Origin of the sequence: Cryobacterium sp. M23, assembly GCF_002929655.1 — a bacterium.
Lineage (GTDB): Bacteria > Actinomycetota > Actinomycetes > Actinomycetales > Microbacteriaceae > Cryobacterium > Cryobacterium sandaracinum.
Genome location: NZ_PJJV01000077.1, coordinates 1 through 56,136 on the forward strand (window position 1 = coordinate 1; position 56,136 = coordinate 56,136).

General features: G+C 66.7%; 53 protein-coding genes and 6 pseudogenes (1 of these 59 only partly in view). 32 read left to right on the forward strand and 27 right to left on the reverse strand.

The genetic code is table 11. From position 1 onward, the window contains the following. Positions 1-154: 154 nt before the first annotated feature. The 5 genes from CXY82_RS12070 to CXY82_RS18385 form a co-directional block, all read right to left on the reverse strand. On the reverse strand, positions 155-619 hold the full coding sequence (locus CXY82_RS12070; RefSeq protein ID WP_104171139.1) for an isoprenylcysteine carboxylmethyltransferase family protein: 465 nt from the start codon (positions 617-619) through the stop codon (positions 155-157). A 9-nt stretch (positions 620-628) separates the two neighbouring features. Further along, positions 629-787 carry a hypothetical protein gene (locus tag CXY82_RS17365; RefSeq protein WP_158252038.1) on the reverse strand — a complete coding sequence of 53 codons (159 nt, stop codon included), beginning with the start codon at positions 785-787 and terminating at the stop codon, positions 629-631. Positions 788-829: 42 nt separating this feature from the next. Further along, positions 830-1,327, reverse strand: coding sequence for an HNH endonuclease (locus CXY82_RS12075; protein WP_146069122.1), 498 nt, complete (start codon positions 1,325-1,327; stop codon positions 830-832). After that, complete coding sequence (locus tag CXY82_RS18025; protein ID WP_104171141.1) at positions 1,324-2,307, reverse strand: DUF222 domain-containing protein; 984 nt, start codon at positions 2,305-2,307, stop codon at positions 1,324-1,326. Before CXY82_RS18025 ends, CXY82_RS12075 begins: the two co-directional genes overlap by 4 nt. A gap of 79 nt (positions 2,308-2,386) precedes the next feature. Further along, entirely contained in the window at positions 2,387-3,274 is an 888-nt protein-coding gene (locus tag CXY82_RS18385) for a transglycosylase SLT domain-containing protein (protein WP_304481771.1), read from the reverse strand. 381 nt (positions 3,275-3,655) lie between these two features. On the opposite strand from CXY82_RS18385, the gene CXY82_RS12090 reads away from it, so the two are divergent. From CXY82_RS12090 to CXY82_RS12100, 3 genes are read left to right on the forward strand one after another with little or no spacing between them, the layout of a single operon-like run. Continuing rightward, positions 3,656-4,474 (forward strand): alpha/beta fold hydrolase, encoded by an 819-nt coding sequence (locus CXY82_RS12090; protein WP_233194085.1) that lies wholly within the window; start codon positions 3,656-3,658, stop codon positions 4,472-4,474. Between the two features lie 9 nt (positions 4,475-4,483). Further along, complete coding sequence (locus CXY82_RS12095) at positions 4,484-5,923, forward strand: glycosyltransferase family 2 protein (protein ID WP_104171142.1); 1,440 nt, start codon at positions 4,484-4,486, stop codon at positions 5,921-5,923. A gap of 6 nt (positions 5,924-5,929) precedes the next feature. Beyond that, positions 5,930-6,157 carry a hypothetical protein gene (locus tag CXY82_RS12100; RefSeq protein ID WP_104171143.1) on the forward strand — a complete coding sequence of 76 codons (228 nt, stop codon included), beginning with the start codon at positions 5,930-5,932 and terminating at the stop codon, positions 6,155-6,157. A gap of 18 nt (positions 6,158-6,175) precedes the next feature. Here CXY82_RS12100 and ctlX read toward each other — a convergent pair whose 3' ends face one another. Continuing rightward, entirely contained in the window at positions 6,176-7,126 is a 951-nt protein-coding gene (gene ctlX, locus CXY82_RS12105; protein WP_198411465.1) for a citrulline utilization hydrolase CtlX, read from the reverse strand. Between the two features lie 5 nt (positions 7,127-7,131). Beyond that, the gene (locus tag CXY82_RS12110; RefSeq protein ID WP_174843629.1) at positions 7,132-8,169 is read right to left on the reverse strand and encodes an ornithine cyclodeaminase; all 1,038 of its coding nucleotides are present in this window, start codon (positions 8,167-8,169) and stop codon (positions 7,132-7,134) included. A 119-nt stretch (positions 8,170-8,288) separates the two neighbouring features. On the opposite strand from CXY82_RS12110, the gene CXY82_RS12115 reads away from it, so the two are divergent. Both CXY82_RS12115 and CXY82_RS12120 read left to right on the forward strand, forming a co-directional pair. Beyond that, complete coding sequence (locus CXY82_RS12115; RefSeq protein WP_104171144.1) at positions 8,289-8,756, forward strand: Lrp/AsnC family transcriptional regulator; 468 nt, start codon at positions 8,289-8,291, stop codon at positions 8,754-8,756. Between the two features lie 49 nt (positions 8,757-8,805). Next, entirely contained in the window at positions 8,806-8,991 is a 186-nt protein-coding gene (locus CXY82_RS12120; RefSeq protein WP_370443706.1) for a hypothetical protein, read from the forward strand. Positions 8,992-9,009: 18 nt separating this feature from the next. Here the strand turns inward: CXY82_RS12120 and CXY82_RS12125 are convergent, their stop codons facing one another. Then, complete coding sequence (locus tag CXY82_RS12125) at positions 9,010-10,251, reverse strand: alkaline phosphatase PhoX (protein ID WP_233199320.1); 1,242 nt, start codon at positions 10,249-10,251, stop codon at positions 9,010-9,012. A gap of 173 nt (positions 10,252-10,424) precedes the next feature. Here CXY82_RS12125 and CXY82_RS12130 point away from each other — a divergent pair, with 173 nt between their 5' ends. The 3 genes from CXY82_RS12130 to CXY82_RS18035 are packed head-to-tail and all read left to right on the forward strand — an operon-like array spanning position 10,425 to position 13,872. Continuing rightward, a complete protein-coding gene (locus CXY82_RS12130) occupies positions 10,425-10,961 on the forward strand; it encodes a hypothetical protein (protein WP_104171145.1) in 537 nt (178 codons plus the stop codon). Further along, a complete protein-coding gene (locus CXY82_RS12135; protein WP_233199321.1) occupies positions 10,961-12,946 on the forward strand; it encodes an ATP-binding cassette domain-containing protein in 1,986 nt (661 codons plus the stop codon). The genes CXY82_RS12130 and CXY82_RS12135 overlap by 1 nt, the downstream gene beginning before the upstream one ends. After that, on the forward strand, positions 12,943-13,872 hold the full coding sequence (locus CXY82_RS18035; protein ID WP_233199322.1) for an ECF transporter S component: 930 nt from the start codon (positions 12,943-12,945) through the stop codon (positions 13,870-13,872). The genes CXY82_RS12135 and CXY82_RS18035 overlap by 4 nt, the downstream gene beginning before the upstream one ends. Here CXY82_RS18035 and CXY82_RS12140 read toward each other — a convergent pair. Both CXY82_RS12140 and CXY82_RS17640 read right to left on the reverse strand, forming a co-directional pair. Continuing rightward, positions 13,760-16,369 (reverse strand): annotated as a pseudogene (locus tag CXY82_RS12140) (dihydropteroate synthase); the annotation flags it as partial. The gene CXY82_RS18035 and the pseudogene CXY82_RS12140 sit on opposite strands and share 113 nt — an antisense overlap. Before the next feature lie 81 nt (positions 16,370-16,450). Next, entirely contained in the window at positions 16,451-16,657 is a 207-nt protein-coding gene (locus tag CXY82_RS17640) for a hypothetical protein (RefSeq protein WP_199180952.1), read from the reverse strand. 91 nt (positions 16,658-16,748) lie between these two features. On the opposite strand from CXY82_RS17640, the gene CXY82_RS12145 reads away from it, so the two are divergent. The 3 genes and pseudogenes from CXY82_RS12145 (at position 16,749) to CXY82_RS18040 (ending at position 18,753) form a co-directional block, all read left to right on the forward strand. Next, positions 16,749-17,450 (forward strand): histidine phosphatase family protein, encoded by a 702-nt coding sequence (locus CXY82_RS12145; RefSeq protein WP_233199323.1) that lies wholly within the window; start codon positions 16,749-16,751, stop codon positions 17,448-17,450. Between the two features lie 515 nt (positions 17,451-17,965). Then, positions 17,966-18,238, forward strand: a pseudogene (locus CXY82_RS18635) (cellulose binding domain-containing protein); the annotation flags it as partial. A 38-nt stretch (positions 18,239-18,276) separates the two neighbouring features. Further along, complete coding sequence (locus tag CXY82_RS18040) at positions 18,277-18,753, forward strand: hypothetical protein (protein ID WP_233199324.1); 477 nt, start codon at positions 18,277-18,279, stop codon at positions 18,751-18,753. A gap of 185 nt (positions 18,754-18,938) precedes the next feature. Here CXY82_RS18040 and CXY82_RS12160 read toward each other — a convergent pair whose 3' ends face one another. Next, a complete protein-coding gene (locus tag CXY82_RS12160) occupies positions 18,939-19,781 on the reverse strand; it encodes an NAD(P)-dependent oxidoreductase (protein WP_104171148.1) in 843 nt (280 codons plus the stop codon). A gap of 232 nt (positions 19,782-20,013) precedes the next feature. Here CXY82_RS12160 and CXY82_RS12165 point away from each other — a divergent pair, with 232 nt between their 5' ends. Both CXY82_RS12165 and CXY82_RS17370 read left to right on the forward strand, forming a co-directional pair. Then, positions 20,014-20,967: an FAD-dependent oxidoreductase gene (locus tag CXY82_RS12165; RefSeq protein ID WP_104171149.1), complete on the forward strand. Its 954-nt coding sequence runs from the start codon at positions 20,014-20,016 to the stop codon at positions 20,965-20,967. A gap of 34 nt (positions 20,968-21,001) precedes the next feature. Then, a complete protein-coding gene (locus CXY82_RS17370) occupies positions 21,002-21,250 on the forward strand; it encodes a hypothetical protein (RefSeq protein ID WP_104171150.1) in 249 nt (82 codons plus the stop codon). On the opposite strand, the gene heR is transcribed toward CXY82_RS17370, so the two are convergent. Continuing rightward, a complete protein-coding gene (gene heR / locus CXY82_RS12175) occupies positions 21,247-22,032 on the reverse strand; it encodes a heliorhodopsin HeR (protein ID WP_104171151.1) in 786 nt (261 codons plus the stop codon). The two genes, CXY82_RS17370 and heR, sit on opposite strands and share 4 nt — an antisense overlap. Positions 22,033-22,090: 58 nt before the next feature. Here heR and CXY82_RS12180 point away from each other — a divergent pair, with 58 nt between their 5' ends. Continuing rightward, complete coding sequence (locus tag CXY82_RS12180) at positions 22,091-22,588, forward strand: DNA alkylation repair protein (protein WP_104171152.1); 498 nt, start codon at positions 22,091-22,093, stop codon at positions 22,586-22,588. Positions 22,589-22,594: 6 nt separating this feature from the next. Here CXY82_RS12180 and CXY82_RS12185 read toward each other — a convergent pair whose 3' ends face one another. Next, complete coding sequence (locus CXY82_RS12185; RefSeq protein ID WP_104171153.1) at positions 22,595-24,283, reverse strand: long-chain-fatty-acid--CoA ligase; 1,689 nt, start codon at positions 24,281-24,283, stop codon at positions 22,595-22,597. Positions 24,284-24,338: 55 nt separating this feature from the next. On the opposite strand from CXY82_RS12185, the gene CXY82_RS12190 reads away from it, so the two are divergent. Next, positions 24,339-26,150, forward strand: coding sequence for a DEAD/DEAH box helicase (locus CXY82_RS12190; RefSeq protein ID WP_104171154.1), 1,812 nt, complete (start codon positions 24,339-24,341; stop codon positions 26,148-26,150). A 122-nt stretch (positions 26,151-26,272) separates the two neighbouring features. Further along, complete coding sequence (locus tag CXY82_RS12195) at positions 26,273-26,674, forward strand: VOC family protein (RefSeq protein ID WP_104171155.1); 402 nt, start codon at positions 26,273-26,275, stop codon at positions 26,672-26,674. A 218-nt stretch (positions 26,675-26,892) separates the two neighbouring features. Here the strand turns inward: CXY82_RS12195 and CXY82_RS12200 are convergent, their stop codons facing one another. Beyond that, entirely contained in the window at positions 26,893-27,393 is a 501-nt protein-coding gene (locus tag CXY82_RS12200) for a hypothetical protein (protein WP_146069125.1), read from the reverse strand. A gap of 102 nt (positions 27,394-27,495) precedes the next feature. Here CXY82_RS12200 and CXY82_RS12205 point away from each other — a divergent pair, with 102 nt between their 5' ends. After that, positions 27,496-27,735 (forward strand): metal-sensitive transcriptional regulator, encoded by a 240-nt coding sequence (locus CXY82_RS12205; protein WP_104171157.1) that lies wholly within the window; start codon positions 27,496-27,498, stop codon positions 27,733-27,735. On the opposite strand, the gene CXY82_RS12210 is transcribed toward CXY82_RS12205, so the two are convergent. From CXY82_RS12210 to CXY82_RS12225, 4 genes are read right to left on the reverse strand one after another with little or no spacing between them, the layout of a single operon-like run. Next, complete coding sequence (locus tag CXY82_RS12210; protein WP_104171158.1) at positions 27,732-28,505, reverse strand: sulfite exporter TauE/SafE family protein; 774 nt, start codon at positions 28,503-28,505, stop codon at positions 27,732-27,734. The two genes, CXY82_RS12205 and CXY82_RS12210, sit on opposite strands and share 4 nt — an antisense overlap. Beyond that, positions 28,502-28,813, reverse strand: coding sequence for a rhodanese-like domain-containing protein (locus CXY82_RS12215; protein WP_233194097.1), 312 nt, complete (start codon positions 28,811-28,813; stop codon positions 28,502-28,504). The genes CXY82_RS12210 and CXY82_RS12215 overlap by 4 nt, the downstream gene beginning before the upstream one ends. Beyond that, positions 28,810-29,874, reverse strand: a complete 1,065-nt coding sequence (locus CXY82_RS12220) for a HoxN/HupN/NixA family nickel/cobalt transporter (RefSeq protein WP_199180953.1) — start codon at positions 29,872-29,874, stop codon at positions 28,810-28,812. Before CXY82_RS12220 ends, CXY82_RS12215 begins: the two co-directional genes overlap by 4 nt. A gap of 4 nt (positions 29,875-29,878) precedes the next feature. Then, positions 29,879-31,240, reverse strand: coding sequence for a rhodanese-like domain-containing protein (locus CXY82_RS12225; RefSeq protein ID WP_104171160.1), 1,362 nt, complete (start codon positions 31,238-31,240; stop codon positions 29,879-29,881). A gap of 179 nt (positions 31,241-31,419) precedes the next feature. On the opposite strand from CXY82_RS12225, the gene trxA reads away from it, so the two are divergent. Continuing rightward, on the forward strand, positions 31,420-31,800 hold the full coding sequence (trxA, locus tag CXY82_RS12230; protein ID WP_104171161.1) for a thioredoxin: 381 nt from the start codon (positions 31,420-31,422) through the stop codon (positions 31,798-31,800). Between the two features lie 112 nt (positions 31,801-31,912). Beyond that, a pseudogene (locus CXY82_RS12235) lies at positions 31,913-32,297 on the forward strand (DUF2202 domain-containing protein). Positions 32,298-32,411: 114 nt separating this feature from the next. Here the strand turns inward: CXY82_RS12235 and CXY82_RS12240 are convergent. Continuing rightward, entirely contained in the window at positions 32,412-32,789 is a 378-nt protein-coding gene (locus tag CXY82_RS12240) for a rhodanese-like domain-containing protein (RefSeq protein WP_104171163.1), read from the reverse strand. Between the two features lie 320 nt (positions 32,790-33,109). Beyond that, entirely contained in the window at positions 33,110-33,808 is a 699-nt protein-coding gene (locus tag CXY82_RS12245; RefSeq protein ID WP_104171164.1) for a haloacid dehalogenase type II, read from the reverse strand. A 367-nt stretch (positions 33,809-34,175) separates the two neighbouring features. Here CXY82_RS12245 and CXY82_RS12250 point away from each other — a divergent pair, with 367 nt between their 5' ends. Continuing rightward, positions 34,176-35,789: an isocitrate lyase gene (locus tag CXY82_RS12250; protein ID WP_104171165.1), complete on the forward strand. Its 1,614-nt coding sequence runs from the start codon at positions 34,176-34,178 to the stop codon at positions 35,787-35,789. A gap of 227 nt (positions 35,790-36,016) precedes the next feature. On the opposite strand, the gene CXY82_RS17095 is transcribed toward CXY82_RS12250, so the two are convergent. Then, positions 36,017-36,445, reverse strand: coding sequence for a hypothetical protein (locus tag CXY82_RS17095; RefSeq protein ID WP_134542554.1), 429 nt, complete (start codon positions 36,443-36,445; stop codon positions 36,017-36,019). A 277-nt stretch (positions 36,446-36,722) separates the two neighbouring features. Between CXY82_RS17095 and CXY82_RS12255 the strand changes: the two genes are divergently transcribed. Beyond that, on the forward strand, positions 36,723-37,229 hold the full coding sequence (locus CXY82_RS12255; protein ID WP_134542555.1) for a hypothetical protein: 507 nt from the start codon (positions 36,723-36,725) through the stop codon (positions 37,227-37,229). A 32-nt stretch (positions 37,230-37,261) separates the two neighbouring features. Here CXY82_RS12255 and CXY82_RS12260 read toward each other — a convergent pair whose 3' ends face one another. Both CXY82_RS12260 and CXY82_RS12265 read right to left on the reverse strand, forming a co-directional pair. Further along, entirely contained in the window at positions 37,262-37,759 is a 498-nt protein-coding gene (locus CXY82_RS12260) for an SRPBCC domain-containing protein (RefSeq protein WP_104171167.1), read from the reverse strand. Between the two features lie 201 nt (positions 37,760-37,960). Next, positions 37,961-38,986 carry an aldo/keto reductase gene (locus CXY82_RS12265; RefSeq protein ID WP_104171168.1) on the reverse strand — a complete coding sequence of 342 codons (1,026 nt, stop codon included), beginning with the start codon at positions 38,984-38,986 and terminating at the stop codon, positions 37,961-37,963. 106 nt (positions 38,987-39,092) lie between these two features. On the opposite strand from CXY82_RS12265, the pseudogene CXY82_RS18640 reads away from it, so the two are divergent. The 6 genes and pseudogenes from CXY82_RS18640 to CXY82_RS18045 all read left to right on the forward strand — a co-directional run. Continuing rightward, positions 39,093-39,241, forward strand: a pseudogene (locus tag CXY82_RS18640) (IS1380 family transposase); the annotation flags it as partial. Positions 39,242-40,045: 804 nt separating this feature from the next. Continuing rightward, entirely contained in the window at positions 40,046-41,350 is a 1,305-nt protein-coding gene (locus CXY82_RS12275; protein WP_104171170.1) for a sugar ABC transporter substrate-binding protein, read from the forward strand. Beyond that, complete coding sequence (locus tag CXY82_RS12280) at positions 41,347-42,306, forward strand: carbohydrate ABC transporter permease (protein WP_233199325.1); 960 nt, start codon at positions 41,347-41,349, stop codon at positions 42,304-42,306. The genes CXY82_RS12275 and CXY82_RS12280 overlap by 4 nt, the downstream gene beginning before the upstream one ends. A 10-nt stretch (positions 42,307-42,316) precedes the next feature. Beyond that, positions 42,317-43,213 (forward strand): carbohydrate ABC transporter permease, encoded by an 897-nt coding sequence (locus CXY82_RS12285; protein WP_233194100.1) that lies wholly within the window; start codon positions 42,317-42,319, stop codon positions 43,211-43,213. A 95-nt stretch (positions 43,214-43,308) separates the two neighbouring features. Continuing rightward, positions 43,309-43,560, forward strand: coding sequence for a hypothetical protein (locus CXY82_RS12290; protein WP_104171171.1), 252 nt, complete (start codon positions 43,309-43,311; stop codon positions 43,558-43,560). Then, entirely contained in the window at positions 43,557-43,649 is a 93-nt protein-coding gene (locus tag CXY82_RS18045) for an SsrA-binding protein (protein ID WP_146067666.1), read from the forward strand. Before CXY82_RS12290 ends, CXY82_RS18045 begins: the two co-directional genes overlap by 4 nt. Positions 43,650-43,749: 100 nt before the next feature. Here the strand turns inward: CXY82_RS18045 and CXY82_RS12295 are convergent, their stop codons facing one another. Continuing rightward, positions 43,750-45,117, reverse strand: a complete 1,368-nt coding sequence (locus CXY82_RS12295; protein ID WP_104171172.1) for an NAD-dependent succinate-semialdehyde dehydrogenase — start codon at positions 45,115-45,117, stop codon at positions 43,750-43,752. A gap of 259 nt (positions 45,118-45,376) precedes the next feature. Between CXY82_RS12295 and CXY82_RS18050 the strand changes: the two are divergent. The 3 genes and pseudogenes from CXY82_RS18050 to CXY82_RS12310 form a co-directional block, all read left to right on the forward strand. Beyond that, positions 45,377-46,216, forward strand: a pseudogene (locus CXY82_RS18050) (IS1380 family transposase); the annotation flags it as partial. A 20-nt stretch (positions 46,217-46,236) separates the two neighbouring features. Then, positions 46,237-46,646, forward strand: a pseudogene (locus CXY82_RS18645) (hypothetical protein). A 194-nt stretch (positions 46,647-46,840) separates the two neighbouring features. After that, entirely contained in the window at positions 46,841-47,626 is a 786-nt protein-coding gene (locus CXY82_RS12310; RefSeq protein WP_104171242.1) for a sulfite exporter TauE/SafE family protein, read from the forward strand. Between the two features lie 190 nt (positions 47,627-47,816). On the opposite strand, the gene CXY82_RS12315 is transcribed toward CXY82_RS12310, so the two are convergent. Together CXY82_RS12315 and CXY82_RS12320 are read right to left on the reverse strand one after the other, a co-directional pair. Further along, the gene (locus CXY82_RS12315) at positions 47,817-49,190 is read right to left on the reverse strand and encodes an NAD-dependent succinate-semialdehyde dehydrogenase (protein WP_104171173.1); all 1,374 of its coding nucleotides are present in this window, start codon (positions 49,188-49,190) and stop codon (positions 47,817-47,819) included. A 273-nt stretch (positions 49,191-49,463) separates the two neighbouring features. Then, positions 49,464-52,517: an aminotransferase gene (locus tag CXY82_RS12320; RefSeq protein WP_104171174.1), complete on the reverse strand. Its 3,054-nt coding sequence runs from the start codon at positions 52,515-52,517 to the stop codon at positions 49,464-49,466. A gap of 211 nt (positions 52,518-52,728) precedes the next feature. Between CXY82_RS12320 and CXY82_RS12325 the strand changes: the two genes are divergently transcribed. After that, entirely contained in the window at positions 52,729-53,577 is an 849-nt protein-coding gene (locus CXY82_RS12325; protein ID WP_370287849.1) for a Cof-type HAD-IIB family hydrolase, read from the forward strand. 275 nt (positions 53,578-53,852) lie between these two features. Beyond that, positions 53,853-55,736 (forward strand): FAD-binding monooxygenase, encoded by a 1,884-nt coding sequence (locus tag CXY82_RS12330; protein ID WP_104171176.1) that lies wholly within the window; start codon positions 53,853-53,855, stop codon positions 55,734-55,736. Positions 55,737-55,836: 100 nt separating this feature from the next. Here CXY82_RS12330 and arfB read toward each other — a convergent pair whose 3' ends face one another. Then, positions 55,837-56,136: the 3' portion of an alternative ribosome rescue aminoacyl-tRNA hydrolase ArfB gene (arfB, locus tag CXY82_RS12335; protein ID WP_104171177.1), read on the reverse strand. The gene runs 123 nt beyond the window's last position; 300 of the gene's 423 nt are visible here — the last part of the coding sequence; its start codon lies beyond the right edge, outside the window; it ends in the stop codon at positions 55,837-55,839.

Consider the following 56,136-nt stretch of genomic DNA (forward strand, 5'->3'; position numbering starts at 1 on the left):
GGCCATGCTCAGCCTCGGCGGCCACAAACCAGTGCTCCCCGGCCGGGATTAACCCACGGAAGCAGCAGGAGAGCCGAGATTCTGGCCGAAATGTCCCAAAACCCGGCCGAAAAGCACTTGTGCTCCAAAATCTCCGTCGAATTGGTTCACCACGTCACGGCTTCAGCCGACCCATCCCGGGGAGGAAGCGGCCGGCGCGGGCGCCGTAAGCGGCGTAGTCCGGGTGCTCGGCCACGAGCATCCGCTCTTCCCAGCGTGCCTTGCCCGCCAGCAGCAGAACGAGGGCGAGCCAGGCTACGAGATGCCAGACCGATGCGCCGAGCAGCACGAGCCCAAGGCCGCAGATCATCAGACCGGTGTAGATGGGGCTGCGCACAAGACCGTAGACACCAGTGGTGACCAGTGGCGCGTGTTCCCGCGGAATCGGGCTCGCGGTGAGGGCCGGTCCGAGGCCGAGCATGCCGAGCACGGCGAAGACCGCGCCGGCGACAGCAAGCACGATCGCGCCAACGACAACGGCGAGGTTCACCGGCCACAGTGTGCCGTGGGGCAGGAGGGCCAGCGCCAGGAGCAGCAGGAATTGGGCCGACACCAGGGCAATTGCGAGCGCACGCTTCATGGCTTGAGGCTACGCCCTGACCTGCCTCGGGTTGCACGTGTTCGCGACCCCGGAGGAGATCGCGGATGTCACGAAGACTGCGGCCGTTACGATCCCGGCCAGCTTCTTGTCCTCGTCGTAGCCGGCCAGTGCCCGGCCGCCCTTGTCGGTCTGGGCTCCCGCGAGCACGAGAGGGAGCTTCAGCAGACATTGTGACCCTGAACGCCGGCCCTAGAAGGGCGGTGGGTCGTCGACGGCGCCCGGAGGCTCGAAGGGTATTGCCGGATCGGACCTGTAGTGGAGACCGCTGGGCGCAGTCCAGTGGAGCTCGCCGCCCGGCGACTGGGTCACCGTCCAGTTGGTTTGGGTCTTCAACCGGTGGTCGGGCGCACAGAGGCTGGCGAGGTTGTCGTACCGAGTGATGCCGTCTTCTTGCCATTCGTGGCTGTGGTCCATCTCGGCGCGGGCCGCCGGTCGGTTGCAGCCGGCGAATCGACAGGTTTCGTCTCGAATCACAAGGAGCCGCCGGAGGTCCTTCGGCACCCGGTACTGATGTCGGCCGACCGACAGCATCACGCCGGTCTCGGGATGGACCAGGATGCGAGTAAAGCTCGGCGCTCCGGCCGCCAGTTCCCGGGCCGTCTCGGGGTCGATCGGCCCGCACCCCTCAAGGTGACCCGGCTCGTCGCTGCGGCCGAGGAGGGTGAACACCGGCACCGTCACGTTCACGGTGGCGCGGATGCCCCGGCCGAGCCCCGCGGGGGTCCGTCGACCACCAGTGCCGCAAAGGCATCCGCTCGGAGCTGGGCCAGAGTGCGGTGCTCGTCGGGGCCCTGCAGACTGGCCGCCATGTCGTTGACTCGGTGGAAAATCGCCTGGGCAACCGGCAGCTGCTGGTAGCTGTGCAGCCACCCCATGCCGTCTGCGGCCGGCTCGAACACGAGGGTGCGGTCGGCCTGGCTCTTGGTGCGGCGCACGGTGATCGACTCCGGATGCGACTTCTCCCGCAGGCGGCGAGCCGTGCGGTCGAACTGGGGCACGGTGAGCCGTTTCGCCTGGGGCAGCATCTCGGCCTCGAAGGCGGCGCGGGCCGCCGTCGGAAGAGAATTGGCGTGCTCGATCAGGATCCGCACGTGCGCGTAACTGATCTGGCCGGCCGCGAGGGCATTGCGGCTGGCGGTGAACGTGCCGGTGAGCGCCTCGCTCTGCGCCATCAGATTGGAGGCCGAAGCTTGGGAGATGTGCAACGCACAGGCGAGTTCGGAGATCGCGGTGCGGTAGGCGATCTCAAGGGCGTTCCACCGGGAACCGGCCACGCCGGCCGACACCGAACCGCTGTCGGCCGCGCTGTCGGCTGCACAGTCGGCCGCGCTGTCGGCAGGCGGCGTGAGCCCCTGCTCGACGGCCTCGGCCCGAGCCGTCCGGCGGGCGCGATCACGTTCGGCGGCGAGCTCATTGGACAGGCACCAGGCCCGCACCTCGTCGACCGCCTCGGCCCGCGCCGCCGACGCCGCGGCGAGTAGTCGGTCGGCGGCCGCGGCCGCGGAGACCAGCTCGGCCAGGACGCTCATTCTGCGATCGAGGGAAGCCGCGTCACCGGACGTTTCGGCCGTCACGACGCCGAGCGCGCCACCGTCGTCAAGCTCTTCGATGTCGAAGTCCTCGATGTCGAAGTCCTCGATGTCGCTGAGATCGGCCAGGTTTTCCATACCCCGATTTTAGCACTGATGGAATCTCAGTTCTAGTAATACTCCGAAAATGTACGTTACTTTTCGAAGATGTTGACCATCAGTACCAGCCCGAGGCCACCGACTTGTACCACGCTCCACAGGGGTCGCCGTAGCGCTCCGCGATGTAGTTCAGACCCCAGGAGATCTGGGTGGCCGGGTTGGTCGCCCAGTCGGCGCCGGTCGAGGCCATCTTGCTGCCGGGCAGGGCCTGCGGGATGCCGGTGGCACCGCTCGAGGCGTTGTAGGCGTTGACGTTCCAGCCGGACTCTTTGTTCCAGAGGCTGACCAGGCATCCGAGTTGGTCGGCGCCCCAGCCGTACTTGGACGCCATCATGTCCCGGGCGATCGCCTGGGCTCCGCTGGGGTTCGTGGGGGCGGCGGGGCGGGGCGGTGCCGGGGCGGGAGCGACCGGCTTGGGTGCTGCCGGCTTCGGAGCCGCCGCCTGGGCCGCAGCCTGCGCCTGGGCATCCGCGGCAGCCTGAGCATCCGCGGCAGCCTGAGCAGCTGCGGCAGCCTGACCAGCAGCCGCTGCCGCAGCCGCGGCCTGCTCCGCGGCGATGCGATCGGCCACAGCGGTCGAGGCCTTCACGACCTCGGCTTCGGCAATGACCTGCTCCACAAGATCGAAAACTCGCTCGGGGGCCAGAAGCGTGTACTCGCTGAGCGAGGCGACGGCGCTCGAGAGGGCCGAGACATCCGTCTTGCCCTGGGCCGCCGCGATCACGCCGGTGGCACCGGCAAGGGTGGTGCGGGCGCTCGCGGAGGCGTGGGCCGGGACGACTCCGTCGAGACTGCCTGCCTGCTCGGGATGAGGGCCGGTGGCGGCTGCCAGAGCTGCGGTGGCAATGATGCGTTTCTTTTGCTCGTCCGCGGCAGCCTGCGACGCAGACTGGGCGGAGAATCCACTGCCCACGATGGCGCCGACGGCGATGACGGCGCCGGCCACGAGTAGGCGGCTTCGTCCACGCCGGCGACGCGTTTCCTGATGGCGGGTGAGTCCGACGTCGCTGCCGATCGCGGCTGCCGCACGGACCGGAATGGCGTCTGATTCAGTGTTTGAACTGGGGAAAAGGTCGGACAAAGGGGAAGACGAGTCTGAGTTTGGCATAACTTTCACTGGGCGAATCGCGCGCGCGGCTGCGCTTACGGTTCTTTTTCGACGTTCCACGGTCGGGGACCCGGCCGGGCGAACCTTCAAGACTGCCCGGAATTTCTGGACATATCCTCATTTTTAGCTGGCAAAGCACTGGCAAAGCAGGGTGGCGGGATTGCCCAAAAGTCGACCTGGTGGGCCGAAATCCGGATGGTCGTGATGCAATGGTCCGTGATGTCACAACGCACCGCCCCACCGCACCGCTTCGTCTATTCGGCCGATGGAGTCAACCTGGCCACCTACGAATTCGGAGATTCGAGCGCCCCCACCGTGCTCGCCGTGCACGGCTTCGCCTCCAGCGCCGTCGCCAATTGGCACGTCACCGGCTGGACGCGCGATCTCATCCGCGCCGGCTTCCACCTGATCGCGATCGACCAGCGCGGGCACGGCCTGAGCGACAAGCCCCGCTCCCCCGCCGACTACACGATGGAGGCGTTGGTCGACGACGTGTTGCAAGTACTCGACGCCTACCTGCTCGACGAGGTCGCCTACGCGGGATACTCCCTCGGCGCCCGCGTGGGCTGGCAGGCCGCCCGCGAACTGGAGGGACGCATCTCGCGGGCCGTGCTCGGCGGCATACCCGACGGCGACCCCCTCAGACGCTTCAAGGTCACGGATGCCCGCGCTCATATCGAGCACGGCACCGAGGTCGCCGACCGCCTTACCGGCGCCTACCTGACCATGGCCCGCGCGCTGCCCGGCAACGACCTCAAAGCCCTCGTGGCCCTCGTCGAGGGAATGCGCGGCGGCCCCCAACCCGGCGCCGACAACGCGCCGACTCAGCCCGTGCTCTTCGCCACCGGGACCAAAGACAGCATCCTCGAGGCCTCCAAGGTACTCGCCGCGGCCACGCCGAGCGGAGGATTTTTCGAGATCCCCGGGCGCAATCACTTCAACGCCCCGACGTCACGCGCGTTCCGGGAGGCGGCGATCGAGTTCTTCCGGAGCGGGAGCAGCAGCAGCGGGAGGGTCGAGGTCCCCCTACTCTGCTAATCTGCGCCCATGGGGGCAAAGACTTTCGATCGCGGCGTCGGCGTCGTCATCGGGCTTGTGGCTGGAGGTGCAGCGACCCTCCTCTGGTTTGTCGTCGCCTCCGGAACGCCGACGGCGGGCGAAATGCCCTCCCAAGGGCTGCTGCTCGGGATGTGGCGGGTGTTTTATGACTTGGCGGCACCGACGCCGCGGATCATCCTCGGCGCCGTTGCTCTGGCTTTCCTCTTCGCCGCAGGAATTGCAATGCTCGAACGAGGAACGTCGAGCAAGGCCCGTCGGTCTTTGAACCAGCGCACCACTCCCCTCTCGGCGGGAATCGTGATGGCAAGAACGCGCGGAGTCTTCGCCGGCGCCGTGACCGTAACCGTTCTGGTGCCCGCGCACAACGAAGAGGCATCGATCTTCGCGACACTGTCATCGCTGCTCGCCCAGTCGCACCGCCCGGAACGCGTCGTGGTCGTGGCGGATAACTGCACCGACGGGACCGTCGACATTGCCCGATCGCTGGGGGTGGAAATCTTCGAATCTCGCCGGAACACATTCAAGAAAGCCGGGGCGCTCAATCAAATCCTGAAGGTGCTCCTACCGGGCCAGGGCGACAACGACCTCATCATGGTCCTGGATGCCGACACACGTCTCGACGACGGCTTCCTGGAAGCCGCCGTTGGTCGCTTCACCAGCGATCGTGCGCTGATGGCGGTCGGTGGGTTGTTCTACGGAGAGGAAGGTTCCGGGCTTCTCGGTCAGTTCCAGCGCAACGAGTACATTCGGTACTCCCGTGACATTCGCCGTCGCCGGGGCCACGTCTTCGTGCTCACGGGCACCGCTTCGCTATTCCGGCCCGTCGCCTTGCGTACGGTGGCTGAAAGTCGCGGCGACACGATTCCCGGTGCCAGCGGGGATGTCTATGACACGGCTGCGCTCACGGAAGACAACGAGCTCACCATTGCCCTGAAGTCTCTGGGCGCGCTCATCATCTCTCCCTCGGAGTGCACGGTGGTCACCGAGGTAATGCCAACCGTTCGCACTCTGTGGGTGCAACGCCTGCGCTGGCAACGGGGCGCGTTGGAGAACATCGGGGCATACGGCGTCTCACCCTCCACCTTCCGGTACTGGGCTCAGCAGTTGGGCCTGGGCTACAGCGTCATCGCGCTCAGCGCGTTCCTGCTGCTCGTGCTTGTGACGCTTCTGGCGATCGATTCGTGGGTCTGGTTTCCGTTCTGGCTGGGCCTCGGTCTCGTATTCATCGCCGAACGTGTCGTGTCGGTCTGGGGGGGCGGTCTACGGGCACGCCTGCTGGCGCTCACGCTTTTCCCCGAGCTGATCTTCGATGTGTTCCTAGACCTCGTCTACGTCAAGGGGATCATCGACATCACCTTGGGCCGGCAGGCACAGTGGGGCCATGTCATCCACTCCGCACCCAACGACGAACCGCGAAGGGTGGCCTGATCCATCATGGTCGATGCTCTCCACGCCCTGATTCCGGTCGGAATCCTCCTTCCGTCAACGGTGCTTCAATCGGACGAATTCGCCATCCTTGCGGCGTTCGTCGCCATCAATACGGTCATGTTCGCCGCACTCGCGGTCGCGAAGATCCTCCCGAAGGTACACCCCACGGATTGGTTTCGCGGACGCAACCGCCGGGCTACAACCAGGAGCATCCATCCGGACGAATGCCTCTAGCGTCGAACGCCTGAGCCCTCAGGCGGCCGCGGCCGCCTGGCTGGTGAACGCAGCACGACGGTCGAGGTGGATCCCGGCGAGCATGCACCGCACTGAGCCGCCGGCGAGTTCGATCGTGGGCACGTCAAGCGGCAGGATCGTGCAGCTCTGCTCGATGATCCGGCGCTGCTCGGCAGTCAGACTGCCGAGGGCGCGGCGGGAGAGCGCCAGCATTCGTCCGTTCCGGCCGTGCAGTTCGATCGCGTTGCCGGCGTAGTTGCGGATCTGATCGCGGTCGAGGGCGAGCACCTGCCGATCCTGCGCCGCCAGGCGCTCCACGACGTGGCTGCGCCGGGCCGGCGACTCGATCAGGTCGAGACCGACCAGGGCGAAGTCCGTGGCGATGCACATCATGACGTTGGTGTGGTAGATCGGCGTGCCGTTCTCGTCAGACGCGTCGAAGACGATGGGCTCGTAGCCGAAGTTGGTGCAGAACCGTTCGAGCGCGATCGGGTCGGCCCGCCGCGACCGGGCCACATAGGCGATGCGCGCCGCATGGTCGAGAACCATGGCGCCGGTTCCCTCGAGGAAGACGTCGTCGAGTTCGAGACCGGAGTAGTCGACGACATCCTGCACGCGGTAGCGCTGCTTGAGCATCTCGACGATGTCACCCCGGCGCTCGGTGCGCCGGTTCGGCGCGTGCATCGGATAGAGCGCCACGTGACCCCCGGCGTGGGTCGAGATCCAGTTGTTGGGGAACACGCTGTCGGGGCGGCCCGGCCCGTCGTCATCGAACAGGTGCACCGCGATGCCCTGCGCCTCCAGGGTGCCTGCTACCTGGGTCACCTCGGCGTAGGCGGCCTCGGCCACCAGGGCGGCGTCGTGCCCGGCGTCCCGTGACTGGAAAGCGTTGTCATGGGCCGTCTCGGGGTTCGGCGAGAAGAAATGTGGCCGGATGAGCACCACGGCCGACGGGGCCTGCACGGACACCGGGGTCAGACGAGAACGGGCGCGCCCGCGGTGACCAGACCGAAGAGGTCTTTCGGGTCATCGGGGTCGGCGACGAGGTCGATGTCGGTGTAGAACGAGGTCTGGTCGACGGCATCCTGCAGGAAGCGGAGCGCCGAGAAGTCCTCGATGGCGAAGCCCACGGAGTCGAAGACCGTGATCTGCTCTGCCGAGGTGCGGCCGGCGGCCTCGCCGAGGAGCACCTGCCAGATCTCGGTGACCGGGAATTCGGGGTGCATCTGCTGGATTTCGCCCTCGATACGGGTCTGCGCGGTGAATTCCACGAAGACGTCGGCCCGGTGCAGGATGCCCGCGTCGAGCTCCGTCTTGCCCGGGCAGTCGCCGCCGATGGCGTTGATGTGCACGCCGGGGCCGACCATGGCGTCGGTGAGTACGGTGGCATTCGCCTTGTCCGCGGTGCAGGTCGTGATGATGTCGGCGCCGGTCACGGCATCCGTCGCCCCGGTGGCGACCATGATCTCGAAACCGAGCGGAGCCAGGTTGCGCACGAATTTGGCGATGGCATCGGGATCGGTGTCCCAGACGCGGAGCCGGTTGATGCCGAGGAGCCCGCGGAAGGCGAGCGCCTGGAACTCCGACTGGGTGCCCGTGCCGATCATGGCCATGGTGTGGGCGTCGGGGCGGGCCAGCGCGCGGGCGACCATGGCCGAGGTCGCGGCGGTGCGGAAGGCCGTGAGCACGGTCATCTCGGACCAGAAGGTGGGGTAGCCGCTCTGCACGTCGGCGAGGACGCCGAACGCGGTGACGGTCTGCAGGCCCCGCGACGGGTTCGACGGATGACCGTTGACGTACTTGAAGCCGTAGGTGACGCCGTCGCTCGTGGGCATGAGTTCGATCACGCCGAGCGGTGAGTGGCTGGCCACGCGCGGCGCCTTGTCGAAGGTAGGCCAGCGGCGGAAGTCGCGTTCGAGGTACTCGACCATGTCGGTGAGGATGCGTTCCACACCCGTCGCGGCGGCCCAGCGGTTGATGTTTCCTACGTCTACAAAGCGCACCACGTGCATCTCCCCTCGTTCAGGTTTACAACCATATGCATGGGCGATGTGCAGCCGCCATTCGATTATTGCCGCATTCTGTCCAGATGACTATGCATTGTGCGCTCTGCATACATACACTATGTGCAATGTATCCCCTCGATGACCTCGACCGCCGCCTGCTCTCCGCCCTCCGCGTGAATGGCCGCGAGCCCGTGGCCAGCCTCGCCCGCGACCTCGGTGTCACCCGGTCCACGGTCAACAGCAGGCTCAAGAGGCTGACCGATTCGGGAACCGTCGTGGGTTTCGGCGTGCGGATCAGGGAGGACCGCGACCCGAACTCGATTCGGGCCATCACCCTGATCGAAGTGGAGGGGCGCGCGATCACGAAGGTGATCCACGCCCTTCGCGGCTTTCCGGAGGTGAAGGCCCTGCACTCGACCAACGGCGGTTGGGACCTCGTCGCCGAGCTGCGCACCGACACCCTGGCCGACTTCGACCGGCTGCTCGGGCAGGTGCGCTCGATCGAGGGCGTGCTCAACAGCGAGACCAGCCTGTTGCTCAGCTCGGTGTCGAGCGAGGAACTGCCGGGCGCCCGCGGGTTGTCGCAGAACTGAGGCTGCCCGCACCTCCGCGCCTCACCCGCGCTACATTCATGCCGGCTTCTTGACGACGCGGCACTTCGAGACCTCCCTGATGGTGCGTGGGCGCACGTTCGTCGACCGGATGCGGGAGGTGGAGGCAGGCTACCGGAAGGTGAGCCGGGAGCTGACGCTGTCGGACTGGAACAATGAGCCCCACAGCAAGACCGTGCTCGACGGCCTCGCGCGGCTGACCTCGGCGCTGCAGTAGCCTGCCTCCGGGGTGAGGCTAGTCGCGCGTGATCTTCCAGATGCCGTCGGCGAGGTTCTTGTCGGGGTGCTGCACCGTAGCGAACAGCTCCTTCGGGTTCTTGCCGAAGTAGATCCCGGTGGTCTCGGCGCCTTCATCCGTCAGCGAAGCGAAGAGCTCGACGCTGTCGGACGCTCCGTCGTGGTCTCGGTCCTTTTCGGCCCGGAAGATGTCGCTGAAGCTGTTGTCTTCCGTGATCCAGAGGGCGCCGTCGGGGCCCTCGGCAAGGTTGTCCGGGTTGTTGAACCCGCTGACCCCGGCGGCCTTGTCCTCGACCGGCACGTTCACGCCGGCCTCGACGAAGCTGCTGACGGTGAGCTTCGACAGGTCGATCGCGACCACACGCTCCTCGGAAGTGTTGGCCACGTAAAGGGTCTGGCCGATGATCTCGACGTCTTCCGGGCGACCGAATTCGGTGGCGCTCACCGCGTTGGCCGCGGCATCCGCGTCGACGCGCACCTGCGCCTGGTCGAGGGCCACCCATTCGAAGGCGCCGACCTTCTCGGTGAAGGTGGTCTGGTTCCACTTTTGCGCGGCATCCGTCAGCCCGGTGATCTTGAGGGCGTGCAGCTGGCCCTGGGAGAGGTCGCCGCGAACGGTCGGCACGAACTTGAAGATTGAGCCGCCGTTGAGTTCGTCGATGACGATGACGGAGCCGTCGGCCGTGACGTCGATGCCCTCGTGACGTTGCGCTCCGAGCTCGGTGCGCTCCTCGATACGCTCGACCGTGGTCGGGTCGTTCTTCGCGAAGAACAGTTCGAAGACCTTGCCGCCGGTGGTCTCTTCCGTGACGAGGAGGCTGCCCCAGGGGGTCCAGCGGATGCCGTCGAGACGGTTCCAGTCCGCGCGCTGCGCGATGACGCTGACCACACCGGTCTTCAGGTCGGTCACAGAGACGGCGCCGTTCGAGCCGACCTCGTAGGTGTTGTAGAGGAAGCGGCCGGCCTGGGCACCGGTCTCGTTCTGGGTGTTCATGTCATGCAGGTCGTCGACGCCGGGGTAGACGTCGAGCACGGTTTCGTCGTGCACGAGGGTCTGGGTGAAGCCCTCCGGTAGCAGGTACGGCTGGGTCCAGTCGGTGCTGCCCATGCCGTAGGCGGAACCGGCGAGAGGCACGAAATCGAACGGGCCGGTCGCGGCGAGCGCGGCAGGGGCGATGCCGACGACTGCGGTGGCAGTGGCGGTGGCGGTGAGGGCAAAGACAGCGATCTTTTTGCGCAAGGCGCGACTCCTTCATAGGGGGTAGGTACAACGCCACCCAATCTATGAGCCTCATGCTGACGCCCGGAGGTCTCCCGGTCTCCAGCCGGTGTCGGCCCGGTGAACACTCGGTGCCCCCGTCTCAGCGCGTGACAGGAACCAGACTTCACCCGCCGCTGGGTATTCTGGAGCACATGAAGCTGACAGCACTGGCCACCCTGACCCTGGTGGGGGCGCTGGCCTTGAGCGGATGCACCACCGGCGCGCCCGAGACCGACACCACCCCCGCCACCGCCACCGCCACCGCCGCTCCGGCCGACGGGGGCTGTGCCGGCGTGAGCGTCGTCGTCGACTTCGGCGCGCTCGACGCCCCCGAGATCACGGACTGCGTCGACACCGCCACCGCCGAGACGATCACGGCCAGCACGGTCCTGGCGACCGCCGGTGTGGAAACCGAGGGCACCGTGGAGTGGGGCGACCAGGTGGTCTGCCGCGTGGGCGGCCGCCCGGCCGCCGACGAAACCATCAAGGTGGCCGGCGAAACCCCGTTCACCGAAACCTGCGCGACCATGCCCGCCGCTGCCGCTTACTGGGCGCTCTGGGTCAAGCCCACCGCCGACGCGGAGTGGGAGTACGCCCAGGAGGGCCTCGGCAGCCTCGAGCTGGAACCGGGCCAGTCCGTCGGCCTCATCTTCACGACCGGCACCGAGACGCCCACCCCCGGAAGCTAATGCTGCGCTTCCGGTTTTCCCCCCTGCGCTCGGCGGCGCTGCTCGCCGGAGCGTTCGTGGGCATCCGGGTGCTCTACCGGGTGGCCTTCAGCGGGGCATCCGGCGGCGGCCTGTTGCTGCTCGACCTCCCGCGCCTGCCGCTCGATGGGCCGTTCAACCACATCGCGTTGTTCGGGCCCGTCACGACCGGAGGCCTCGGCAATGCCGCCCTGAGCGCGCTGCCCTTCGCTCTGGTGATCCTCGGGTTCGGTGTACTCAACGCGCTCGTCGATGTGCGCCGCTTCTTCGCCCGCGGCGCTAACCGGGGCCCGCTGCGCGCCCTGTCGCGGTCGCTCGTGATCGCCTGGGCGACGTTCCCGGCACTGATCGACGCGGTGCGCCGGGTGCGCACGGCCAGTGCGTTGCGCGGCGAACGGTCGGCACCGGCCCTGCTGGTGCCGGTCTTCGAGCAGACCGTGGAACGGGCGCTCGGCCTGGCTGCGTCCATGGAGTCCCGCGGGTTCGCCGCCACGCGGGCGGCAGCCGGCGAGTGTGAGAAGCCGGTCGTGATGACGGATGCCGCACTCGGCTTCGAGGGTGAGCGCTGGCACCTCGAGGGACTCACCCTCGACCTCGCTCCCGGCACGCTGACCGTGATCGCCGGTTCGACCGGATCGGGAAAGACCAGCCTGCTGCACAGCATGAGCGGTCTCTTCCAGCACTTCGCCGAAGGCACCCAGCACGGCTCGATCGAGGTGGGCGGCGCCGACCGCGCCGCCACTCCCCCGCGCGAAACGGCCGGCTTCGTCGGACTTGTCACCCAGAACGTGCGGCTCTCCTTCGTGGCCGAAACCGTGCCGGACGAGATCGGCTTCGCCCTCGCGGTGCGCGGCATCGCACCGGTCCTCGTGGAGCAGCGGGTGCGCGAGGTGGCCGAGCGGCTGGGGATCGAGCATCTGCTCGGCCGCGGCACCTCGGAGCTCTCGGCGGGCGAGGCCAGTCTCGTCGCCATCGGCGCCGCCCTGGTCAACCAGCCGATCCTGCTGCTCGTGGACGAACCTCTGGCCGATCTCGACACCCCGGCCCGGGAGCGCGTGGTGCAGGTGCTCGACCGCCTGGCCCACGAGGCCCAGGTCTGCGTCGTGGTCGCCGAGCACAACACCCGGGAGTGGTCGAAGTCGGCGGATACCTGGCTCGAGCTCCGCGGTGCGCACGTGCATGCGCTCGGCCCGGGCGAGCGGCCGAGTGCGCTGGTCGCGGCGGAGCAGGCGGCACAGCAGGGTCAGAGCACCCTGACCACCCCCGCCACCGGGCCTGCGGGGCCGCTCGCGAGTATCCGTCACCTCACGGTTCTGCACGGGAGCGAGCGGGCGGTCGACGATGTGTCGCTGGACCTCTACGCGGGCGACCTGGTGGCGCTCGAGGGTCGGAACGGCGCGGGCAAGAGCAGCCTGCTGCGCGCGATCGCCCTTTCGGCGACGCGAGGCAGCGTGCTCGTGGCCGGACGGGACGTGGCGCAGCTGCGCCCCCGATACCGCCGCACGGCCGTGGCCCTGGTGCCGGAGAATTTCGACGATCTGCTCTTCGCCGTCACGGTGGCCAAGGAGTGCCGCCGGGCCGACCGCCGGCTGAAGCCCCCGGCCGGGAAGGGAACCGGGATCGGAACCGCGCTCCGGTTCGCGAACCTGCTCGGGCTTGGCACCGTGGCGGAGGCGGCGCACCTGATGCGGCGGCATCCGCGGGACCTCTCGGCCGGCGAACGCCTCTGCCTCGTTATGGCCATCCAGCTGGCCGCCGAGCCGCGGGTGCTGCTGGTGGACGAACCGACGCGCGGCCTCGATCCACAGGCCCGGGCGCTCGTCGCCGCCGCGCTAGTGCGCGCCTCGAGTGACACGTCGGCGGTCCTGTTCGCCACCCACGACCGCGACTTTGCCCGGTCCCTGGCGACGAAGACGGTCATCATGGCCGCCGGCCTGTTCACCGAACCGGAACCGGTGCGGTCATGAGGCGCACCGGCTGGACGGGCTGGACCGCCTGGGTGCTCGGCGGCGGCAGTATCCTCGCCGCCGCCGGCTTCGCCTGGCCGTTCTTCGCCTCGGCGCTGCCGGAGAACGCCCAGTCGGCCGCGCCGGTCGTGGCCTTCGCGCTCGTGCCGGCCCTGATCGTGGCCCTCGCGCTCACCCTCGACGGGGAGATGTACACGGCCAAGACCGTGGCCCTGCTGGGGGTGCTCTCCGCGGTCGGCGCCGCCGTGCGCATCGCGGGCACCGGCGTCGGCGGCGTCGAGGCCGTGTTCATCCTGCTGATCCTGGCCGGTCGCGCCTACGGAGCCCGCTTCGGGTTCCTGCTCGGCCTGCTCACCATCGCGGTGTCCTCGGCCCTGTGGGGTGGGTTCGGCCCGTGGACCCCGTTCCAGATGTTCGCCTGCGGCTGGGTGGGAGCCGGGGCGGCGCTGCTGCCGCGCATCCGTTCCGCACATATCGGCGCAGCCCGCCTCGAGATCGCGATGCTCGTGGCCTACGGCATCGTGGCGTCCTACCTCTTCGGACTGGTGATGAACCTCTGGTTCTGGCCGTTCGCAGTGGGCTCGGGCACCGACATCTCCTATGCGGCCGATGCCACGCTCGGCGAGAACCTCGCCTCCTTCGCCCTGTACACGCTCGTGACGTCGACCCTCACCTGGGACACCGTGCGCGCCATCACCACCACGGTCGGGATCGTGCTGATAGGCCCGGCCGCACTGGCCGCTCTCCGCCGAGCGAAGCTGGGCCGGCCAGGCAGGGCCGCCCGACCACCCCGGGCCGAACCGGCTACACCGGCTACACCGAGAAGTACTTCGCTTCCGAGTGGTGGAACACGAACGCATCCGTCGACTGCTCCGGGTGCAGCTGCAGCTCCTCCGACAGCACCACACCCATCCGCTCGGGCCTGAGCAGTTCGACAACCGTGCGGCGGTCCTCCATCTCGGGACAGGCCGGGTAGCCCAGCGAGAACCGGGCGCCGCGGTACTCGAGCTTGAACATGCCGGCCAGTTCGACCGGGTCTTCGGCACCCAGGCCGAGCTCCTCCCGCACCCGGGAGTGCCAGTATTCGGCCAGCGCCTCGGTGAGCTGCATGGTCAGCCCGTTGAGCTCCATGTAGTCGCGGTATCTGTTCTCGGCGAAGAGCTTCGCCGTGACCGTGTCGACGTTCGCTCCGGCCGTGACCAGTTGGAGGGCGACGACATCCGTCTGGCCGGATTCGCGTGGGCGAACGAAGTCCGCCAGGCACAGGTGCCGGTCGCGCCGCTGCCGGGGGAAAACGAATCGCAGGCGTTCGGAACCCACGGTGCCGCCGGAGCCGCCGTCGGGGGCGAGCAGGCCGGCGACCCCCAGCTCGCCCGACGGGTCGTCGCCGTGGTGCAGCACGACGAGGTCGTTGCCCTCGCTGGAGGCCGGGAAGTAGCCGTAGGCGACGGAGGCGTCGAGCATGCCCTCGGCGAGGATGCGGTCGAGCCAGTAGCGCAGCCGGGGTCGGCCCTCGGTTTCCACCAGATGCTGGTAGCTCTTGCCGTCGTCGCCGCGGCTGGGCTTCAGACCCCACTGCCCCATGAACGTGGCCCGCTCGTCGAGGAACGCGGAGTACTCGGCCAGCGCGATCCCCTTGACGATGCGGGTGCCCCAGAACGGCGGAACGGGCACGGGGTTGTCGGCGACCACATCGGAGCGGGCCGGCATGGCGTCCGGCTCCGTGACGGTGAGCAGGCTGCGCTTGTGGATGCGCTTTTTGAGCGGCGGCAAACCCACGGATGCCGGGTCGGCGCCCCGCGCGACGGCGACCAGCGGCTCCATCAACGCCAAGCCCTCGAAGGCATCCCGCGCGTAGCGCACCGTGCCGTCGAACAATTCGGCAAGATCCTCCTCGACGTAGGCCCGGGTGAGGGCGGCACCGCCGAGGATCACCGGCCACCTGCCGGCCAGCCCCCGGGAATTGAGCTCGAGCAGGTTCTCCTTCATCACCACGGTCGACTTGACGAGCAGCCCGCTCATGCCGATCACGTCTGCATTGTGCTCCTCGGCAGCTTGGATGATCTCGGTGATCGTCTTCTTGATGCCGATGTTGATCACGTCGTAGCCGTTGTTGGTAAGGATGATGTCGACCAGGTTCTTGCCGATGTCGTGCACGTCGCCGCGCACCGTGGCCAGCACCATCGTGCCTTTGCCGGCCGCCGCGGTCTTCTCCATGTGCGGCTCGAGCAGCGCCACCGCGGTCTTCATCACCTCGGCCGACGCCAGCACGAACGGCAGCTGCATCTCGCCGCTGCCGAAGCGGGCGCCCACCACCTGCATCCCGGCCAGCAGGTGCACGTTGACGATGTCGAGGGCGCTCAGCCCACCGGCCCGGGCGAGGTCGAGGTCGCCGCCGAGCCCCTTGGCCTCACCGTCGATGATGCGGCGCTCGAGGCGTTCGCCCACCGGCAGGGCCGCGAGCTCGGCGGCGCGCTCGTCCTTCAGCGTGGCCGAGTCGACCCCGGCGAACAGGTCGAGCAGGGCGACCAGCGGGTCGTAGGTGAGGTTGCCCTCGATGTCGTACTCGCGGCGGTCCCAGACGAGGTCGAGCGCCACCTTGCGGCGGTCGTCCGGCACGGAGGCCAGCGGCACGATCTTGGCCGAGTTGACGATCGCGGAGTCGAGTCCGGCCTCGGTGGCCTCGTGCAGGAACACCGAGTTGAGCACCGAGCGGGCCGCCGGGTTCAGCCCGAAGGACACGTTCGAGACACCGAGGGTGGTGTGGATGCCGGGGTATCTGGCTTTGACCTGACGGATCGCCTCGATGGTTTCGATCCCGTCCCGGCGGGTCTCCTCCTGGCCGGTGGCGATCGGAAAGGTGAGGGCGTCGACGATGATGTCCTCGACCCGCATGCCCCACTCGGTGACGAGGGTCTCGACCAGCCGGGTGGCGATGCGCACCTTGTGCTCCGCGGTGCGGGCCTGGCCCTCCTCGTCGATGGTCAGGGCGATCACGGCCGCGCCGTGCTCCTTGACCAGCGGCATGATGCGGCCGAAGCGGGAGGCCGGGCCCTCGCCGTCCTCGAAGTTGACGGAGTTGACGATCGGGCGGCCGCCGATGAGTTCCATGCCTGCCTGCAGCACCGCGGGCTCGGTGGAGTCGACCACGAGCGGCAGGGCGGCGGCGAGCCGGGAGACCACCCGGCGGATGTCGGCAACGCCGTCCCGCCCGACGTAGTCGATGCAGACGTCCAGCAGGTGGGCGCCGTCGCGCACCTGGGCGCGGGCGATGTCGACGCAGTCGTCCCAGCGTTCCTCGAGCATGGCATCGCGGAAGGCCCGGGACCCGTTGGCGTTGGTGCGTTCCCCGATCGCCAGGAACGCGCTGTCCTGATCGAAGCTGACGTGCTGGTAGAGGCTGGCGACGCCGGGGTCCTCCTCGATGCTGCGGGCGAGGACGGGAGGTGTTGCTCTCCACCGCGTCGATGCCGGTCTCGAGGTAGGCATCGTGGATGGCTTCGATCATGTCGGGCCGGCTGACATTGAGGATCTCGTTGCACCCTCGAGCTGCTGGTAGTCCTCGAGGGTGGGATTGTGCTCCTGCAGCATGGTGCCCATGGCGCCGTCGGCGATGACGACCCGGACGGCCAACGCATCCAGCAGAGCCTGGGCCCGCATCGGTCGCACGGCGTCGGTGTGCAGGGCGTCGTGTGCACGGGGTTCGCTCATCGGCCCAGCTTAACCGGGCCGCGCCGGCGTCTGCCTTCGGTGGGGCATCGCCACGGTGACCGTGGGCGAAGGACGGCAAGGTCAGCGAGGCATGGAAGGACTCCTCGTCGGCCCAGCGGGTGACGACCAGCCGGTCGCCGATGCCCATGCTGGGGGGATAATGCGACTCTTTCTGATCCGCCACGGCCAGACGCCCGCGAATGTGCTCGGCCAGCTCGACACCGCTCACCCCGGTCCCGGCCTGACCGAGCTCGGTTCCCGGCAGGCCTCAGTGATTCCGGATGCCCTGCGCCTCGAGTCCATCGACGCCATCTTCGCGTCGACGCTCGTACGCACCCGGCTCACGGCCGAGCCGCTGGCGACCGCGTTGCAGCTCGACGTTCAGGTGGCCACCGGGCTGCACGAGATCGAAGCGGGCGCGCTCGAGGGACTCAGCGACCGGGCATCCATTCGCACCTATTTTGAAACCGTGCTGACCTGGGTCACCGGGGACCTGACAGCCAGGATGCCCGAAGGCCTGGACGGGAACAGCTTCTTCTCCCGGTTCGACGCCGATATCGCTTCTGCCGCCGCCGGTGCCGACACGGCGGCGGTGTTCAGCCACGGCGTGGCGATCCGCGTGTGGACCGCGGCCCGCGCCAGCAATGTGTCGCCCCTGTTCGCGGGCACGACTGACCTCGAGAACAGGGGGGTGGTCGAGTTGTCCGGCTCTCCCGAAGACGGTTGGACCCTCGTGTCGTGGGCCGGCCTCAGCGTGGGCTCACCGGGCGGACCGCAGCTGCTGGCGCTCTAGGTGCGCTGAGTCCTCCGCGATTGGTTGTGTCGCGCGGTTGTGTCGCGCAGTTGTGTCGCGCGGTTGTGTCGCGCAGTTGTATCGCGCAGTTGTATCGCGCAGTTGTGTCGCGCCCGGAGGGCCGAACCAATTCGACGGAGATTTTAAGGAAAAGGCCGGTTTTCGGGCTGTTTTGGGGCGATATGGGCAGAATCTCCGTCGAATTCGTTCGGGACAAGACGCTGCTGAAACGGCCCTACTCCGGGCCCGCGAAAATGCTGACATGCCCCTTAACCAGGGGGTCGCAGCTGCCGCTAGTGCATTCCGAAGCTCAGCCGAAGCTCAGCTACCGCTGACATCTGACGGCCTGGCCGCTCAACGGCATTCACGAAAAACCATGAGGACACCGAGTGAAAGATCCATCCTCCCGGCGGCTGCGACCGCTGGCGATCGCGATCAGCTCTTCCGTTCTGCTCATACTCGGCCTGGGAGCCGCCGGCGCGCTGCCCGCGCCGGCGGCAACGCCCGGCGTCGAGGTGACCTGGAAGAACACGAATGTCTGGACGACCGGATTCCAGTCAGAGGTGGGTCTGCGCAACACGTCGACGACCACACTCAAGCCATGGCAGATCTCGTTTACCTACGGCAACAAGGTGAACACCCTGTGGAACGGGATTCTGCAGTCGGTTACCGGCGGTTTCACCGTGAAGGCGCCGAGCTGGGCTCCCCAGCTCGCCTCCGGAGCGGCAACCTCGTTCGGTCTGACCTCGTACAAGGTGGGTGCCTCGCCGCTGTTCCCCACTGCGTGCACGGTGATCGGCCTTCCGGCCGGGGCCGCGTCGATTCCGTGTTCTGTCAATGGCGCCGGGTCGACGACGCCCACTCCAACTCCGACGCCCACTCCCACTCCCACTCCCACTCCCACCGCGCCAGCACCTGCAGCCCGACCTGGGCCGGTTACACCGCCTACACCGTGGGTGGAACCCAGGACTTCGTCGGGTCCATCTCGAAGTTCCAGAGCGGCGGCGGGAAGTTCGTCGTCTCGTTCGGCGGGGCCGTCAACAACGAACTCGCCTGGGTCTGCACCGACCCCGCAGCCCTGCTCGTCGCCTACACGAAGGTTGTCGACCGCTACAGCGTGGACCGGATCGACTTCGACATCGAGGGCTCCGACGTCTCCGACCCGTCCGCCAACGCGCGTCGCGGCATCACGCCGATGATCGGGCTGAACGACACGGGAGAGGTCTTCTCGCTCACCGACACGACCAAGGTCGGCAAGTTCGCCAAGGCGAACGCGCTGAACTACCTCGCTGGTGGGAAATGACCCGGGACCAGCCGTGCACCGGCGGGATCGCCGCGTACATGTGCTCCTGGGTGAGCAACCCGCAGTGGTCGTTCTCCCGGGCGTTCGTGGCGGCCACCAACTAGCCGCAAGCCACTCAGCACCGAAAAGACGGATGCCCCTGCCCGGCCGGGTGGGGGCATCCGTTGTTTCATCGGCTGAAACGACTACACATGGTCGCGCCAGCTGTGCTGCGGTGCGTAGCCGAGCATCCGTCGAGCCTTGTCGATGGAGAGCAAGGTGTCGTTCTCGCCGACCTCCCGGAGTTCGACGCCGGGGAAGACCTCGGCGGCCAGCTCGGCGTTGGGCCGGCTCATCACCGTGTCGGCGGCGGCGATGATGAACGCCTCGAAGCCCGGCTTCGCGTTCTGCAATGCCCGCAGCACGGCCTGGGCGCCATCACGGCCGTCGATGTAGCCCCACAGGTTCCACTTGCGCAGGGTGGCGTCGGCGTCGAAGGCGGGGAAGGCCGCGTAGTCCTCCGGGTCCTTCACGTTGGAGAAGCGCAGAGCCGTGATGCTGAGTTCGGGATCCCAGCGGGTGAGCTGGATCGCCAGCTGCTCCTCGAGGTGCTTCACCAGCGAGTAGGTGCTCTCGGGCCGGGCCGGGTACTCCTCGTCCACGGGAATGTAGGGCGGGTCGATGTCGAACGGGAGACCGAGCACAGTCTCGCTGGACGCGTAGACCAGCTTCTTGACGCCCGCCCGCCGGGCCGCCTGGAACACGTTGTAGGTGGAGAGGATGTTGTTGTGGAACGTGGCCACGTCGGGAACCAGGCCGGGAGCCGGGATCGCGCCCAGGTGCACGATAGCGTCGAACCCGCTATGCCGGTCATCGACACCGAGGACCGCGTCGACGACCTGGCCGTAGTCTGTGAGGTCCACGACCACCAGATCGTGGCTGCGGGCACCGTCGCGGTCGAGGTTCAGTACCTCGTGGCCCTCGGCGACGAGGTACGTCACGACGGTCCGGCCGAGCTTTCCGCTTCCACCAGTGACAACGATCTTCATGCGGGACTCCTTTGTGTGAGCGGTGCTGCGGATGCGGCGCTGAGGCATCCGTGCCGGGTCTCGGCAGCTAGGACGACACGAACAAGCGTACGACTGCACGGTGGGCGCGCTGTGCGTGCACTGCGCGTGCACTGCGCGTGCACTGCGCGTGCAACGCGCGTGCAACGCGCGTGCAACGCGCGTGCAACGCGCGTGCAACGCGCGTGCAACGCGCGTGCACTAGCCTCCAGACATGGAAACGTGGGACGTCATCGTGGTCGGTGCGGGCGTCTGCGGTCTGACCATCGCCCGGAACCTGCAGGAGCGCGGTCGTGCGGTCCTCCTCCTCGACAAGGGATCGCGGCCGGGCGGGCGGCTCGCGAGCCGCCCGCTCGGCGGCCGGCTGTTGAACCCGTCCGTCGACACGGTTCACAGTCACGACGCCGAGGTCACCAGCGAGATCACCCGCCGAACGGGAGCCCGGTTCGTGCCCGACACCGAGGGCTACGCGAAGTGGATGTTCGACGAGCCCGCGGGCGATATTGCCAAGCGGTGGGCGGGCGGCACGACGCTCCGGCGCTTCTTCGTCACCCACCTCGCCGTGCAGGATTCCGGTCTCATCCACGTCGTGCCGCGCGGCTCGGGGGAACCGTTCGGGGGCCGGGCGGTGGTTCTCACAGCGCCGGTTCCACAGAACCTGCAGATGCTGCGCGGCAGCGGGATCGCTGTCGCGCCCGGCCTGCTCGAGGCTGCCTACGACAGGCGGGCTGTTCTGCTGTGCATCGTCGACGGCGCCGACGACGTCGTCAATGACGTCGTGGGCCGGTCCGCTCCCGACGGAGTCATCGAGACGATTAGAGTCAGGCACCGGGATGATGCCGGACAGGTGTGGCTCGAGGTCATTGCGAGCCCGCTCTGGAGCGAGGCGACCTGGGACGCGGACGCCACATTTTCGCAGGCGGAGCTGCTGGCCGAGCTGATCCGGCTGCTGCCCGGCGTGCGCGTTCTGGACTCAGCGCTGAAGCGCTGGCGGTATGCGAATGCTGTGGTGCCTGCAGATTCGGGGTCGGATGCCACGTTCTTCCGCAGCGCGGACCAGCCCGGCATCTTCGTGGCGGGAGACGGTTTCGGGCGGCTGCACGGGCATCCGTCGGGCATCTCTCGGGCCGTGCGCTCCGGACTGGACGTGGCCCGCGCGCTCGCCTAGCCCGCCTGAGCCCAGCGTTCGAGCTCGACTTCCGGTGGTCGAGCTCGTCGAGACCCGGCGCGCCGTCGCTAACTTCGGAGATTTTCGCGACACGCCGCTCAGGCTGGCGCCAAGACCGGCGTTTTCCAAAAATCTCCGTAATAACGTGACGACGGATGCGGGTGGCAGACCCGGTGACGGATGCCCGAAGCAGGCCTGGTCGCTCCCCGCCGAGGCACTGGCCGGGTTCGAGCAGGCCCTGCTGGAGTCGGCCCCGCACCTGACGGTGTCGAACCTCGTCTAGAGCAGCACGCCCCACACCACGTGCGCGGCCAGCAGCGTGGTGCCGAGCGTGACGAGGGTGATCTGCACGATCTCCACTCGGTGCGGATGCGCCCATGCGCCGTGGGCTCGTCGGCCGAGCCAGGCGTTGGTCCAGACCAAGGCCGCCACCGCGAGCAGCGAGAGGGTGACGGTGCGCACGAAGAGTTCGGGCACGTCACGGAGAGCCCCGGCGCCGACCTGGTAGAAGGCGATGATGCCCCACGGCACGATGCCGACCATGGCTCCGAAGACGAAGGGCCGGAGCGAGCCGCCGGCCGGTTCACGCTCCTGCAGTGCGAGGAACAGCGTGGCACCCGCCGTGATGGCGTAGAGCGCCACCAGCGTGCCGACCTCCGTGACGCCGTTGAACTGGGCGATGAGGAACACCGTGATCGCGGAGACCTGCGAGTACTCGACCCAGCGCAGTGGATTGCGCGCGGCGGCCAGGCCGCGCCGGTAGCTGCCGGCGAACGTCGGGGTCACGGCGGCGAGGCGTAGGAGCGCGGAGAAGGCGAGCAGGATGACGACGGCCACCCCGAGGTTCACGGCGGCCAGGTCGATGACCTGCGCTTCGGCCTGGGAACCCACCGGCCCGCCGGGGAAGCCGGCCGTGACCGGCAGCAGCACCGGGGCGCTCTGGGCCAGGACGACCACGGAGACCAGAACGGCCTGTGCGATCAGGAGGAGTGCGGCGGCGAGGTTGACGCTGCGCAGGCGGGTGGATCGGGCATCCGTCACGGTGTTCTCCGATGCCGTCGTCATGCACTCAGCGTAACGGCCAGGGTGCGCCGGCAGCCTCCGGAAACGCGAGAATGAAGGGGTGAGTGACGCCGGCAGCTTCGTAGACGCGACGCTGCAAGCCGAGGGGGATCCGTACCGGGCGGCGGCGGAGAAGGAGCGGCTGGGCAGCGACCTGCGGTTCTACGGTGCCTCGGTCGGCGCGGTGCGCGGCACGATCCGGGACGCCGGCCGCCGGTATCCCGGCCTGACGCAGGACGACATCACAGCACTGAGTTCCGAGCTGTGGGCGGTGCCGGTGTTCGAGCGCCGTCTCGCGGCCGTCGTGCTGCTGCAATCGAATGTGCGGGTGCTGGACAACTCCGACCTGAGCCGGATCGAGAAATTTGTGCGAAGTGCCCGCCTGCGCGAGTTGGTCGACCCGCTCGCCGTCGACGTGGTGGGTCCACTGGTGGAGCGGTTGGATGCGCCGGGCCGGGCCCGGGCAGACGGGGTGCTCGATCGCTGGGCCGGCGACGGCGATCCGTGGTTGCGCCGGGCCTCCCTGCTCACGAGGCGTCGGCTCGAGCAGCACCTCTGATCAGTCTCAGAGCCCCGGCAGAACCTGCTCGCGCACCTGCTTGCGCAGGATCTTGCCGAGCATCGAGCGGGGCATGTCCTCGATCGTGACGATCCGGCGCGGGATCTTGTAGGCGGCGAGGTGCTCGCGGCAGTGCTCCCGCAGTGCATCCTCATCGAGCGGCACTTCGGGCTTCAGCTCGACTGCCGCGACGACCATTTCCCCGCCGCGTTCGAGAGCCTTGCCGACGACGGCCGCGTCGACGACATCCGTGTGCAGTCGCAGCACCGCCTCGACCTCCGAGGGCGAGACGTTGAAGCCGCCGGTGATGACGAGTTCCTTGGCGCGGTCCACGATCGTGGTGAAGCCGTCTGCGTCGACGGTCACGATGTCCCCCGTGCGCATCCAGCCGCCGGGGAGGAGGGCCTTCGCGGTCTCCTCGGGGTTGTTCCAGTAGCCCTGGAAAACCTGGGGGCCCTTCAGGAGCAGCTCGCCGGGCCGACCCTGCACTACCTCCATGGTGGGGTCGTCCAGGTCGACCACCTTCATCAGCGTGGAGGGAAAGGGCACGCCGACCGTGCCGGGCCGGCGGGTGGGGTGGAACGGGTTGCCGAGGGCCACCGGCGACGTCTCCGTCATGCCATAGCCCTCCACCAGCAGCCCGCCCGACACCGATTCCCACATTTCCACGACATGGTCGGGCAGGTTCATCGCACCCGAGATGCAGTACTGGCAGGAGCGCAGCGAGATTCCGCGCTCCTTCGCCACCACGGCCGTGCGCTCGTAGATCGGCGGCACCGCGCAATACACCGTGGCGGGCGACTTCTTCATGGCGTCGAGAATCAAGTTGGGGTCGAACTTGGGGAACAAGACGAGCAGACCTTGCTTACGGATGCCGTAGGTCAGGTAGAGGGTCATGCCGAACGCGTGGAACATCGGCAGGATCGCGTAGAAGACCTCCTTGCGGTACTCGGCCCCGTGCATCCATGCCTCGCCCTGCAGGGCGTTGGAGTACAGGTTGAAGTGGGTGAGCATGGCGCCCTTGGGCTGGCCCGTGGTGCCCGAGGTGTACTGGAGGGCCGCGAGGTCGTCGACCGACGGGCGCGGATGCCCGGGATCGATCGGGACATGGCTGAGCAGTTCCTTCCACGGGATCGTGCCCGGCGCGGCAACCGTGAGGGCCTCGCGGGATTCGCGTAATTTCTTCACCGGCAGGTGCAGGGCGAGGCGCTTGAGGGTCGGGAACGCCAGGAGCAGGTTCACGGACACGATGTGGTCGATCTCGATGTCGCGCGGGAAGGCGCGAACGGAGGCCACGGATTTGTCCCAGGCGATCACGATGCGCGCCTGGTGGTCCTCGAACTGGTGGCGGAGCTCCCGCGAGGTGTACAGCGGGTTGTGCTCGACCACCACGGCGCCCAGGCGCAGCACCGCGTAGAAGGCGACGACGTGCTGGGGGCAGTTCGGCAGGATCAGGGCCACCCGGTCTCCCGCTCGCACCCCGAGGTGCCGCAGACCCTCCGCAACCCGGTCGACCTGGTCGCCGAGCTCGGTGTACGTCGTGCGGCGCCCGAAGAACTCGAGTGCGGGGTGGTCACCGGCCTCGGCCACGGACCGCTCGAGCATCGCGACGAGCGACTCCGTGGGGAGCTCGATCTCGGCCGGGACGCCCGGCTGATAGTTCTTTACCCAGGGTTGCTGCTGCGTTGTCGACATGGTCTTATCCTCCCGCACGAACGGGGCGCACTCTCCGATGGATTACCGTTGTAATATGCACACCCCTGACACGACCCCCACGCAGAGCGAGGCAGATACTGCCCGCGACGCGAAAACCTTCGCCGACCTCGGGCTCAATGATGCGATGCTCAAGGCGCTCAAGGACGTCGGGTACGAAACTCCCTCCGCCATCCAGGCCGCCACCATCCCCCCGCTTCTCGCCGGGCGCGACGTCGTCGGCCTCGCCCAGACCGGAACCGGCAAGACCGCCGCGTTCGCGCTGCCGATTCTTTCGCGCCTCGACCTGGCGCAGAAGACCCCGCAGGCACTCGTGCTCTCCCCGACCCGTGAGCTTGCCTTACAGGTCTGTGAGGCATTCGAGAAGTACGCCGGTCATATGCGCGGCGTGCACGTGCTCCCCGTCTACGGCGGCCAGGGCTATGGCGTGCAGCTCTCCGCGCTGCGCCGTGGGGTGCACATCGTCGTCGGTACGCCCGGCCGCATCATGGACCACCTCGAAAAGGGCACGCTCGACCTGTCGCAGCTGAAGTACCTGGTGCTCGACGAGGCCGATGAGATGCTCAAGATGGGCTTCGCCGAAGACGTCGAGACGATCCTCGCCGACACCCCGAACGACAAGCAGGTCGCCCTGTTCTCGGCGACCATGCCGCCGCAGATCAGGCGGATTTCGAAGAAGTACCTGAACGACCCCGAAGAGATCACGATCAAGAACAAGACCACGACCTCCGCGAACACGACCCAGCGCTACCTGATGGTGTCGTACCCGCAGAAGGTCGACGCGCTCACCCGCATCCTCGAAGTGGAGAACTTCGAAGGCATGATCGTCTTCACCCGCACCAAGAACGAGACCGAACTGCTCGCCGAGAAGCTGCGCGCGCGCGGCTACTCCGCCGCTGCCATCAACGGCGATGTGGCCCAAGTGCAGCGCGAGCGCACCGTCAACCAGCTCAAGTCCGGCAAGCTGGACATCCTGGTCGCAACGGATGTCGCCGCGCGCGGCCTCGACGTCGACCGCATCAGCCACGTCGTCAACTACGACATCCCGATCGACACCGAGTCGTACGTGCACCGCATCGGCCGCACCGGCCGCGCCGGCCGCAGCGGCGCAGCGATCAGCTTTGTCACGCCGCGCGAGCGACACCTGCTCAACGCCATCGAGCGGGCGACCCGCCAGCCGTTGACGCAGATGCAGCTGCCCAGCTTCGAAGACGTCAATGTCACCCGCCTGGCACGCTTCGACGACGCCATCACCGAGGCCCTCGGCCAGTCCGAACGGATCGGCGCCTTCCGCGACATCATCGGTCACTACGTCGCACATCACGACGTGCCCGAAGCGGATGTCGCGGCGGCCCTGGCGGTCGTCGCCCAGGGAGAGACTCCCCTGCTGCTCACCCAGGCGGATGCCCGCGCGCAGCGGCCCGAGCGTGCCGACCGCGGCGACCGGGCAGAGCGCGCCCGCGCCGACGCCGGTCGCGGCGACCGCCGTGACGAACGCGCAGAGCGCGGCGAACGCGTGGAGCGGGTGGAACGCCGCCCCCGCGACAACAACCGCGCGATGGCCTCGTACCGCATCGAGGTCGGCAAGCGCCACAAGGTGGAACCGCGCCAGATCGTCGGCGCTCTCGCCAACGAGGGTGGCCTGAGCCGCGAAGACTTCGGTCACATCCAGATCAACCCGGAATACTCGCTCGTCGAGCTGCCGGCCGACATGCCGGGCGACGTGCTGGGCCGACTGGAGAACACCCGCATCAGCGGCAAGCTCATCGAAATCCGTGCCGACGGCGGCGGACCGGTCCGTCGCGAGGGCCGCACCGAGCGCCCGCCGCGCCAGCCGCGCAGCTACTAGGCACCTGCCTCGGCAGGGCACGGGGTATCCGCGATCCGCTACCCTGCCGGGGGCTATCCAACTCTGGTGCAGAGTGCAATCGTCGTCGGCGAACCACATGGTTCCTGACGAAGGAGACTGACATGTTCACCAGTTCCGAGGCCTTCAGTTCGTTCTCCGTTGACGACATCGACAAGGCGAAGCGCTTCTACGGCGAGACCCTCGGTCTCTCCGTCACGGAGGGCATGATGGGCAACCTCGAGGTTCGGCTCGGCAACGGCGCGCAGCTGTTCATTTACGTCAAGCCCGATCATGTGCCGGCGTCCTTCACCGTGCTCAACTTCATGACCGACGACGTCGAGAAGACGGTCGACGAGCTCAATGCCCGCGGCGTGACCACGAAGATCTACGGCGATGCGGATCTGGCCGACATGCCGCCCAACGACGAGAAGGGCATCATGCGCGACGAGGAGGACCGGGCCCAAATCGCCTGGTTCACGGACCCGGCCGCCAACGTGCTGGCCGTGGTTGCGAAATCCATGTAGCGGTGTACCCGGTGATCTGGAACGGGGAGACCAGCCAAAACATCATCGGCCGTTGGAGACCTTCGTCGGGAGCAGACCGGAACTCGGCAGTCTCAGCGCGCAGGAACGTGACCTCCTGAGCACCACGGTCTTCCGGGCAGTGGAGCGTCGGTACGACTGTTGGGGGTTTGACTTCCTGTGGTTGCCGGTCGGCTCGACCCTCTGGCGCCCTGACGGCGTCAGCGGCTCCGCGTCGCCGGGAACAGCGGCTTGCAGGTCGTGCAGACCTCGCCGTCCTCACCGTTTTCACTCCGATCGTCGACGGCACGGTGCTCGCTGCCCAGACGCTCGAGCAGCGCCCATGCCAGCAGCGCGATCGCGGCGACGGCGACGACCGGGCGAACGGCGGCGGCGATAAGTGGCACAGCCTCCCGCAGTTCGGTGGTGAGATAGACCGCGATCAGGCCGAGCACGGGCCAGCGCACGTCACACCGGGTGGCTTCCCCGCCGATCGGGGCATCGAAAAAGCTGGCGACGACCAGGCCGATCAGCCCGGCCCCGACGACCGTGACCGCATAGGCCCAGACGGCACCGGGGAACATCAGTGATCCGCCGGCCACGGCAACGGAGCCCGAGGCGAGTGTCAGCGCGGTTAACGCCGCCGCCGCGATACCGGCTGCGACCATCCGTCTTCGGCGAGGCCAGATGCGGAGTTCGGTGAACGTTCTAGAGATTCTCATGGTGTGGCTGATTCCTCGATTGTCATTCAGAGTTGATACCCCAAGGGGTATTTTATACACATGTAGTCAGACCCGACAAAGCCAGATGATCTGCGCAAGACCATGAACCGGCTCAAGCGCGCCCAGGGGCAACTCGCCGCGGTGATCGCCGCCGTCGAATCAGGCGCCGACTGCCGGGCGGTCGTCACCCAGCTCGCCGCCGTCTCCAGCGCCATCGACCGCGCCGGCTTCACGATCATCACCTCCGCGATGAAGGAGTGTCTCACCGACCAGGGCGACACCGTTGACAAGAAGCCCCTCCGCGTGGAGGAACTCGAGAAGCTGTTCCTGGCGCTGTCCTAGTTGACAAGCGACACCACGGCCTGCACGGCCACATAGACCGCGACGATCAGAACCAGAACGGCGAATCCGCGTTTCAGCACCGTGTCGGAAAGTCCGCGGGCGAGCCGGCCGGCGATCAGCGACGCAGCCATGGCCGTCACGGCGAACGCGCCGGTCACGGCCCAGTCGATCTGCACGTCACCGAGGTGCGCGGTGAACCCGGCCATCGAGTTGATGACGATGATGACCAGCGAGGTTCCCACGGTCACGCTCATGGGCAGGCCGAGCACGAGGGTGAGCGCGGGCACGATGAGGAAGCCTCCACCGACGCCGAGCAGCCCGGTCAGGAAACCGACCACCGCGCCGGTGGCGAGCGCGCGGGGCAGGCAGCTGCACCACCTGGTTTTCCCACCGGGGAGAGCACAGGGGCCGCCGCCAGGTCGGGTCGGCATGAACATGCGGATGCCGGCGATGACCATGATCACGGCGAAAATCAGCAGCAGAACTCCCGGGTCGAGCAGCCGGTTGACCATGGTGCCCAGGTAGGCGGTCGCCACCCCGGCCGACCCGACGATGGTGGCCAACCGCCAGTTGACGCCACGACGCAGCCGCGGGAGCACGGCGACGGCGGAGGCCGCTCCGACCACGATCAGGGAGGTGGGGATCGCCTCCTCCAACGGCAGCCCGACCCCGTAGACCAGGGCCGGCACGGCGAGGATCGACCCGCCCCCGCCGACCAGGCCCAGCAGCGCCCCGACGATGAGCCCGAGGACGAGGGCCGCGATGATCACGGGCGCTGAGGCAGAACCGTGGGCAGCCGCTCAGCGGTCCACTCGAGCATGCCGCCCATCATATTGATCGTGTCGAATCCGGCGGCAGCGAGGTAGTCGGCGGCGCTGGCGCTGCGACTCCCGCTGCGACAGACCAGGATCACGGGTCGCTTCGGGTCCAGAGCGGCGGTGTTCTCCGGAATCGTGCTGAGCGGAATGTGCCGGGCTCCGGCGATCATGCCGTCGAGAAGCTCGGGGGTTTCCCGAACATCGACGATCTGCGCCTCGGCCTGGCGGCTGAAGACCTGCTGCGGGGTGAGTTCCATCATGAGTGCCTTTCCAGGGACAGACTAGGGCGGAATCGAGCCCACAGAACCAGGAGGAGTCCGGTCAGCGCGAAAACGCCGAACAGGACCGGTCCCCGGAAGGTGAGGTCGACGGCCGTGAGCATTTGGAGGGTTCCGCCGCCGGTGCCGAGGTCGGTGAGCATGGCCATCAGGCCCATCCCGCCGACGAAGAAGGCGACGAAGACGGATACGCCGGTGACGATCAGATTGTAATGGACCTTCCGCAGCGGGTCGGCGGAGGCCCACTGGTAGACGTGGTTCATCAGGACTCCATCCGCGCTGTCGAAGAGGGTCATGCCGGCCGTGAAGACGACGGGGAGCACCAGGGCCGCGTACCAGGGCAGGCCCGGCGTGAGCACCCCGGCGAAGACGAAGAGGCTGATCGAGGCGGCGGTGTCGAGGCCGAGGCCGAAGAGCAGGCCGATCGGCAGCATCTTCCAGGGCCGGTCCACGAGCCGGGACATCGGCCGGAGCAGCCGGTTGATCACGCCGCGATTGTCGAGGTGCCCGTCGAGCTCGCTCTGCACGAAGCGCCCGGTCCGCACGTCGCGCAGCACCTGGCGCAGCCCTTTCAGGGAGGACAGGTTGAGCGCGCCCATCAGGATCAGGAAGACGCCGGAGACGGCGGCCCCCCACACGCCGGTGACCTGCCGGAGAGCGGAAGCGTCGTCCGCGAGGCCGCCGGCGAAGGCGTTGACGCCGAGCACCAGCAGCACCACGGAGACCACGACGACGGAGGAGTGCCCCAGGGCGAACCAGAACCCGACCGAAACCGGTCGGCGGCCGGCGCCGACCAGGCGACGGGTGGTGTTGTCGATCGCGACGATGTGGTCGGCGTCGACGGCGTGCCGCACCCCCAACAGGTAGGCGCTGACCGCCAGTCCGAGCATCACCGCGGTGTTGCCGCCCGTGCGGGACAGCTGCGGCAACACCAGCAGGAACAGGGTTCCCCAGCCGCCCAGGTGGAGGGCCACCACGGCGGCGCCCATGCCGAGAAGACTGCGCTTCTCGGCCGGGTGGATCGCCGTTCGCTTCCCCGTCATGGGGTTAGATGGTCAGCTCGGCCAGGGTGAGTCCGGCAGCCGTGGCCTCGTCGAAGTTCCCGTCGACGTGCACGACCTCACGGCCGGCGCGCTGCAGAAGGCTGGCGGCGACGCCGGCACGGTAGCCGGAACCGCAGTGCACCCAGATTGTGCCGGCCGGGATCTCCTCCATCCGGGAGAGCAACTCGTGCAGCGGAACATTCACCGCACCGAGCAGGTGGGAACCGGCGAACTCGTCGGCGCGACGGGTGTCCAGAAGGACATCCTGTTCGGCGCGGCCCTGCAGCATCCCGACCCAGCCCACACGCGGGTAGGTGGCGACCGGGGCATCCGGGGCCAGGGCGTGCGGCTCGGTGCCGATGCCGGCATCCGGCGAGTCGATGCCGATGCGCGACAGGTCACGGATGGCGTCCTCGACGTCTGCGCGGTCGCCGACCAGGGTGAGCTGCTCCTTCCAGGGCAGAACCCAGCCCAGGTAGGTGGTGAAGTTCGAGCCGTTGCCGTATTCGAAGCTCACGGCACCCTGCAGGTGGTTACTCGAGAACGCGACCCGGTTGCGCAGGTCGACGACCCACTCCCCCTCGGCCAGGCGCCGGGTGAGCTCGGCGGCGTCGAGGGACTCGGGCACCTGCAGGTTCGGCGCGCCGGGACCCTGCGTATTCGCGGGGGCCATGTGCGCGTAGTAGGAGGGGTAGGCGGTGAGGTTGGTGATCAGGTCGCGCACGAAGTGCTCCTCATCGGAGTCGGTCAGGGCGTGGTTCGCCGTGAGCTGTTCGCCGATGGTGGATGCTCCGGCGCCGGTGGCCGGGCCGCTGGAGCAGAAGGAGCCGAACCCGTGGGTCGGGAAGAGCGCGGCGTCATGCTCGGCCTTGTGCACGAGCCGGCGCACCGAGGCGTACTGGTCGTGGGTGAGCGCGACCGTGTCGGTCGTGGCTACCAGGTCGGTGCGTCCGACCGAGCCGAACAGCAGGCTGCCGCCGGAGAAGACCGCCTCGGTGGTGCCGTCACTGACGATGTAGGACACGTGCGTGTGGGTGTGCCCCGGCGTGGCCACAACGGTGACGGTCAGGCCGCCGATCGGGATGACCTGGCCGTCGGTGACCGGCTCCCGCTCGAAAGTGACGGAGTCGGCGGCGTTGACCAGGTACTTCGCGCCGTGAACCCGGGCGAGCTCGAAGCCGCCGGTCACGTAGTCGTTGTGCAGGTGGGTCTCGGCGACGTGGGTGATGGTGACCCCGGCCTCGCGTGCCGCGCTCTCCACCCGGTCGGTGTCGCGCTGCGGGTCGATGACCAGCGCGACCGCGCCGTCGTGCACCAGGTAGCTGCGGTCTCCCAGCTGCGGGGTTTCGATAACGATAACGTCCATGGTTCGAAGTCCTCCAAGTCTTGCATGCGTCGTGCTGACGTCTTGCCTGCGTCGTGCGTGCGATTGGATCGCACATTGGATACGATACCCCCAGGGGTATCCGGAAAGCAACCTGCCGGGCCGCCCCGGGCGTCGTCCGACGCTTGACCGAAATACCCCATGGGGTATATTCTGGAGTTATGGCAACCATTGACACCACCGAGAAAACCTTCGACCAGACCATCACCGACAACTCCATCGTGCTGGTGGACTTCTGGGCGGCCTGGTGCGGCCCGTGCCGCATGTTCGCGCCCACCTTCACCGCCGCGTCCGAGAAGCACCCCGACATCGTGTTCGCCAAGGTCGACACCGAGGCCGAGCAGAGCCTGGCCGCCGCCGCGGGCATCCGTTCGATCCCGACGCTGATGGCCTTCCGCGACAAGGTGCTGGTGTTCTCCCAGCCCGGCGCCCTGAACGCCTCCTCCCTGGAAGAGGTCATCACCGCCGTGCGGAGCCTCGACATGGACGAGGTGCACGCCAGCATCGCGGCCCGCCAGGCCGCCGACCAGGCGTCTGCCTGACCGGCCTCTCCGCCTTACCGACTCCCAGCGACGCCCCCAGGCCGGCCAGTCGAACCAGGGCGGCATGGCCATGGGCACGCTGACCGAGGACCAGAAGTCAGAGCTTGCGGCGATGACCGAAGAAGAGAAGCTCGCGTACGACCTGTACGCCGCATTCGACGCACAGTACGACCCGGCGCTTTTCACCCGCATCGCCAAGTCGGAATCCAAGCACCTGGATGCCGTGCGCACCCTCCTGGAGCGGTATGAGCTCACCGACCGTCGGACTGGCGGCCGGCGAGTTCCTGACCGACGACACCCAGGACCTCTACGACACCCTCCTCGCCGAGGGCTCGGTCACCGTGGACGCCGCGATGGAGGCCGGACGCGCGGTCGAGGAGACCGACATCGCCGATCTGACCATCGCGGTCGAGGGCGTCACCGCCCCCGACGTGCTGAAGGTCTACGAGCGACTGCTGGCCGCTTCCGAAAAGCACCTCGTCGCTTTCGGCGGCTAAGCACCGGCGACACAACGAAGGGCACCCACGCTCGTGGGTGCCCTTTGCGGTGTTGTGGGTGGTGCCGGTGTTGCGGGTGGTGCCGGTGTTGCGGGTGGTGCGGTGTTGCGGGCACTACCGGGTCGTGACGATCGGGAGACCGGTGGAGACGGTGGCGGCAGACATGGCGCCGGCATCCGTCACCGAGGCGAACCCGAGATCAGCCAGACGAGCCGCCGCGGCGGCCGAACGGCTGCCCGAGCGGCAGTACACGACGTAGTCGCCGTCGGTCGGCAACGCCGCGGCCTGGCTGTCGAAGTCGGATGACTGCACATCGATGTTCAGCGCGTCTTCGAGGTGACCGGCGGCGTACTCCCCGGGGGTGCGCACGTCGATCACGACGGTGTCGGCCGCCATGGCGGACTCAGCCGCCGGGGCGGCCGGAGCGGAGCACGCGGTGAGGCCGAACAGGGCGGCACCGGCCAGGACGAGTGCCGCGACGAGGTTCTTCATGCCTAGTTGCAGGTGCAGCGCTGAGCGGGCGGGATGTCGGCCATGACGCTGTCGACGTGCTCACCGCAACCGGTCCAGGTGATCTTGCCGCAACGGTTACAACGAATGGGGCTGCACATAGGTGACTCCTTCTCGATTCACTGAAAGTATCAGCATACCCCCTAGGGTATCCAGAGCGCCACCATCGGCCTCGGTCGCTTTCCCGGCAGCCCTTGCCCCCAGACCACGGCCCGCCCGAACGAATTCGACGGAGATTTTCCGATTTTTGACCTGTGTGGGCCACTAACCGGGCTCCAGAGCCAAAATCTCCGTCGAATTTGTTAGGGGCGATGGGCGGGGTGCGAGTCGCGGGCGAGCTGGGTAGCCAGTTCGCCGAGGGCGGTGATGGTGTGGTCCGGTGCCGCGAAGAAGCTGGGGTAGATCTCATCGGCGCGGTTCAGCCACGCAGTGCGGAGGCCTGCCTGCGCGGCCCCGTGGATGTCCCAGGGGTGCACGGCCACCAGGAGCAAGTCGCCCGGCTTCACTCCGCAGACATCCGCGGCGTAGTCGTAGGCGGCCCGAACCGGCTTCCAGGCCGGGGCGTCCTCCACCGTGAGCAGAGCCTCGAACTCCCCTCGGAGACCCGCCCGGGTCAGGAGGGACTCGGCCACCTGCGCGGATCCGTTGGAGAAGGTCACCAGGCGCAACCCTGCACTTTTCAGATCACGGATGCCGTCGGCAATGTCCGGATGCAGGCTCAAAGTCTCGAAGCCGTCCATCACGTGGCGCACCGAGTCGTCGAGGCTACGGGTCAGGTCGACGTCGCGGAGGACCCCGCGCAGGATCTCGGATCCGATCATGGAGAATTGCGCGGTTCCTCCCGCGGCGGCGAGGGCGAAGCCGTCCCGCAGCAGCGAGGCGAACCAGACCCGCGCCAGGTGGGCCGGGGCTCCGATCTCCACGAACCGGGCGCTCAGCGGGGACATATCGGAGAGGGTTTCGTTGACGTCGAAAACGATTACTGAAGGTGTGCTGTTCATAGCGATTTCCTTTGATTGGTGCGGTTCTGCCGCCGTGCCTTTCCCGCGAGGAACACCCCAGCCACGGTCAGGGCTCAGCTGGTCCTCCTGTCAAAGCTTTCTTCCGCGCAACACCCTAGTCGCGCGGGGAGGGATCCACCGGGGTGGCCTTCCCTCCGATCCCACCTGGGTCGTCGATTTCGGCATATTCCCGGTCACGATCCGGCTCGCTCAGGGAATTCTTCTCAAACGAAGAAGAATCCCAAAAGTTCTGCCGGGAATCGTGAAGAAGACCGCTTGTTATTGCAGCAGTCTTCAAGTAGCAGCCGATAACGGGCCGCCGGAAGCCGTCCAACGCTCTGCACAATTCAACGTCGAAGGAATGCACATGACCATCTATCAAGACGACACCCAGGCTGTCGAAGCTCTCAAGAACGCGGCCGGAAGCAGCTGGGACGCGATCAACCCTGAGTCGGTCGCCCGCATGCGTGCACAGAACCGCTTCAAGACCGGCCTCGAAATCGCCCAGTACACCGCCGACATCATGCGCAAGGACATGGCGGAGTACGACGCGGACTCCTCCGTCTACACACAGTCCCTCGGAGTCTGGCACGGCTTCATCGGCCAGCAGAAGATGATCTCGATCAAGAAGCACCTGAAGACCACGAACAAGCGCTACCTGTACCTGTCCGGCTGGATGGTCGCTGCTCTGCGAAGCGACTTCGGCCCGCTGCCCGACCAGTCCATGCACGAGAAGACGGCCGTTCCCGCGCTGGTCGAGGAGCTCTACACCTTCCTCCGCCAGGCCGACGCCCGCGAGCTGGACCTGCTATTCACCGCCCTGGACGGGGCCCGTACCGCCGGCAACGACGCCAAGGCCGCGGACATCCAGGAACAGATCGACAACTACGAGACCCACGTCGTGCCGATCATCGCGGACATCGACGCCGGTTTCGGTAACCCCGAGGCGACGTACCTTCTGGCCAAGAAGATGATCGAGGCAGGCGCCTGCGCCATCCAGATCGAGAATCAGGTCTCGGACGAGAAGCAGTGCGGCCACCAGGACGGCAAGGTCACCGTTCCCCACGAGGACTTCATCGCGAAGATCAACGCCGTGCGGTACGCGTTCCTCGAGCTCGGCATCGACAACGGCATCATCGTCTCGCGCACCGACTCGCTCGGTGCCGGCCTGACGCAGAAGCTCGCCGTGACCTACCAGCCCGGGGACCTGGGCGACCAGTACAACTCCTTCCTCGACGTCGACGAGATCACCGAGGCCGAGTTGGGTAACGGGGATGTTGTCATCAAGCGCGACGGCAAGCTGCTGCGCCCCAAGCGCCTGGCAAGCAACCTGTTCCAGTTCCGTCAGGGAACCGGTGAGGCCCGTTGCGTGCTCGACAGCATCACCTCGCTGCAGAACGGCGCGGACCTGCTCTGGATTGAGACGGAGAAGCCGCACGTCGCCCAGATCGCCGGAATGATGAACGAGGTGCGCAAGGTCATCCCGAACGCCAAGTTGGTCTACAACAACAGCCCGTCGTTCAACTGGACGCTCAACTTCCGTCAGCAGGCGTACGACAACCTGCTCGCCGAGGGCAAGGACGTGTCGGCCTACGACCGCGCGAAGCTGATGAGCGTCGCCTACGACGAGACCGAGCTCGCTCAGATCGCCGACGAGAGCATCCGTACCTTCCAGCGCGACGGCTCGGCCGAGGCCGGCATCTTCCACCACCTCATCACTTTGCCGACCTACCACACGGCCGCGCTGTCCACCGATGACCTGGCCAAGGGCTACTTCGCCGACCAGGGCATGCTCGCCTACGTCAAGGGTGTGCAGCGTCGAGAGATCCGTGAGGGGATCGCCACGGTCAAGCACCAGAACATGTCCGGCTCCGACATCGGTGACAACCACAAGGAGTACTTCGCCGGCGAGGCCGCCCTGAAGGCCGGCGGCACCAACAACACGATGAACCAGTTCGAGGAACCGGCACTGAGCCACTAGCCCGAGTTCTGCAGAGGTCGCAATGAAGAAGCCCCAGTCGCAGAACTGGGGTTTCCTCGTTGGCCCTCCACCTTGGCCGGCAGGCTGAGGTTGTGCCTATCCTTGCCCGCAAAGGCTTCCACCTGCTCGTCGCCCGCTCGGGGCTGGCCAGACGCCTGCCGATGCCGATGCCGATGCCGATCGAGCGTCGGTCACCGAGGCCCCGTTCTTCGCCTCGAGCAACCACCTCACGACGCACGAGCCAAACCCGCGGCAAGCGGGGTCGGCGGCTTGCCGGTGAGGCACGCGAGGTCACCGGTGGTCTCACCGAGCAGGCCGTCACGGATGTCGGTGTCGAGCCCCACAACAAAGCCCACCAGGCCCGCGTCGAGTCCGAATCCCGTCAGCATGTCCGCGTGCGCGGCCGGGGTGAGGTTGCGGAAGGTGACGTCACTCCCGATGAGGGTGCCGATGGTCGCCGCCAGCTCGTCGAAGTCCCAGGCGTGGTCGCCCGGGAGCCCGAGGTCTGACCGGCCAGTACGTCGTCCAGCAGGGCCACCGCCTCGGCATCCGCATAATCGGGGCGGCTGGCCGTGTGCTCGGGAGCCAGCAACAGGGCGGAGGTCGTGGCCTTGGGGCACTCGTGTCGACACGGAGTCGGGCCACGCGCTCGCCATGCGACTCCTGCCGTTCTGGACTGGATCGCCGGCAACACCGTGTAACACGTGCACGCGAAATCGCGGATCCCGAGTCAGAACGGCGCAGGCTCGTCGCGGTCCGCCTGCCGTACGGTCTTCTCCGGGGAGGGCAACTTCTCCGCGCGACGCATGCCCGAGAACGCGACCGCCCAACGATGCTGGCGCGGCGTGGTTGCTGATGCAGGGTCATACGCAGCTCGCCCGACTATGCTGACCGCGGCGGCAGCGAGTTGCCAATGCGGAAATGGCGGTGGCGGTGAAGCCTTCGGGGTTCGACCTGGATGCCCGGTTGCGGCGCTACCCGTGGGTGTCGCGGGCCATGAACGCGGAGGCCGTCTACGGCACTGTGCTGACCGCGGGTCTCATTTCCGCGTTCTCCCTGTACAACCCCGGCCTGCCGGCCCTCATCGCCCGTACCGTGGGAACCGTCCTGGTGTTTTGGGGCGCGCATGTGTACGCCGAGATCGTCGGCAATCGGGACCTGAGCTGGCGGGAGGCGGTCCGTGAGGCGCTGCAACGCTCAGCCGGGCTGTTATGGGCGCTCATCGTGCCGGTAGCCTGCCTGATCCTCGCCGCATTCCTCGGGTGGTCGATAGATGCGGCCGTAGACCTTTCACTGTGGGCTGCTGTGGTCACCCTCGCGCTTCTGGGTTGGTGGGCTGCCCGGCAACGGCAGGCCGGTTCACGCGCGAAGCTCGCCACCGCGGCGGGAACGGCGGGCATGGGCTTGGCACTGATCGCACTCAAGGCGCTGGTGCACTGAGCGAGGCGCGACCGCCGGCGACGGCGGTCCGGTCAGGCGCTGTCGTCTTCAGCGAGAAGCCTGTCGATCTGCCCCATGGCCTGGCGCATACCCTCCTCCATACCCAGCTCGCAAATCTGTTGCATTTGCTCGAGGCTCGCAAACGTCGACACCGTGGTCATGCGGGTACGACCGTCGGCCTCCTCCAGAGTCACCACGGCCCGCACCGAGCCCATCTCGAGAACCGGGTCACCGTTCTCGTCGGCGAAGCCGTCCTCGAATTCCAACCGGCGCGGCGGCTGGATCAGCGTGGTCACCCACCAGCCGGGCCCCTTCTCGCCGTCCAGGCCGGTCATGTAGTAGTTCGACCGGCCGCCGGGCACGAAGTCGTGCCGCTCGAAGGTGGCCGGCCAGGTCGGCGGGCCCCACCAGCGCTCGAGCTGACGCGGGTCCTCCCAGAGCTGCCACACCCGCTCCGGGCTCGCGTCGAAATCGGCCACGAAGGTGAGGGTCAGCGCCTCGGTGTCGGTGTTCGAACTGATGACGGTCATGATTTCTCCTTCGGGGTTTTAGCTTTCTGGTCTCAGAACAGGATGTCGCTTATTTCTTCCGTGGTGAATACCCCGTGGGTATGAAAACAGGGACAGATCGACGGCACGGAGGGCACCTGGCCGTTCGAGAAGTGCACCGGCATGCCGTCGGGTGCGATGGGCAAGGTCGTGGCGACGACCGGTCCGGCTCGAGCACCGGGCCTAGAAGCCGACCACGCGCGAGCGCTGCGCGACCGCCGCCTCACCGTAGGGATAGTCGGAAACAACCGGTGAACTGAGTGCGCCTAAGAGTTCCAGGTGCTCTGGGCTCAGTTGCACGTCGGCCGCGGACAGGTTTTCCGCGAGCTGCTTCACACTCCGCGCCCCGAGGATGACCGACGTCACCGCCGGTTGCACCTCAAGCCAGGCGAGGGACACCTGCGCGCTCGTGGCACCGATCTCGGCTGCAACCTCAGCGACGGCGTCGATGATGCGCCAGGTGCGTTCCTGCTTGTTGCGCGGACCCCAGGCTTCCATCCCGCGCGCGGGATCCTCGCCGAGGCGCGTGGCTCCGGTGGGGTCCGTGTCGCGCCGGTACTTACCCGACAACCAGCCTCCGCCGAGGGGCGACCAAGGGAGAAGCCCCAGGCCCGCGTCGAGTGCGGCCGGCACGATCTCCGATTCGATTTCGCGCACGAGGAGGCTGTACTGCGGTTGCAGGGTGACCGGCGGCGTGAAACCGAGCGCCCGCGCCACGTACACGGCCTTCGTCAGCTGCCAACCCAGAAAGTTGGAGAAGCCGTAGTAGCCGATTTTCCCGCTCCGGATGGCGTCGTCGAGAAAGCGCAGGGTCTCCTCCAGCGGCGTCAACGCGTCCCAGGCGTGCAGTTGATATAGGTCGACGTGATCCGTGCCCAGCCGGCGCAGCGAATCGTCAAGTGCCCGGTTCAGATGCCGGCGGCTGGTTCCCCGATCGTTGGGGCCGGTGCCCATCGGAAACCTGCCCTTGGTCGCGAGAACGATCTGCTCACGCTCGGTCGGGTGCGAAGCCAGCCAGGACCCGATCATTTCCTCCGAGACCCCGGAGCTGTAGACATCCGCGGTGTCGACGAAGTTGCCGCCTGCCTCTACATATGTGTCCAGGAGTGTGTGCGCCATCTCCTGATCGGCCTCCGCGCCGAAAGTCATGGTGCCGAGGGCGTAGGTCGAAACGACCGCGCCGCTGTTGCCGAGTGTGCGATATTCCATGTGCGATTCCTGTTCTTTTTCGAGGCGGGGTGCCCGAGACCCTGCCATCAGTCTCACACGCTCGACTACGTCGATACCGCCCGTCCGTTGACCTTGAGGGCCACCCCGGGCAACCCTGTTCGACACCCATCGATTCCATGCCTTCTTCACCACCAGCACCGTCGACACCGTCGCCGCCGACACAACCCACCGCACTCACGCCACGATAGCGCTCGTGAATGCCGACCTTAGAGCAGTTCCTTGGCGCACCTGCCCGAGCACTGGCCCTGGGAGAAACCCAGGACGGCCCTGTTCGACCAGAACTTTCGACCGCGACAACCCGACCCCACCTGACCAAGCAGCCGACACCGGCATCAACAGGAACACCAGCGGAACACCCCGGGCCGCGAGACCCGGACCGCATCCGCGCCTGAAACTCCCAAAGCCCCCCAACCGATATCAGAATTCCCTCACAAGCCAGCCGGTGGACTCAGGCTAAGCAGCCAAGCTCGCCGGCCGTGTGACGCGAGTCCTCACGGTCGAGCCAGTCTCCCAAAAGCTGTCTCTCGGTCGCGGTGAGCACGGTTGTGTCGGCTAGAGACGCTCGAAGCTGCACAGCAGCAGTGACCGCAGCGGACCCGAATGTCGGTCCGGCGTCGTTCAAAACAGATGCGAGAACCGCTTCACGAGTGGATGGGATACCTGGAAGCTCGGAAACGTCGAGCATCCCGGCTTTGGCTGCGCGGTGGAGAGGACCGGCGAGAATGGTTGCTGCCGCCACAGAAGCGGGAGTGGTTTGACCTGGCCGCGATCCTCTATACGGCGGGTGGCTGCACACCGGCCGCGCGGCTGACGGCACGCGTGGACATTCCATCACGCCCGACGTCGACAAGGAGGGTCGTCGCGGCAGCGATGAGCCGAGCGCGGGTCTTGCGCCCGGTGTGAGTCAATTCCTTTTGCACATTCCGACCGTGACAGACGGCAGTTGGCGGCAGCCAAGGTCGTGATAATGTGCCAGTGGCATCAGTGTACGTAATTACTGAAATCTGAATCTCCCAGACCCAGCTGAAGGATCCCGGCATGGATTTTAGCAGACGTCATTTCTTGATCGGCTCCGGAGCGGTGTCATTACCCCTGCTCCTGTCAGGATGCGGTTTCGCGCCGCAGCAGTCAACCTCTACGGCCACGGGGTCAAAAACGTTGACATTCACTACGTGGGGCACAGACGCGGAGCTCGCAAGTTTCGCTCGCGCCATCGCGTCGTTCGAGGAGGCTAACGCGGGAACGAAGATCGAGCTGAATTCAGTTCCCTACGGACAGATGTTCACCAACATTGATGCCCAGCTGCAGGCGGGGAATCCGCCGGACATCTTCCGCGTGCCGTATTACACGTTTGGCAGTTACGCCGGTCGGGACCAGCTTTTGGACTTGAGCCCGTACCTGGAGTCCGGATTTTCCGATCGCTTCACCGACGCGGCCTGGGCGGCCGTGCAGGGTAACGATAAGCCGTTCGGGGTGCCTCACCACACCGATACCTCCGTGATCCTGTACAACAAAGCCACCCTGGAACTGGCCGGGATCACGTCGGTTCCCACCTCTCTCGACAGCGCCTGGACGTGGGACGAGCTGTCCGAGGTCGCCGCGACCCTGCGTGCCGCCCAACCCGCAGAGGCCTACCCCATGGCCTACAACTGGCAGGGTAATGGCGTCACCCGCTGGCTTAGCCTGCTCTTCCAGGCTGACGGCCGGTTCCTGGACACGAACCTCACCGACCCTGCGATCGACTCGGACGCAGGGTTGGCTGCCCTGGAATTCTCGTCAAGCTTTTTCACGAAGAACTTCGTCCCGCCGAACAACACCATCAAGTCGGCCACGTTCGCGAGCGACACATGGTACTCGCAGACCTCGGCGATGGTTTGGTCCGGTGCGTTCGCTATCCCGGATGCCACAAACACACTCGACTTCGAGTGGGGCGCGACCTTCGCGCCACGTGGTAAGCGCGGTGGGGGCGACTTCGGGGGGAATGCGCTCGTCGCCACCGCGGGCACCGCCAACCCGGAGCTCGCCGCAGCCTTCCTTGACTTCGTCACGGGCGGCACGCAAATGCGCGACTTCTGCGAGACCGCCTCACTCCTGCCGACCCGTAAGGATCTCAGCGAATCGGGCATCGCTTTCGATGTACGTCCCGAGCTCGCCCCCATCTTCCTCAGCCAGGCTTCAACGGTGCGCGCCAAGGACTCAAGCCAGGTGGCGTCCCCCGACATGTCGAGAATCATCACCGTACTCCAGGACAACCTGGAATCGGCCTTCGCCGGTTCGACAAGTACCGCAGACACTCTGAAATCAATCGCAGAAGGGATCGCCCAAACCACGGGCAATTCGTGACAAAAGTCGCCGTCGTGCAGGACCGCGTCGCGGGCACCGTCGCGCCGTCGCTTACGCTTCCAAGGCGCCCGGGGCGTCGTAATAGTAAAACCGTGCGCGAGGCACTCGCGGGGTGGCTGTTTCTGACCCCGAACATGCTGCTGCTTTGCCTATTCGTGCTCGTCCCGCTCGTGTGGACCGTGGTGATCAGCTTTCAGGAGACCAACGGGTTCGGGGTCGGTGAATACGTAGGTGTCGCCAATTATGAGCGCCTTCTTAGCGATCCGCTCTTTTGGAGATCCACGGCGAACACCCTGCTGTTCACAATCATCGTGACGCCTCTATCGATGGTCCTTGGCCTCGGCGCAGCCGTGCTATTCAACTCGATCCTTCCCGCCCGAGGCGTGTTCCGTTCCATTCTCATCATCCCGATGGCTATCTCGGGCGTCGCCACCGCACTGATTGGTGTACTTGTTTTCAACGAGAACAACGGCATCCTCGACAATTTGATCCGATTTATCGGACTTCCGAGCGTTAACTGGCAGTCCGGTGGATTCGCCGCGTTCGTGTCTGTTGTTCTCGTGACGTTGTGGTGGAGGGTCGGATTCAACATGCTCATCTACCTGGCGGGCCTTCAGAGCATCGGCCCCGAACTCTATGAAGCGGCCGAACTGGATGGGGCGGGTTTCTGGGTCCGATTCCGGAATGTGACAGTGCCCCTGCTTGGCCCGTCGTCATTCTTTCTGCTCATTCTCAACGTCATCTATTCCTTCCAAGTCTTCGACATCGTGTTCGTGATGACCGGCGGCGGCCCACAGAATGCCACATCCGTGCTTGTCACATACGCCTATGACACGGGTTTCGTGACTCGCGACCAGGGTTACGCCGCCGCTATCGGTGTCGTGCTTCTTCTCGTAACCTTTATCTTCACTGCGGTACGGTGGCGAACCAGCCGCAGCCGGGACCTGGTCGAATAAGGACACAATCGTGACAACATCCATCCTCTCGCCAGCGCCGGCGACCCGCAGGCAGAAGACAACAAGATTAGGGGCGCCGCGCTCGCGCAGAGGCTCGCGACGGGGGCTCGTAGCCCGCATCGTTGCGGCGATCCTCATCAGCATCGTTGTGCTGTTCCCGCTGTACTGGATGCTTGTAGTCGCGTTCTCATCGCGGTCCGAGCTGCTGGGTGGCACACTGCGTCTCTGGCCGCGTACCCTGACAGTCGGAAACTTTGAGCGCGTCCTCGCAGGGTTCCCGATTGCCACATGGTTTAGCAATTCCATGGCGATCTCGATCACGGTGGCAGTTCTCACGGTGCTCGTCAACCTGTTAGGCGGGTATGCCCTGTCGCAGCTCAAGTTCCGCGGTTCGAACGTCGTTTTTCTCATCGCTCTGACAACGTTGATGATCCCCGTGCAGGTGATTATGGTGCCGCTGTTTCGGCTCGTAACGAACCTCGGGCTTTACGGCAGCTACTGGGCGGTCATCCTGCCCACGGCCGCGAGTGCTTTCGGGTTGTTCCTCGCACGCCAATTCATTCTCTCCATCCCGCGCGACCTGATCGAGGCGGCGCGCATCGACGGGGCTAGCCACTTTAGAGTGTTCACGAGTATAGTTTTGCCGCTCTCAAAGCCGCTGATCGCTGTGCTGTTCTTCATGACGCTGCTGCAGTCCTGGAATGATTTCGCCTGGCCACTTATCGCCCTCAAGCAGAACGAACTCTTCACCCTGCCGATCGGCCTGCTCTACTTGCAGGGCCAATTCGGGTCGGATTTCGGTGCAACGATGGCGTTCGCCCTTATCAACGTGGTGCCCATGGTGGTGCTGTTTCTGGTGTTCCAGCGCTTCTTCGTGCAGGGATTCGCGCGCAGCGGCATCAAATAGGTGTGGCTTGTGAATTCGTCGAGTATCCGACCCGATGTGGCCGGGCTGGGACCGGGTCGAGGCGGCGATCCGCCCGACGTTGCGCGCATCGATGAATGCTGTTCGTGGCCGACCACGATGACGTCAGCGCTTCGGGTCCGGCTGCGGCATCCGCACGTGTCGAGCCGGCCATTGTTTTTGAGTCGAGCACGCTGGGTAAGCAAGCGTGGCCGCGGCATCCGCGGGCCAGCACCAACCTGGCTGATCACCGTTCCGCGCTCGAGCTGGTGGGCGCTGGTCTGCTCAACCCGGAGAACCGGTGGCAACCTGTGAAGATCCACAACAAGGCGACGGAGGTGGACGCATGATCGTGCTGCTCTCGCTGTTCGTCAGCGATGGTCAAGCGAAAGTCGAACTCGCGGTTGCCCACGGAAAACGCGGGTTCGACGGTCGCTAGGCGCTGCGTGAACGCCAGGACGACCACGAGGCGGCACGAGCAGTTTTCGCGTGCCGCAGACTCGGCGACTGAACGGCGTTCGCCGGGGTCTGCGATGGGTCTAGCCGATACGGATGAGTTTCTTGTTCACGAATTCGCTGGCACCGTAGCGTCCGAGTTCGCGCCCGAAGCCGCTTCTTTTCACTCCGCCGAACGGTAGCTCCGCGCTACCGGCGTCGACGAGGTTGACGTAGACCATGCCGGCCTCGATGCGGTCGGCAACCCGCAGTGCCTGCTCGGGATCGGTCGTGAACAGGTAGGAGCCGAGCCCGAACGGAGTGTCGTTCGCGAGGGCGATGGCTTCATCTTCTGAGCCTGCCCGGTAGACGAACGCTACGGGGCCGAAGAACTCCTCGTGGTATGTGTCGTTGTCTCGCGTGACATCGGTGAGCACGCCAGACGGGTAGAAGTTACCAGACCGTTTGCCAGTGCTCGCCAAGGTCGCTCCCTGTGCGACTGCGCGCTCGACCTGCTCCGCGAGATGTTCGGCCGCGTCGAGGGACGAGAGGGGTCCGTAGTCTGCCTCGGGGACGGTCGGGTCGCTGGGAGAGCAAGCCAGGATGGCGGCGGTGAACTTCTCCGTGAACTCATCGTAAAGTTCATCGATCACGATAAATCGCTTGGCGGCGTCGCAGGCCTGCCCGCCATTGCGGAGGCGACCGGCGACGGCGGCAGCCACTGTGGCGGCCATGTCGTCGGTACTCAGCAGGATAAACGGGTCTGACCCGCCCAGTTCCAGCACGACCTTCTTGAGGTGGTGACCGGCCACCTCGGCAACGGCCGCGCCGGCGCCCTCCGAACCGGTGAGGGAAACACCCTGTACCCGCGGGTCGGCGATGACCGCGGCGACCTGCTCGCTGTCCGCATACACATTAATGTAGGCGCCAGCCGGGAAGCCTGCATCGTGGAAGATTTGCTCTATCGCCGCGGCCGACTCCGGGCACTGCGACGCATGCTTGAGGATGATGGTGTTGCCGGTCATGAGGTTCGGTGCGGCGAAGCGCGAAACCTGGTAGTACGGAAAATTCCACGGCATGATCCCAATCAGCACACCAAGCGATTTGGAGCGCATGAAGGCGGAACCCTCGCCGCTGAGAAGGGTGATGGGTTCGTCCTTCAGAAATTCCTTCGCGTTGTCGGCGTAGTACCGGTAGATGTCGGCGGCGTAGTCGACCTCGCCGAGGGCTTCGTCGACGGGTTTTCCCATCTCGCGCACGATGATGGCCGCCAGATTGTCGCGGAGCTCCGCATGCAAATCACCGACCCTGCGCAGGAGCGCGGCCCGCTCGTCGATTGACGAGTTCCGTGACCAGCCGACGTGGGCCTCGTCCGCCGATGCGATGACCTGCTCGAGTTCATCATCCGAAATCTGGGGATAAGTCTTGATGGTCTCGCCTGTGGCGGGGTTGACAACGGCATGGTGGCTCACGAGCCACCTCCTTTCACGGTCGGACTACTGTTCCGGAAATTGGCACTGAGACGAGCCAACCATGTTCGCGGGATTTGTCAAGGCGAATGAGGCCAGCGGAAGTTGCGGTGGCTCGTTTCGTCTCGGTGTGGTCTTCTTAGCCTGAATCCACGGGTCGACGTGAGATTTTGACGGCGCGATATACCAAGAATACCCAGCTGATCTGGTAGATAGAACTTGTCTAGAGTTTAAATTTACCAAACAGATGAGCATCTTGTAGATGCAAGCTACCCACACCAACCGCACCGTTTCTGCATCATTCACCGACCCGAATCTTTTGTCGTGCGCTGAGTTGGTCCCGATCATGAAATTGGCCGCCCGAGCGGGGCTGGCGACCCTGGCCGATCAGTGGCTGACCGTCCCCGCCGACAAGGGTGCCAACGCCGGCTTGAAAGTCACCTCACTGGTCGGAGGGATGGTCGCCGGCGCAGACTCGATCGACGACCTCGCGATTCTTCGTCACGGCGGCATGCGGAAGGTCTTCACCAACTGATACGCGCCGTCGACGTCGGGGTCGTTCCTGCGCGACTTCACGTTCGGTCACGTCCGGCAGCTCGACGCCGTCGCCTCACGCTTCGTGCGGGGCCTCGCGCCCGAAACCCCACTCCGGCGTGCGCGGCCTCAACGTGTTGCTCGCAACGCTGAAAACTGACGTGTCAGCGCCGATCATCATCAGCGCCGATCATCATCGGTCAACGGCTCCGCCGCGGTGCGTGCGGGTCACCGCGCGGCGCCGCCCGTTTGATCCGTGATGCCCTCGCCACCACCAAACGGCTCCACGGAGCCGAAAAAACGCGCCTGCTCCTCCGCGCCGACTCTGCCTGCTACGGTCACGCCTCAATCAGTGCGGCCCTCACAGCCGGTGCCGACGTCTCCGTCACCGCCCGCATGGAACCCGCCATCAAACGAGCGATCGGAACGATCCCCGACAACGCCTGGACAGCGATTGAATACACCAACGCGATCAATGACAACAGCACGAAAACGTGGATCACGTAGCACCGAAGTCGCCGAGGTCCCGTTCACCGCGTTCACGTCCTGCAAGAAGGCCGAGAACATCACCAGGTGCCTGGCTGCCTCGTGTCCGCGGGGCGTGACACGGCCGGCAAGGGCGGCACCATCAAACGCACCACCGCGCAGGTGAGCCCCCGGGTCTTCCGAGTCGCGGCACTACCGTTCCCACTGAACGCGAGAAGTCCCAGCTGTACATCCAGCGTTACCTGGAGCATTTCCCCGCAGCCGGCGAGGTGGTCCTCTTCGACCACAGCTGGAACAACCATGCGGGCGTGGAGCGGGTGATGGGTTTCTGCACTCCGGATCAGACCGAGCACTTCCTGCGGATGACGCCGCTGGGCGCTTTGGTATGTCGCGCATACCGACGACAAGAAGAGGGTCCGCCTCGACATCATCAGCCACCTCCTCAGCCAGGTGCCGTACGTGCCGTTCCCCGGGCTCGACGTCAGGCTCCCCCAGCGCCAGAAGCGCGGTGACGACCGGGGGCCGAAGCTGACGGTTCGACAGATTCCGACCCCGTTCATAGTCACGTCGCGATGCCCGTCGCGATGGGGAGCCGGTGATGCAAGCCACAACCGCAGCATCCACTGCCCCGGCGCCGGCCGCCGCCTGAACCAGCATTCCTGAACTAGCCTTGACCTGCACGGTCCAACAGCGGGTGGGGGTAGATGTGACATTGCTTGAAGGTGCGATCATCCTGATCGCCGGGCTGGCCGCGGGAGTCATCAACGTGGTCGCCGGCGCCGGAACACTCATCACCTTCCCCGTTCTTCTGGCGTTGGGCGTGCCGCCGATCACGGCGAACGTGTCAAATACCGTGGGTCTGATCCCTGCGTCCATTGCCGGCGCCCACGGCTACCGACGCGAGTTGCGGTCCCAGTGGCGCCCCGTAGCTGTGATGGCGATCTTCTCCGCCGTGGGCGGCATCGTCGGCGGTCTGCTCCTGCTCGCCCTGCCCGCACAGGCGTTCGCCGGCGTCGTGCCCTTCCTGCTGCTGCTGGCCGCGGTGCTCTCGGCGATCCAGCCTCGGGTGGCCGGCTTCGTGCGACGTAAGGCGCCGGCGGCACCCGCCGGCACACTGCTGACCAAAACGGATACGCGTCCCCTCACCCTCGGGCTCATCCTCGGGGTGCTCGCGACGGGCGTGTACGGCGGGTATTTCGGTGCCGCCCAGGGGGTCGTGCTGCTCGCGCTGCTGGGCATACTCTGGTCCACCGACATACACCGGGCAAACGGCACCAAGAACGTGCTCGCCGGAGTCGCGAACATCGTTTCGGCGATCATCTTCATCTCCAGCGGGACCGTGGACTGGAGAATCGCTCTCCTCATCGGCATCGGCTCCGCGGCGGGCGGCTGGCTGGGTGCCCGTATCGGCCGCACGCTCTCCGCGCCGGTACTGCGCTCCATCCTGGTCGTGGTCGCGGTGACCGCCGCAGTGGTGCTCTTCCTGAGCTAGGGGGCGGAGCCGCCCGGGCCCGGCGCCGAACCAATTCGACGGAGATTTTGAGGCAGCGCGCAATTTTGGGCAGGTTTGGAGCCGTTTCGGCCCAAATCTCCGTCGAATTCGTCAGGGAGACCGGATGCCGCAGTCTGGCGCGGGCGGGTGGCGCGCCACCGTCTGAGACGGGCGGCGCGCCACCCGCGTGTCACCTGAGGATGCGAATGAGCTTCTTGTTGGCAAACTCCGCGATGCCGAAGCGTCCCAGTTCACGGCCGAAGCCAGACCTCTTCACTCCACCGAAGGGCAGCTCTGCTCCGTCGAGGAGCGAGCCGTTGATGAAGACCATCCCGGCGTCGATCTGGTCCGCCACGCGCAGGGCCTGTTCCGGGTCGGTGGTGAAGAGATACGAACCCAGGCCGTACGGGACGTCGTTGGCCACCTGCACGGCCTCGGCCTCGTTCGCCACGCGATAGACGGCGGCGACCGGGCCGAAGAACTCTTCCCGGTAAGCGTCACTCTGAGGGGACACGTCGGTCAGGACCGTCGGCGAGAAGAAGGCGCCCATGCGGTTTCCCCGCGCGGTGACGGTTGCGCCCTGGGCTTCGGCGCGCTGGAGCTGTTCCTCGAGGCCCTCGGCGGCACCGAAGGAGGACAGCGGGCCGAGCGTGGTGTCCGGCGACGTGGGGTCTCCGGGAACGTTGCCGGTGATCTTCGCCGTGAAGCTCGCCAGGAAGGCGTCGTACAGGCCGTCGATCACGATGAAGCGCTTGGCCGCGTTGCAGGATTGACCGGAGTTGTCGAGGCGGGCGTCAACGGCGGCGTCGACCGCTTCGTCCATATTGTCCGTGCTGAGCAGGATGAACGGGTCGGATCCGCCCAGTTCGAGCACGACCTTCTTGAGGTTGCGGCCGGCGACCTCCGCGACCGCCGCACCCGCGCCTTCAGAACCGGTCAGCGACACACCGCAGACACGGGGGTCCGGAATGATGATGTCGGAGATCTGAGCACTGGAGGCGTAGACGTTGCGGTATGCGCCGTCGGGGAAACCGGCATCCGTGAAGATCGCCTCGATCGCGGCAGCGGACTCGGGGCACTGCGAGGCGTGCTTGAGCAGGATTGTGTTGCCGAGAACCAGGTTCGGACCGGCGAAGCGGGCGACCTGGTAGTAGGGGAAGTTCCACGGCATGATCCCGACGAGCACTCCGAGGGAGGCGCTCCGAATGAACGCCGAGCCTTCACCACCGAGCAGCTCGATCGGTTCGTCGGCGAGGAAGGCCTCGCCGTGGGTCGCGTAGTACGAGTAGATGTCGGCCGCGAAGTCGACCTCGCCGAGGGCCTGCGCGACGGGCTTGCCCATCTCGCGCACGATGAGCTCGGCCAGATGCTCACGCCGCTCGGTGTGCAGGTCCGCGACACGCTGCATCAGGGCCGCGCGCTCGGCGACCGACGTGCAGCGAGAGAACTCACTGTGGGCACGGTCTGCGGCTCCGATGGCCTCGGTCACCTCAGCATCGGTTGCCAGAGTAAAACTCGGTCCGCTGTCCCCGGTGGCGGGGTTCGTGACTGTGTACTTGTTCATATTTTCTCCCCAAGCTTGCTTCGTTGACGCCGATCGAGACGGGACCGCTGCTGCCGGAGCCGGTCGCGCCCGTGTCGTTACAGTCTGCCGCTGTCAGGGGTTTTGGGCAGCCATTTTGGTGAACTTTTTCGGCCTTCCGGGTCTGTCACCGGATTCCGTTCAACTGTCAGGCTGCACAACCCGTCGGCGTTCCAGTCGAGGCCGTGAGCGCAGAGCGCCGCGAGCTCGGCGCGGGGGTGCTCGGCGCGGGGGTGATCAAGCACGTCGTGCACGCTACCAGCCGCTCTGCAGCACCTCGTCGAGCCGGTCGACGAAGAAGTCCGCGCTCTCCCGACTCAAGCACAGGGGCGGCTTGATCTTCAGCACGTTCTGCCTCTCCGAGGTGGGCTGCACGATCACGCCGAGCTCCAGCATCCGTTCGCAGATGGCGGCGGTCTCGCTGACCGCCGGCTCCAGGGTGTCCCGGTCGCGCACGAGTTCCACCCCCAGGTACAGGCCCAGGCCGTGCACCATCCCGATCAACGGATGCCGTTCCGCGAGCTCTGCAAGCCGGCCTGCCAGGTGCCGGCCGACGGCATCCGCATTCTGCTGGAGGGATTCGTCCCGGATGACGTCGAGCACGGCCAGCCCCGCGACGCAGCTGACCGGGCTGCCGCCGGCCGAGGAGAAGAAGTTGCCCTCCCTGGCCAGGGATTCGGCGATGTCCCGGCGGGTGAGCACCGCGCCGAGCGGGTATCCGTTGCCCATCGCCTTGGCCACCGTGAGGATGTCGGGCACGACGCCCTGCTGCTGCACGCCCCAGAAGTGGCTGCCCAGCCGGCCGTAGCCGACCTGCACCTCGTCGGCGATGCACAGCCCGCCGCGTGCACGGACCTGCTCGTAGACACGGGCGAGGTATCCCGCCGGGGGCACGACGCCGCCGGCATTGCCCAGCACAGGCTCGCAGATGAACGCGGCCAGGTCAGCCCCCGGGCCCTCCGGATCGGCCAGCAGCCGGGCAAGGTCAGCCGCGTACTCCCCTGCCGCCCCGGCACCGCGATGCGTCCCGCGATAGGAGTTCGGAACATCCGCGATGTGCACCCAGTCGGGCCGGGAGGCCAAGGAGAAAGGGTTGTCGAAGGCCGAGGTCGACACCGCGTCGGAGGCCGACGTCCAGCCGTGGTAGCCCTCTTGTAAGGCGACGACGTTGCTGCGGCCGGTGTGGATCCGGGCCAGGCGCAGGGCCAGGTCCACGGCCTCGCTGCCGCTGTTGACCAGAAGCACGGTGTCGAGGATGGGATCCGGTGATGTCGCCACGATGTGTTCGCAGAGGTCGGCCAACGCCGAGTAGAGGAACCGGGAGTTCGTGTTGAGCAACGCCAGCTGATCGCTCACGGCACGGGTGAACCGGGGGTGGCTGTGCCCGATCACGGCGACGTTGTTGACCATGTCGACGTAGGAGCGCCCGTGGGTGTCGATCAGCAGTTCCTGCCAGCCGCGTTCGATCTGCGGCGGCCGTTCGTAGTACTTCTCCTGCGCCGCGGCCATCATGGCACCGCGCCGGGCCAGTTCGATCGCCGGGTCGACGACGGATGCCTGCGGCGCCAGCCCAAGCAGCCGCCCTGGGTCCGGTGCGAGGGTTGCCCACGCGGCGGCCCGGGAGGGCTGGGTGAAGTGCGGGACCGGCAGACCCGGGCGAGCGAGCTTCTGCACGGTCACCCGAGCAACCGGGCTCGCAACGCCCACGGGCTCCCCCGCGGCGATCGCGGCCCCCGGCACGAGGTTCGACACGATGCCGCCGATGCGCAGCCCGAAACCGGCCAGCGTCAGAACCAGAGTGTCGCCTCCGATCTCGGTGACCGAGGCAGCCGCCGGCGCGACGATCACCGAACCGGCAGGCAGGAAGACCTCGGTGAACAGCGCGAACGTGTCGGGTTCCCGGCGCGAGTGCGGCGGGGTTCGGGTGAGCCGGAACTGGCCGTAGGGGGCGACGGCGGCGCTGCGTCGGGCGAGGGCGGCCTGCGCGAGCCGCCACTCGGCATCCGTTGTCTGCCAAAGGCCGTCGGCCAGGGCCGGGCTGGTCACGGCGAAGTCGAGCATTTCGTAGTCGCCGTCGGCGAGCGCGGGGATCATCGGCACGGTCGTGTGTTCGGGCACGGTCGTGTGTTCGGCACCAGTGTGCGGCCGCCGACCGAGCGCCTGCCGGATGGCCGCGTCCGCTTCCTCCCAGCCGATCGCGCTGGCTGCGGCGAAGACCTGCCACTCGGCGTCCATCCGGTGCCTCGCGTAGTCGTTGTTCGCATCGATCTGCACCTGCTGCTCGCCGCTGGCCACCAGCACCGCCCCGCGGAGCACGATCAGCGGCCAGAGCGCGGTGATCTCGGCCTCGGTCAGGGGAACGACCTCGTCGAAGGCGACGATCGCCTCGAGGGCCGCCAGCGGATTGTCCGGCATGTGGTGCAGAACGGATGCCGCCGTGACCGCCAGCTCCGCGACCAGCCACCCGGTGGCCAGATCGCCGAAGTCGATGACCCCCTCGGGCACGTGGTGGCCGTTCGGCAGCACCCGGCAGATCACGTTGTCATCGGTGATGTCCCCGTGGATGGTCTGCAGCCGCAGCGCGGACGCCACAGCCGCCAGACGTGCGGCGGCGCTGTCGGCGATGGCACGGAGCTGATCCCTGGTCTCTTCCGCCGGCACCCAGCGCATCAGCAGGTCGATCACGGCCTTCGCGTTGCGCAGGTCCCACTGCAGCGTGCGGTCGAGGCCGTCCGCCGCGAAGTCACGCAGGTGCAGCGACGTGGTGCCCGAGAGCCGGCCGAGCGCCCGGACCACCGGCGGGGCCAGATAGCCCCGCGCCTCGAGCGACGGGCCCTCGAGGAAGGTGAGCAGCCGCACCGGGAGGAGGGCGGCATCGGCTGCGTGCCAGTGCTGGCGGCTGAGGCCGTTCAGCCCCCGCACGGGCTGCGGCACGCGCATGCCGCGCTCGGTTAGGAACACCATCACCGCGTCCTGCGCGGCCAGCTCGGCGGCTGAGAAGGCCGGGTTGTCGACCTTGAGCACGTAGCGCTGCGTCGCTCCACCCGCGGAGTCACCGGCGGAGTCACCCGCGGAGTCACCGGTAGGGGCAGCAGTGGCGGCATTGGTGGAGTCACCGGTGGCGGCGCTGGTGGCGGCACTGGTGGCGGCACTGGTGGCGGTGATCAAAAAGTTGCGGTCCTGCTGGCTGCCGAGCTCGCGGGCCGTGCCGGTGATCCCGAAGAGCGAGGACGCCATCGATTCGGCGTCGGCCGCGGTGATATCCGGGCGCACGAGCCCCTGGCCGCTGAAGAAATCAAAACCAGGCACGTCGACGCTCCTCGCAGATAGTGCAATGAATCCTGCCAGTTTGGCACCAGGGCCGCTCGTTCTGTGCGCCCAACGCTCAGTTCGCGCGCAACTCGGAGCCCGGCGGGCAGGGATGACATCATCGAGAGAGACAGCGTCGTCGTCACAGACCAAGGGACGCGAGCGAACACTCGTGGATTCCGGGAACGAACAACGACCGAAAGCCGCCGCAGTGAACCACATAGCAGAGCCCTCCGACATCCGTCTCATCGTTTCAGACATGGATGGCACTCTTCTCGACGACGACGGCAACGTGCCCGACGCGTTCTGGCCGCTCCTCGACGACCTCCATCGGGCCGGGATCCTGTTCGTGCCGGCCAGCGGACGCCAGTATCAGACACTGCACGGCATCTTCGGCGAGCACGACGGACTCATCTACATCGCGGAAAACGGAACCAACGTGGTTCAGGACGGCATCAGCATCGACGTCGAACCCGTCGTGTCCGAGATCATCGCCCCCATCGTGGACTGGGTGCGCGGCACCGCCGCCACGGGCGCCGACTTGGGGCTCGTCGTCTGCGGCGCCCGGAGCGCCTACATCGAGCGCAGCGACGAGCGTTTCGTCAACCAGGTTCGCCGGTACTACGCAGCGGTCGAAGTCGTAGCGGATGTGCATGCGGCCGCCCTCGACGATGTCATCTTGAAACTGGCGATCTACGACCCTGCCCGCGCCGAACAGCGAAGCGGACCGGCCTTGCGCGGCCTTGGGCTGCCCGCGGAGGTCGTGGTCTCGGGCGAGAACTGGGTCGATGTGATGCGCCAGGGAGCGAACAAGGGTCGAGCGTTGGAACGGCTCCAGCAGCAGCTCGGAATCAGCCGGGCCCAGACGATGGCGTTCGGCGACTACCTCAACGACGCCGAGATGCTCGATGCCGCCGGGCACTCCTACGCCATGGCCAACGGCCACCCGAGCATCCTGGCGCGCGCCGCGAACATCGCGCCGTCGAGCTCGGAGGCCGGCGTGGTCAGCAGCATCCTCGCCGCCCTACCGCACCTGCAAAGTGCGCACGTGACCGCCTGATCGCCCGGTAGCTCCCTGCCGCGCCTCCGTCCCGAACGAATTCGACGGAGATTTTGCCCATATCGGGCCCGAACACGACGGAATGGTTGTTTTCGACGAGAATCTCCGTCGAATTGGTTCGCCGCCTCTCATCTAGTCCTGGCCGGCCGGATGATATATGATCCGAGAAGCCATAATAGAACTTTGTGTTCGATTATCGAACACGTTAGGACATGCACGCTACGACAGTGACGTCCGATTCACCCACGCAGAGCCCACAAAGAAGTGAGGAAGCCGTGCAGTTTCACCACCACGGATACGTGTCCACCGATCCCCGCATCCAGGATGCCGCCGGGGTCGGCCTCAATCGCCCGGGCGAGCTCCCCGAGAACGTCGACGTTCTCATCGTCGGAACGGGCCCAGCCGGCATGATCACCGCCGCGCAGCTCTCCCAGTTCCCCGGCATCACGACCCGCATCGTCGAGCGCCGCGGTGAGCGCCTCGCAATCGGGCAAGCCGACGGCATCCAGGCCCGCAGCGTCGAGACCTTCCACGCGTTCGGTTTCGCGGAACGCATCATCGCCGAGGCCTACCGCATCACCGAAATGGCCTTCTGGACACCGGACCCCGCCGACGTGACCCGCATCATCCGTTCGGCCCGTGCCGTGGACGACCCCACCGGCATCAGCGAATTCCCGCACCTGATCGTCAACCAGGCGCGTGTTCTCGATTACTTCGCCGAGGTGATGGCGCACTCCCCCACGCGAATGGAGCCGGATTTCGGCTTCGATTTCCGCAGCCTGGAGAACACCGACGAGGGCGAGTATCCCGTCACGGTGACGCTCGTGCACACCACCGGGGAGAAGCAGGGCCAGGAACGCGTCGTGCACGCCAAGTACGTGGTGGGCGCCGACGGTGCCCGCAGCGCTGTGCGCGACTCGATCGGCTGTACGCTCGCCGGCGACCAGGCATTCCACGCCTGGGGCGTGATGGACGTGCTCGCGGTCACCGACTTCCCGGACATCCGCATGAAGTGCGCGATCCAGTCCGAATCCGGCGGCAACATCCTGCTCATCCCGCGCGAGGGCGGATACCTGTTCCGCATGTATGTGGATCTCGGCGAGGTGGCCGCTGACGACAACGGGGCAGTGCGCACGACGACGATCGAGGAGATCATCGCGAAGGCCAACGGCATCCTCCACCCGTATACCCTCGACGTGAAGAATGTCTCCTGGCACAGCGTGTACGAGGTCGCCCATCGTCTCACCGATCGGTTCGACGACCTTCTCCCCCACGAGATCGGCACACGCACCCCGCGGGTGTTCATCACCGGGGACGCCTGCCACACGCACAGCGCCAAGGCCGGCCAGGGCATGAACGTGTCGATGCAGGACGGCTTCAACCTGGCCTGGAAACTCGGCTACGTGATCGAAGGCCGCAGCCCCGAATCCCTGCTCGGTACCTACTCTGCCGAGCGCCAGGTCATCGCGAAGAACCTGATCGATTTCGACAAGACCTGGTCGACCCTGATGGCGACGAAGTCGGAGGACCTGGAAGTTCCACTGGAGGAGTTCTATACGAAGACGGCCGAGTTCCCGTCGGGTTTCATGACGGAATACCCGCCGTCGATGCTGACCGGCGAGGCAACACACCAGCACCTCGCCACGGGATTCCCGCTCGGCAAGCGCTTTAAGTCCGCCCCGGTGGTGCGCGTCGGCGACGCCAACCCCGTGCAGCTCGGACACCACCACCGCGCCGACGGCCGGTGGCGCCTGTACGCGTTCGCGGATGCCGCTGTGTCCGGCGATGCCTCGGCGCTGACCGAGTGGGCCGAGTGGATCCGCACCTCACTCGAGTCGCCGCTGCTCGCGTACACCCCCACCGGGAGCGACATCGACAGTGTCTTCGACGTCAAGGTGGTCTACCAGCAAGAGCACACCGGGGTGGACATCGGCCGGGTTCCGGGCGTTTTCCTGCCGATAAGAGGACCCTTTGAGCTGATCGACTACGAAAAGCTCTATGCAACCGACCCGGCGCACGACATCTTCGAGCTGCGCGGGATCGACCGCGGCGGTGCCGTCGTGGTGGTGCGCCCGGACATGTATGTGGCGAACGTGCTGCCGCTGACCGCGACCGCTGAGCTCGCGGCGTTCTTCCGACAGATGTTGCTGGTGCGGTAGCCGCTCCTGCGGTAGCCGCTCCTGCGGACACCTCAGGCCGCGAGAGCGGGTGACTCGTCGCTTTGAGCAGCGCTGTTCGACGATTCACCCGCTCTCGCAGCTAGTCGGCGGATGGCCTCTGCCGCTGCTTCTTGGTGGCCGACCGCTGTTGCTTCGCGGCGAGGTGCCTTCGGCCCGAACCACGAGTGGGTTTGGTCGGCCGGCGGATGGGCGCATCGGGAGCCAGGCCCGCGGCCACGATGTCGGCGAGCTTCGCCAGAGCGAGCTCGCGGTTGCGCAGCTGGGAGCGCCGCTCGGACGCGGTCACGGTGATCGCTCCGTCGACGAGGCGTTTGGCGAGGCGGGTGAGCAGGCGCATCCGCTGGTCGTCGGAAAGCGTCTCCGATTCGGCAACGCTCCA

Bases quoted from the DNA above. Each gene is read 5' to 3' on its own strand.
- CXY82_RS18025 (WP_104171141.1), bottom strand. From the start codon at position 2,307: ATGGAAAACCTGGCCGATCTCAGCGACATCGAGGACTTCGACATCGAG.
- CXY82_RS12070 (WP_104171139.1), bottom strand. From the start codon at position 619: ATGAAGCGTGCGCTCGCAATTGCCCTGGTGTCGGCCCAATTCCTGCTG.
- CXY82_RS12205 (WP_104171157.1), top strand. From the start codon at position 27,496: ATGAACCGGCTCAAGCGCGCCCAGGGGCAACTCGCCGCGGTGATCGCC.
- CXY82_RS17640 (WP_199180952.1), bottom strand. From the start codon at position 16,657: ATGAGCGAACCCCGTGCACACGACGCCCTGCACACCGACGCCGTGCGA.
- CXY82_RS12145 (WP_233199323.1), top strand. From the start codon at position 16,749: ATGGAAGGACTCCTCGTCGGCCCAGCGGGTGACGACCAGCCGGTCGCC.
- CXY82_RS12275 (WP_104171170.1), top strand. From the start codon at position 40,046: ATGGATTTTAGCAGACGTCATTTCTTGATCGGCTCCGGAGCGGTGTCA.
- CXY82_RS12290 (WP_104171171.1), top strand. From the start codon at position 43,309: ATGCTGTTCGTGGCCGACCACGATGACGTCAGCGCTTCGGGTCCGGCT.
- CXY82_RS18045 (WP_146067666.1), top strand. From the start codon at position 43,557: ATGATCGTGCTGCTCTCGCTGTTCGTCAGCGATGGTCAAGCGAAAGTC.
- CXY82_RS12090 (WP_233194085.1), top strand. From the start codon at position 3,656: ATGTCACAACGCACCGCCCCACCGCACCGCTTCGTCTATTCGGCCGAT.
- CXY82_RS17095 (WP_134542554.1), bottom strand. From the start codon at position 36,445: ATGGCGAGCGCGTGGCCCGACTCCGTGTCGACACGAGTGCCCCAAGGC.
- CXY82_RS12245 (WP_104171164.1), bottom strand. From the start codon at position 33,808: ATGAACAGCACACCTTCAGTAATCGTTTTCGACGTCAACGAAACCCTC.
- CXY82_RS12135 (WP_233199321.1), top strand. From the start codon at position 10,961: ATGCTGCGCTTCCGGTTTTCCCCCCTGCGCTCGGCGGCGCTGCTCGCC.
- CXY82_RS12100 (WP_104171143.1), top strand. From the start codon at position 5,930: ATGGTCGATGCTCTCCACGCCCTGATTCCGGTCGGAATCCTCCTTCCG.
- CXY82_RS12195 (WP_104171155.1), top strand. From the start codon at position 26,273: ATGTTCACCAGTTCCGAGGCCTTCAGTTCGTTCTCCGTTGACGACATC.
- CXY82_RS12095 (WP_104171142.1), top strand. From the start codon at position 4,484: ATGGGGGCAAAGACTTTCGATCGCGGCGTCGGCGTCGTCATCGGGCTT.
- CXY82_RS12260 (WP_104171167.1), bottom strand. From the start codon at position 37,759: ATGACCGTCATCAGTTCGAACACCGACACCGAGGCGCTGACCCTCACC.
- CXY82_RS12215 (WP_233194097.1), bottom strand. From the start codon at position 28,813: ATGATGGAACTCACCCCGCAGCAGGTCTTCAGCCGCCAGGCCGAGGCG.
- CXY82_RS12185 (WP_104171153.1), bottom strand. From the start codon at position 24,283: ATGTCGACAACGCAGCAGCAACCCTGGGTAAAGAACTATCAGCCGGGC.
- CXY82_RS12160 (WP_104171148.1), bottom strand. From the start codon at position 19,781: ATGAAGATCGTTGTCACTGGTGGAAGCGGAAAGCTCGGCCGGACCGTC.
- CXY82_RS12200 (WP_146069125.1), bottom strand. From the start codon at position 27,393: ATGAGAATCTCTAGAACGTTCACCGAACTCCGCATCTGGCCTCGCCGA.
- heR (WP_104171151.1), bottom strand. From the start codon at position 22,032: ATGACGACGGCATCGGAGAACACCGTGACGGATGCCCGATCCACCCGC.
- CXY82_RS12115 (WP_104171144.1), top strand. From the start codon at position 8,289: ATGTATCCCCTCGATGACCTCGACCGCCGCCTGCTCTCCGCCCTCCGC.
- CXY82_RS18035 (WP_233199322.1), top strand. From the start codon at position 12,943: ATGAGGCGCACCGGCTGGACGGGCTGGACCGCCTGGGTGCTCGGCGGC.
- CXY82_RS12220 (WP_199180953.1), bottom strand. From the start codon at position 29,874: ATGACGGGGAAGCGAACGGCGATCCACCCGGCCGAGAAGCGCAGTCTT.
- CXY82_RS12165 (WP_104171149.1), top strand. From the start codon at position 20,014: ATGGAAACGTGGGACGTCATCGTGGTCGGTGCGGGCGTCTGCGGTCTG.
- trxA (WP_104171161.1), top strand. From the start codon at position 31,420: ATGGCAACCATTGACACCACCGAGAAAACCTTCGACCAGACCATCACC.
- CXY82_RS12110 (WP_174843629.1), bottom strand. From the start codon at position 8,169: ATGCACGTGGTGCGCTTTGTAGACGTAGGAAACATCAACCGCTGGGCC.
- CXY82_RS12250 (WP_104171165.1), top strand. From the start codon at position 34,176: ATGACCATCTATCAAGACGACACCCAGGCTGTCGAAGCTCTCAAGAAC.
- CXY82_RS12190 (WP_104171154.1), top strand. From the start codon at position 24,339: ATGCACACCCCTGACACGACCCCCACGCAGAGCGAGGCAGATACTGCC.
- CXY82_RS12265 (WP_104171168.1), bottom strand. From the start codon at position 38,986: ATGGAATATCGCACACTCGGCAACAGCGGCGCGGTCGTTTCGACCTAC.
- CXY82_RS12315 (WP_104171173.1), bottom strand. From the start codon at position 49,190: ATGAACAAGTACACAGTCACGAACCCCGCCACCGGGGACAGCGGACCG.
- CXY82_RS12130 (WP_104171145.1), top strand. From the start codon at position 10,425: ATGAAGCTGACAGCACTGGCCACCCTGACCCTGGTGGGGGCGCTGGCC.
- CXY82_RS12225 (WP_104171160.1), bottom strand. From the start codon at position 31,240: ATGGACGTTATCGTTATCGAAACCCCGCAGCTGGGAGACCGCAGCTAC.
- CXY82_RS12240 (WP_104171163.1), bottom strand. From the start codon at position 32,789: ATGAAGAACCTCGTCGCGGCACTCGTCCTGGCCGGTGCCGCCCTGTTC.